The sequence below is a fragment of the Shinella fusca genome (assembly GCF_014203155.1).
Classification (GTDB): domain Bacteria; phylum Pseudomonadota; class Alphaproteobacteria; order Rhizobiales; family Rhizobiaceae; genus Shinella; species Shinella fusca.
In genome coordinates this window covers 1-55,584 of record NZ_JACHIK010000014.1, presented here as the reverse complement: position 1 = coordinate 55,584, position 55,584 = coordinate 1, and the positions used below count along the sequence as shown (strand labels likewise).

The 55,584-nt window shown below is 67.4% G+C and carries 51 protein-coding genes, 2 tRNA genes and 1 other RNA gene (1 of these 54 only partly in view); 32 read left to right on the top strand and 22 right to left on the bottom strand.

Translation table 11 applies throughout. The annotated features are described in order from the left end of the window. The 3 genes from HNQ66_RS17840 to HNQ66_RS17830 all read left to right on the top strand — a co-directional run. On the top strand, positions 1-137 hold the final stretch of the coding sequence (locus tag HNQ66_RS17840) for a M20 aminoacylase family protein (RefSeq protein ID WP_184145521.1). 1,033 nt of this gene lie to the left of the window's left edge; only the last 137 of its 1,170 coding nucleotides appear in the window; its start codon lies beyond the left edge, outside the window; its stop codon occupies positions 135-137. A 595-nt stretch (positions 138-732) separates the two neighbouring features. Continuing rightward, positions 733-990, top strand: coding sequence for a hypothetical protein (locus HNQ66_RS17835; protein ID WP_184145520.1), 258 nt, complete (start codon positions 733-735; stop codon positions 988-990). 408 nt (positions 991-1,398) lie between these two features. Next, positions 1,399-1,698, top strand: coding sequence for a chorismate mutase family protein (locus HNQ66_RS17830; RefSeq protein WP_184145519.1), 300 nt, complete (start codon positions 1,399-1,401; stop codon positions 1,696-1,698). Here the strand turns inward: HNQ66_RS17830 and galE are convergent. Further along, positions 1,695-2,687, bottom strand: coding sequence for a UDP-glucose 4-epimerase GalE (gene galE / locus HNQ66_RS17825; RefSeq protein WP_184145518.1), 993 nt, complete (start codon positions 2,685-2,687; stop codon positions 1,695-1,697). The two genes, HNQ66_RS17830 and galE, sit on opposite strands and share 4 nt — an antisense overlap. 106 nt (positions 2,688-2,793) lie before the next feature. Here galE and HNQ66_RS17820 point away from each other — a divergent pair, with 106 nt between their 5' ends. Then, positions 2,794-3,321 (top strand): AAA family ATPase, encoded by a 528-nt coding sequence (locus tag HNQ66_RS17820; protein ID WP_184145517.1) that lies wholly within the window; start codon positions 2,794-2,796, stop codon positions 3,319-3,321. 6 nt (positions 3,322-3,327) lie between these two features. On the opposite strand, the gene HNQ66_RS17815 is transcribed toward HNQ66_RS17820, so the two are convergent. From HNQ66_RS17815 to HNQ66_RS17800, 4 genes are all read right to left on the bottom strand, one after another. Next, entirely contained in the window at positions 3,328-4,494 is a 1,167-nt protein-coding gene (locus HNQ66_RS17815; protein WP_184145516.1) for a pyridoxal phosphate-dependent aminotransferase, read from the bottom strand. A 139-nt stretch (positions 4,495-4,633) separates the two neighbouring features. After that, on the bottom strand, positions 4,634-5,335 hold the full coding sequence (locus HNQ66_RS17810) for a hypothetical protein (protein ID WP_343059542.1): 702 nt from the start codon (positions 5,333-5,335) through the stop codon (positions 4,634-4,636). 85 nt (positions 5,336-5,420) lie between these two features. After that, entirely contained in the window at positions 5,421-6,593 is a 1,173-nt protein-coding gene (locus tag HNQ66_RS17805) for a LysR family transcriptional regulator (RefSeq protein WP_184145515.1), read from the bottom strand. A gap of 20 nt (positions 6,594-6,613) precedes the next feature. Beyond that, positions 6,614-7,501, bottom strand: coding sequence for an NAD(P)-dependent oxidoreductase (locus HNQ66_RS17800; protein ID WP_184145514.1), 888 nt, complete (start codon positions 7,499-7,501; stop codon positions 6,614-6,616). Between the two features lie 166 nt (positions 7,502-7,667). Here HNQ66_RS17800 and HNQ66_RS17795 point away from each other — a divergent pair, with 166 nt between their 5' ends. The 9 genes from HNQ66_RS17795 (at position 7,668) to HNQ66_RS17755 (ending at position 16,098) form a co-directional block, all read left to right on the top strand. Beyond that, positions 7,668-8,402 (top strand): PIG-L deacetylase family protein, encoded by a 735-nt coding sequence (locus HNQ66_RS17795; protein ID WP_184145513.1) that lies wholly within the window; start codon positions 7,668-7,670, stop codon positions 8,400-8,402. Positions 8,403-8,427: 25 nt separating this feature from the next. After that, complete coding sequence (locus HNQ66_RS17790) at positions 8,428-9,384, top strand: VOC family protein (protein ID WP_184145573.1); 957 nt, start codon at positions 8,428-8,430, stop codon at positions 9,382-9,384. Position 9,385: 1 nt separating this feature from the next. Continuing rightward, on the top strand, positions 9,386-10,057 hold the full coding sequence (locus tag HNQ66_RS17785; RefSeq protein ID WP_184145512.1) for a 4-carboxy-4-hydroxy-2-oxoadipate aldolase/oxaloacetate decarboxylase: 672 nt from the start codon (positions 9,386-9,388) through the stop codon (positions 10,055-10,057). Next, the gene (locus HNQ66_RS17780; RefSeq protein ID WP_184145511.1) at positions 10,050-11,105 is read left to right on the top strand and encodes a 4-oxalomesaconate tautomerase; all 1,056 of its coding nucleotides are present in this window, start codon (positions 10,050-10,052) and stop codon (positions 11,103-11,105) included. Before HNQ66_RS17785 ends, HNQ66_RS17780 begins: the two co-directional genes overlap by 8 nt. A gap of 427 nt (positions 11,106-11,532) precedes the next feature. After that, positions 11,533-12,387: a branched-chain amino acid ABC transporter permease gene (locus HNQ66_RS17775; RefSeq protein WP_184145510.1), complete on the top strand. Its 855-nt coding sequence runs from the start codon at positions 11,533-11,535 to the stop codon at positions 12,385-12,387. Between the two features lie 11 nt (positions 12,388-12,398). After that, positions 12,399-13,427: a branched-chain amino acid ABC transporter permease gene (locus tag HNQ66_RS17770; RefSeq protein ID WP_380780219.1), complete on the top strand. Its 1,029-nt coding sequence runs from the start codon at positions 12,399-12,401 to the stop codon at positions 13,425-13,427. Beyond that, positions 13,424-14,176, top strand: a complete 753-nt coding sequence (locus tag HNQ66_RS17765) for an ABC transporter ATP-binding protein (protein ID WP_184145508.1) — start codon at positions 13,424-13,426, stop codon at positions 14,174-14,176. The genes HNQ66_RS17770 and HNQ66_RS17765 overlap by 4 nt, the downstream gene beginning before the upstream one ends. Then, positions 14,169-14,879, top strand: coding sequence for an ABC transporter ATP-binding protein (locus HNQ66_RS17760; RefSeq protein ID WP_184145507.1), 711 nt, complete (start codon positions 14,169-14,171; stop codon positions 14,877-14,879). The genes HNQ66_RS17765 and HNQ66_RS17760 overlap by 8 nt, the downstream gene beginning before the upstream one ends. 43 nt (positions 14,880-14,922) lie before the next feature. Then, positions 14,923-16,098 (top strand): ABC transporter substrate-binding protein, encoded by a 1,176-nt coding sequence (locus tag HNQ66_RS17755; protein WP_184145506.1) that lies wholly within the window; start codon positions 14,923-14,925, stop codon positions 16,096-16,098. A 213-nt stretch (positions 16,099-16,311) separates the two neighbouring features. On the opposite strand, the gene HNQ66_RS17750 is transcribed toward HNQ66_RS17755, so the two are convergent. From HNQ66_RS17750 to HNQ66_RS17705, 10 genes are all read right to left on the bottom strand, one after another. After that, positions 16,312-16,387 (bottom strand) — tRNA-Phe (locus HNQ66_RS17750). 173 nt (positions 16,388-16,560) lie between these two features. Further along, complete coding sequence (gene yacG, locus HNQ66_RS17745; protein WP_184145505.1) at positions 16,561-16,770, bottom strand: DNA gyrase inhibitor YacG; 210 nt, start codon at positions 16,768-16,770, stop codon at positions 16,561-16,563. A 1-nt stretch (position 16,771) separates the two neighbouring features. Beyond that, on the bottom strand, positions 16,772-17,392 hold the full coding sequence (locus HNQ66_RS17740) for a Maf-like protein (protein WP_184145504.1): 621 nt from the start codon (positions 17,390-17,392) through the stop codon (positions 16,772-16,774). Between the two features lie 79 nt (positions 17,393-17,471). Beyond that, entirely contained in the window at positions 17,472-17,690 is a 219-nt protein-coding gene (infA, locus tag HNQ66_RS17735) for a translation initiation factor IF-1 (protein WP_004435948.1), read from the bottom strand. A 145-nt stretch (positions 17,691-17,835) separates the two neighbouring features. Then, a complete protein-coding gene (locus HNQ66_RS17730; protein ID WP_184145503.1) occupies positions 17,836-18,297 on the bottom strand; it encodes an arsenate-mycothiol transferase ArsC in 462 nt (153 codons plus the stop codon). A 4-nt stretch (positions 18,298-18,301) separates the two neighbouring features. Further along, entirely contained in the window at positions 18,302-18,778 is a 477-nt protein-coding gene (locus HNQ66_RS17725) for a UPF0262 family protein (protein WP_184145502.1), read from the bottom strand. Positions 18,779-18,781: 3 nt separating this feature from the next. Next, a complete protein-coding gene (gene hisD, locus HNQ66_RS17720; RefSeq protein ID WP_184145501.1) occupies positions 18,782-20,080 on the bottom strand; it encodes a histidinol dehydrogenase in 1,299 nt (432 codons plus the stop codon). Between the two features lie 45 nt (positions 20,081-20,125). Continuing rightward, positions 20,126-20,563, bottom strand: a complete 438-nt coding sequence (locus HNQ66_RS17715) for a DUF2948 family protein (RefSeq protein ID WP_184145500.1) — start codon at positions 20,561-20,563, stop codon at positions 20,126-20,128. Between the two features lie 102 nt (positions 20,564-20,665). After that, positions 20,666-21,958, bottom strand: a complete 1,293-nt coding sequence (gene murA, locus HNQ66_RS17710) for a UDP-N-acetylglucosamine 1-carboxyvinyltransferase (protein ID WP_184145499.1) — start codon at positions 21,956-21,958, stop codon at positions 20,666-20,668. A 172-nt stretch (positions 21,959-22,130) separates the two neighbouring features. Continuing rightward, positions 22,131-22,319: a hypothetical protein gene (locus tag HNQ66_RS17705; RefSeq protein WP_184145498.1), complete on the bottom strand. Its 189-nt coding sequence runs from the start codon at positions 22,317-22,319 to the stop codon at positions 22,131-22,133. Between the two features lie 136 nt (positions 22,320-22,455). On the opposite strand from HNQ66_RS17705, the gene HNQ66_RS17700 reads away from it, so the two are divergent. Continuing rightward, positions 22,456-22,530: transfer RNA gene (locus HNQ66_RS17700), tRNA-Thr, on the top strand. Here the strand turns inward: HNQ66_RS17700 and HNQ66_RS17695 are convergent. Beyond that, positions 22,509-23,531: an AraC family transcriptional regulator gene (locus HNQ66_RS17695; protein ID WP_184145497.1), complete on the bottom strand. Its 1,023-nt coding sequence runs from the start codon at positions 23,529-23,531 to the stop codon at positions 22,509-22,511. The two genes, HNQ66_RS17700 and HNQ66_RS17695, sit on opposite strands and share 22 nt — an antisense overlap. A gap of 79 nt (positions 23,532-23,610) precedes the next feature. On the opposite strand from HNQ66_RS17695, the gene HNQ66_RS17690 reads away from it, so the two are divergent. From HNQ66_RS17690 to HNQ66_RS17650, 9 genes are all read left to right on the top strand, one after another. Then, positions 23,611-24,801, top strand: coding sequence for an MFS transporter (locus HNQ66_RS17690; protein ID WP_184145496.1), 1,191 nt, complete (start codon positions 23,611-23,613; stop codon positions 24,799-24,801). Between the two features lie 91 nt (positions 24,802-24,892). Then, positions 24,893-26,068 (top strand): fumarylacetoacetate hydrolase family protein, encoded by a 1,176-nt coding sequence (locus HNQ66_RS17685; RefSeq protein ID WP_246434341.1) that lies wholly within the window; start codon positions 24,893-24,895, stop codon positions 26,066-26,068. A gap of 1 nt (position 26,069) precedes the next feature. Further along, the gene (locus tag HNQ66_RS17680) at positions 26,070-26,537 is read left to right on the top strand and encodes an Lrp/AsnC family transcriptional regulator (RefSeq protein WP_184145495.1); all 468 of its coding nucleotides are present in this window, start codon (positions 26,070-26,072) and stop codon (positions 26,535-26,537) included. A 162-nt stretch (positions 26,538-26,699) separates the two neighbouring features. Beyond that, positions 26,700-30,161 (top strand): indolepyruvate ferredoxin oxidoreductase family protein, encoded by a 3,462-nt coding sequence (locus HNQ66_RS17675; RefSeq protein WP_184145494.1) that lies wholly within the window; start codon positions 26,700-26,702, stop codon positions 30,159-30,161. Between the two features lie 35 nt (positions 30,162-30,196). Continuing rightward, the gene (locus HNQ66_RS17670) at positions 30,197-31,345 is read left to right on the top strand and encodes an isovaleryl-CoA dehydrogenase (RefSeq protein ID WP_184145571.1); all 1,149 of its coding nucleotides are present in this window, start codon (positions 30,197-30,199) and stop codon (positions 31,343-31,345) included. Continuing rightward, a complete protein-coding gene (locus tag HNQ66_RS17665) occupies positions 31,345-32,952 on the top strand; it encodes a carboxyl transferase domain-containing protein (protein WP_184145493.1) in 1,608 nt (535 codons plus the stop codon). The genes HNQ66_RS17670 and HNQ66_RS17665 overlap by 1 nt, the downstream gene beginning before the upstream one ends. Positions 32,953-32,960: 8 nt before the next feature. Next, positions 32,961-34,943: an acetyl-CoA carboxylase biotin carboxylase subunit gene (locus HNQ66_RS17660; protein ID WP_184145492.1), complete on the top strand. Its 1,983-nt coding sequence runs from the start codon at positions 32,961-32,963 to the stop codon at positions 34,941-34,943. Then, positions 34,940-35,815: a hydroxymethylglutaryl-CoA lyase gene (locus HNQ66_RS17655; RefSeq protein WP_184145491.1), complete on the top strand. Its 876-nt coding sequence runs from the start codon at positions 34,940-34,942 to the stop codon at positions 35,813-35,815. The genes HNQ66_RS17660 and HNQ66_RS17655 overlap by 4 nt, the downstream gene beginning before the upstream one ends. Before the next feature lie 24 nt (positions 35,816-35,839). Then, positions 35,840-36,640: a crotonase/enoyl-CoA hydratase family protein gene (locus HNQ66_RS17650; protein ID WP_184145490.1), complete on the top strand. Its 801-nt coding sequence runs from the start codon at positions 35,840-35,842 to the stop codon at positions 36,638-36,640. A gap of 152 nt (positions 36,641-36,792) precedes the next feature. Here the strand turns inward: HNQ66_RS17650 and pbpC are convergent, their stop codons facing one another. Beyond that, on the bottom strand, positions 36,793-38,877 hold the full coding sequence (gene pbpC, locus HNQ66_RS17645; protein ID WP_184145489.1) for a penicillin-binding protein 1C: 2,085 nt from the start codon (positions 38,875-38,877) through the stop codon (positions 36,793-36,795). Positions 38,878-38,887: 10 nt separating this feature from the next. Further along, positions 38,888-44,344: an alpha-2-macroglobulin family protein gene (locus tag HNQ66_RS17640; protein WP_184145488.1), complete on the bottom strand. Its 5,457-nt coding sequence runs from the start codon at positions 44,342-44,344 to the stop codon at positions 38,888-38,890. Positions 44,345-44,820: 476 nt separating this feature from the next. Between HNQ66_RS17640 and HNQ66_RS17635 the strand changes: the two genes are divergently transcribed. Beyond that, positions 44,821-45,765 (top strand): AEC family transporter, encoded by a 945-nt coding sequence (locus HNQ66_RS17635; protein WP_184145487.1) that lies wholly within the window; start codon positions 44,821-44,823, stop codon positions 45,763-45,765. 76 nt (positions 45,766-45,841) lie between these two features. Here HNQ66_RS17635 and HNQ66_RS17630 read toward each other — a convergent pair whose 3' ends face one another. Next, positions 45,842-46,537: a c-type cytochrome gene (locus HNQ66_RS17630; RefSeq protein WP_184145486.1), complete on the bottom strand. Its 696-nt coding sequence runs from the start codon at positions 46,535-46,537 to the stop codon at positions 45,842-45,844. Positions 46,538-46,688: 151 nt separating this feature from the next. Here HNQ66_RS17630 and HNQ66_RS17625 point away from each other — a divergent pair, with 151 nt between their 5' ends. Together HNQ66_RS17625 and HNQ66_RS17620 are read left to right on the top strand one after the other, a co-directional pair. Next, positions 46,689-47,444, top strand: coding sequence for a 3-deoxy-manno-octulosonate cytidylyltransferase (locus HNQ66_RS17625; RefSeq protein ID WP_184145485.1), 756 nt, complete (start codon positions 46,689-46,691; stop codon positions 47,442-47,444). 15 nt (positions 47,445-47,459) lie between these two features. After that, on the top strand, positions 47,460-48,311 hold the full coding sequence (locus HNQ66_RS17620; protein ID WP_184145484.1) for a prephenate dehydratase: 852 nt from the start codon (positions 47,460-47,462) through the stop codon (positions 48,309-48,311). 9 nt (positions 48,312-48,320) lie between these two features. Here the strand turns inward: HNQ66_RS17620 and nudC are convergent, their stop codons facing one another. Further along, positions 48,321-49,295 (bottom strand): NAD(+) diphosphatase, encoded by a 975-nt coding sequence (gene nudC, locus HNQ66_RS17615; RefSeq protein ID WP_184145483.1) that lies wholly within the window; start codon positions 49,293-49,295, stop codon positions 48,321-48,323. Beyond that, complete coding sequence (locus HNQ66_RS17610; RefSeq protein WP_184145482.1) at positions 49,292-49,702, bottom strand: HIT domain-containing protein; 411 nt, start codon at positions 49,700-49,702, stop codon at positions 49,292-49,294. Before HNQ66_RS17610 ends, nudC begins: the two co-directional genes overlap by 4 nt. Positions 49,703-49,816: 114 nt before the next feature. Here HNQ66_RS17610 and ffs point away from each other — a divergent pair. The 4 genes from ffs to HNQ66_RS17590 all read left to right on the top strand — a co-directional run bounded on the left by ffs (position 49,817) and on the right by HNQ66_RS17590 (position 52,825). Then, an RNA gene (gene ffs / locus HNQ66_RS17605) (signal recognition particle sRNA small type) lies at positions 49,817-49,914 on the top strand. A 46-nt stretch (positions 49,915-49,960) separates the two neighbouring features. Continuing rightward, positions 49,961-51,838 carry a DNA polymerase III subunit gamma/tau gene (locus tag HNQ66_RS17600; RefSeq protein ID WP_184145481.1) on the top strand — a complete coding sequence of 626 codons (1,878 nt, stop codon included), beginning with the start codon at positions 49,961-49,963 and terminating at the stop codon, positions 51,836-51,838. Positions 51,839-51,853: 15 nt separating this feature from the next. Next, positions 51,854-52,177 (top strand): YbaB/EbfC family nucleoid-associated protein, encoded by a 324-nt coding sequence (locus tag HNQ66_RS17595; RefSeq protein WP_184145480.1) that lies wholly within the window; start codon positions 51,854-51,856, stop codon positions 52,175-52,177. Positions 52,178-52,213: 36 nt separating this feature from the next. Beyond that, positions 52,214-52,825 carry a LysE family translocator gene (locus HNQ66_RS17590; protein WP_184145479.1) on the top strand — a complete coding sequence of 204 codons (612 nt, stop codon included), beginning with the start codon at positions 52,214-52,216 and terminating at the stop codon, positions 52,823-52,825. Here the strand turns inward: HNQ66_RS17590 and HNQ66_RS17585 are convergent, their stop codons facing one another. Next, positions 52,826-53,437 carry an MOSC domain-containing protein gene (locus HNQ66_RS17585; protein ID WP_184145570.1) on the bottom strand — a complete coding sequence of 204 codons (612 nt, stop codon included), beginning with the start codon at positions 53,435-53,437 and terminating at the stop codon, positions 52,826-52,828. Between the two features lie 60 nt (positions 53,438-53,497). Between HNQ66_RS17585 and recR the strand changes: the two genes are divergently transcribed. Continuing rightward, entirely contained in the window at positions 53,498-54,103 is a 606-nt protein-coding gene (gene recR / locus HNQ66_RS17580; protein WP_184145478.1) for a recombination mediator RecR, read from the top strand. Positions 54,104-54,279: 176 nt separating this feature from the next. Beyond that, positions 54,280-55,494: a lytic murein transglycosylase gene (locus tag HNQ66_RS17575; protein WP_380780281.1), complete on the top strand. Its 1,215-nt coding sequence runs from the start codon at positions 54,280-54,282 to the stop codon at positions 55,492-55,494. Positions 55,495-55,584: the final 90 nt, after the last annotated feature.

Sequence of the window (55,584 nt, the reverse complement as noted above, 5' to 3'; positions counted from 1 at the left end):
ACTTCTTCCTCGGCGGGCGAAGCGGCGAGAACGACCGCTCGCTCCACCATCCCGGCTACAATTTCAACGACGACCTCCTGCCCATCGGCGCCGCCTTCTGGACCGAGTTGGCCGAGCACTACCTGCGCGCCGGCTGAGGGGCCTACCGAAAGATCGTCGTTCCTCCAACAAGGCTCGTCGCCCGCCGGGACCGACACGTTTTCGACATATTTCCGGAAGCGTCCGAAGCCGTTTTGCGGCCTCTTTTTCGAGCGTCACACATTCGTGAGACTCTTGAAATCAGCAATTTCCGTTTTAACGCCACAATTGTTAATGCGACCCCTTCCGCTCGCAGTTTTAGCGTGCAGAGCTGTCTTTCTGATAGTTTGAAATATAAAATATCATTTTAAAACAATGATTTATAATATGATGGTTCGGCTCGCGGAAACCGTCTTTGTGGACGGTTCATCGGCTTTCCAGCACGAGTGGTTGTAGCTCGTTCCGGCCCTTTTCACTGTTCGAAAAACGTTGACAGTTGTTTCCAAAAGGAGACCCTTGCGTCCCACAAATTGAGGGCCCATCTTTATTTCACGAAAGCGGCACACCCCGCTTCCGCAAGTCAACCGAAGGAGACGACGCACCGGATCGAGTGAAACAAAGAGAGCTGTGAGCGCCCCGAAATGGCCCGTTCCGGCAATCGAGCAAGACCGAACCGCCGCTTCCAATTTCTTCCATATAGAAAGGACCACGACCATGACCAAGACCTTCAAGGCAACCTTTGCCGCCACCCTTGCCGCTGCTTCGCTCTTCGGCGCTTCCGCCGCCTTCGCCGGTGGCGACTACTATGTCGGCGGCTCGCCCGATGCTGCCGCAGCGCATGCGAACATCGACTCGTTCCGTACGAGCGGCATCAGCAACAAGCGCGTCATCCTCAAGGACCATCAGGCCAACATCGAGAAGCCCTACGATCATGGCGACTATCGCACCATGGCTCCGAACGGCAACAACTGATAGCCGGCGCGATTGCGGCTGATCTCTTGAGGCTCGACCACGGCCCGGGACGGTAGTGCTCCCCTTTTCTACCGCTCTCTCTTCCGTGGGCGCCGCGTTCATCCGCGTTTCGAAGCTCCCGGTGGCGACACCGGGAGCTTCGCTCGTTTCGGCCCGTGCCCGTCTTTCCGCACCGCCGAAACGGGCTCCCCCGCGGCCGCTTCACGTTACGTCACTGCATCCAGCCTCGCGCCAGCTTGCATGCCTAGGTTCCGCCTCGGCCAGCATGCAGGCCCGCAGGCAGAAGACAGGACCGCACCCTCCTTCAGCCTAACCCCCGGGCCTGCATGTGGCCTTGTCCCGCGACATGGCGACGCCTTTCCCACGCACCGTTCCTCTGCTATCCGGTTCCCCGTAGAGGAGACCGGAATGACCAAGACTGCGGCCGAGTGCACGACGATGGCGGAAATCCGGGAGAACATCGACCGGGTGGACGAGGCGCTGATGGCGCTTTTTTCCGAGCGCTGGAGCTTCATTCGCCGCGCCGCCGAGATCAAGGCGGGCCTCGGCATTCCCGCGGACGTGCCGGAGCGCGTGAGGCAGGTGCGCGACAACGCCCGCCGCAATGCGGAAGCACAGGGCCTCGACGGCGCATTCTACGAGGATATCTGGGCCGCTCTCATCGGCCACGCCATCGCCTACGAGAAGGCGAAGCTCGGCGAACTCTAACGCTGGTTGCGCTTGCCGAGATGATCTTCCCAGTCGAGCGCGGTGCGCACGATGAAGGCGAGGTCGTCGTGCTTCGGCGTCCAGTCCAGCTCCCTCATCGCGACGGCGGGATTGGCGACGATGAGCACCGCATCGCCCGGCCGCCGGGCGGCGAAGCGCACCGGAAAATCGGCGCCCGAGACGGCCTTGACCTCCTTCAGCACCTCCAGCACGGAAAAGCCGCGGCCATAGCCGCAATTGGCGACGATGGAGCCGCCGCCCGCCCGCATGCGCTGCAGCGCCTTCAGGTGCGCATCGGCAAGGTCCGAGACATGGATATAGTCGCGGATGCAGGTGCCGTCCGGTGTCGGATAGTCCGTGCCGTAGACGTCCATGCCGTCGCGCTTGCCGAGTGCGGCCTCGCTCGCCACCTTGATGAGATGCGTCGCGCCGCGGGTGGACTGGCCGGTGCGGCCCCGCGGGTCGGCGCCCGCGACATTGAAGTAGCGCAGCGCCGTATAGGTGAAGTCATGCGCGGCGGCCGTATCGCGCAGCATGATCTCCGTCATCAGCTTGGAGGAGCCGTAGGGCGATTCCGGCCGGAGCGCCGCGCTCTCCCCGACGGGCTCGGTGCCGTCCGGCGTACCGTAGACGGCGGCGGTGGAGGAGAAGACGAAATGCGGCACCTTCGCCGCGACGGCCGCGGCGATCAGCGCGCGTGACTTTGCCGTGTTGTTCTCGTAATAGGAAAGCGGATCGGCGACCGATTCCGGCACGACGATCGACCCGGCGAAATGGATGATCGCATCGATGCTGTTTTCCGAGAAGATCTTCGAAAGCAGCGCGGCATCGGCGATGTCGCCCTCGTAGAAGCGCGCTTCCGGCGCCACCGCCCAGCGGAAGCCCGTGGAAAGCCGGTCGAGCACCACGACGTCCTCGCCGGCATCGACCAGCGCCCAGACCATGTGGCTGCCGATATAGCCCGCGCCGCCCGTGACAAGAACCGCCATTTCACTCTCCGAATCGTCCGAATTGCGGGCATATCACCTTGCCCGCCGAAAAGACGCAACCGCAATCCGCCCTCGATTGCCCCTCCCTTCGCGAAGGATAGCTCCAATGTCCGATCGTTTCATCCTGCTTTCCGGCTGCTCGGGCGGCGGAAAGTCGACGCTCCTCGAAGAACTGCGGCGGCGCGGCCATACGACGGTCGAGGAGCCCGGCCGCCGCATCGTCGAGGGGGAGCTGGCGAAGGGCGGCACGGCCTTGCCCTGGCTCGATCTTGCCGCCTTTGCCCGCCGCGCCGTCGCGATGGCACTTGCCGACCGCGAGGCGATGCGCGGCCATCCGGGCTACGTCTTCTTCGACCGCGGACTGATCGATGCCGCCGCGGCGCTGGAGGCGGCGGGCGCTGCGGTGGGCCTTGCGGAACTGGCCGCAGGGCACCGCTACAACAGCCGCGTCTTCCTCACGCCGCCCTGGCCGGAAATCTACGCGGCCGATGCCGGGCGCCGGCACGATTTCGCTGCCGCGCTTGGCGAATACGAGCGCCTTGTGAGGGTCTATCCGATGCTGGGCTACGAGCCGGTCCTCCTGCCGAAGGTGCCGGTGGCCGCGCGGGCGGATTTCCTCATCGCGCAGCTTTGAGCGGCGTCAGCGGGCCGCGATGTAGCGGGAGAGCCGGTCGGCGGCCTCCGCCACCTCCTTCGGATCGCGCAGGAAGCAGGCGCGCATGAAGAGCTCGCCGCCGGGGCCGAAGGCCGTGCCGGGTGCAAGGCCGACGCCCGTGCTGTCGACGATGTCGAGCGCGGCCTTGCGCGAATCCGTCACGCCGTCGATCTTCAGGAAGGCGTAGAGCGCCCCGTCGGGCTTCAGCGTCTCCACCCGGTTGGTGGCGATCAGCGCGTCGCAGAAGACGTCGCGGTTCTTCGCCGCCTTGTCGATGTTGGCCTGCACGAAGGCATCGCCCTCGTCGAGCGCCGCGACCGCGCCGCGCTGCAGGAACTGCGGCACGCCGGAGGTGGAATACTGGATGAGGTTCTCCAGCACCTGGCCCATTTCCGGCGGCGCGACGATCCAGCCGACGCGCCAGCCGGTCATCGACCAGTTCTTCGAGAAGGAGTTGACGAAGATCACCCGGTCGCCGTCTTCCATCACGTCGAGGAAGGAGGGCGCCCGCCCGCCCGCATAGTGGTAGAGCGCGTAGATCTCGTCGGCCATGATCCACAGGTCATGCCGGCGGGCGATGGCGAGGAGGCTTGCAAGGTCCTCGCGCGTTGCCGTCCAGCCCGTCGGGTTCGACGGCGTGTTGATGAAGAGTGCCCGCGTCTTCGGTGTGATCGCCGCCTCCACGCGGTCGAGGTCGATCTGCCAGCGCCCGCCGGAAAAATCGAGTTGCACCGCGATGGGGTTAGCGCCGGAAAGCTCGGCCGCCGCCGCGAAATTCGGCCAGGCCGGCGTCAGGTACACCATGTCGTCGCCCGGCGAGACGAGCGCCTCCACGGCAAGCTTGATCGCCTGCATGCCCGAGCCGACCACGTAGAAATGCTCCGCCGGCAGGGCGGCGCCGAACCGGCGCGCATAGTAGCGCGACAGCGCCGCCCGAAGCTCCGGGATGCCGCGCTGCCAGGTGTAAAAGGTCTCGCCCTTCAGGAGGGCGTCGGAGGCCGCGCGGGCGATGAACTCCGGCGTCGGCAGGTCGCCTTCGCCGACCCATAGCGGGATCAGCCCCTCGCGCTCGCGCGCATAGTTCACGACTTCGACGATCCCGCTCTCCGGCGCCCGGAGCGAGCGGGGGCTGAGGCTCTCGACGATGCTCATGGAAAATCACTCCACCAAACCGCAATCCGCCCCGCCGACGCGGCGAAGCGCCAAAGCTCTACCCGGTTTTGCGGAAGGGTTCACGCGAGTTTCGCTGACAGATGCATCGAATTCGGTGATGAACAGAGGCCGCGCGTCTCTAGTTCCTGCCGGTCTGCTGGTGGTCGTCGTCGAGGGTGGAGCCCATGCCGCCCCCGCCGCCCATGCCGCCGCCCATCCCCATGCCGCCGCCTCCACCGCCCCCGCCGCCGCGTGCGCCTTCCTTGACGCGCTCGCCCTTGCCGCGGTTGCTGCCCGAAGGACGGGCAGGGCCTTGCGTGGGGATCTTGAGGTCGGCCGGAATGGGCGCAAGGTCCAGCGCCTCGCGGATGAAGGCCCGAAGCGAGACGACGAGGTCATGGGTGTGCACCGGGCGGCCCGCGACGAGGTCTCGCGCCGCCTTTTCCGCCAGCCGCACCTGCTCCTCCGTCCCGAGCAGGATGATATCGGAGAGCGTCGCCTCCACGTCATCGCGGATGCGGCGCCTGCGCTCGGAGCCGGCGACGATGCCTTCGAGCGCTTCCGCGCTGTCCGGCTCGCCCGATGCCGGCCGCTGACGCAGGTCACGCAGATGCGTCGGATCGACGGTGAGGTTCCCGGTGAAGGAGCCGCCCAGCGTCTTGTAGGCGGCGATGAGGGTGCGCAGGCGCTCGTTGATCTGCCGGTTCGCCCGCTCCCGGCGCTGCTGGATCGTGAACATCATGACGAGGCGGATGCCGATGCTGATCAGCGTGAAGAGGGCAAGCCCGATCACCGTCACGAGGATGCTGTGCCAGGAACTGAAATCGAGATTGCGCAGCACGTCGTGCCCCTGTCTGGAATAGGATGCCGAGCTTATCGCGAGTGTATATCGAAATGGCGATCACGAAACCGTGAAGATAGGCCTCTCATTCGGAAGAAGAGGCGAGCGCCTGCAGGATGGTGATGAAATCCTTCTGCGCGGCGGTCGGAAGCCAGCCCGACCGTTTCGTCAGCCCGATCGGGCGACGGGTGTGGGAAAGATCGAAATCGAGCGCCACGACCAGCGCCCGGTCGATTTCCGCCCGCGCCTGCCGGCCCGAGATGAAGCCGAGATGGTCGCTCTGGCTGACGAGCTCGCGCATGAGGATGAGCGAGGCGGATTCGACGATGCTGGAAGGCCCGGCCGCGCAACCCTCGAACAGAGCGTCGAAATGCTGGCGGATCGGCGTGCCCTTGAGGGAAACCACCCAGGGAAAGGATGCAAGCTCCTCGCGCGTGATGTCGCGCCGCCCGGCGAGGGGATGGTTCTTTCCCGCGACGATGACGACGGTATCGTGGAACAGCATGGATTCCTCCACGTCCGCAATGGGGGCGGGCTCGCGCAGCGCCCCGATGAGGAAATCGATCTCGCCGCGCCGCAGGCCGGCAAGCAGTTCCGGATAGGGTCCTTCCGAGACCTGGATCGGCAGGTGCGGGCGTTTCGTGCGGAAGCGGGCGATCGCCGCCGGCAGGATAGAGGAGCGCGAGAGCGGCATCGAGCCGATGACGAGGCGGCCGGCCTGGGTGGAACGCGCCTCGGCAAGGTCGGCCTCGGCCTGCGCCAGCTCGGCAAAGGCAAGGCGCGCGGCCTGCGCCAGCGTCTGCGCCGCGCGGGTCGCCATGATGCCGTAGGCGGTCTTTTCGAAGAGCGGCCGGCCGGCCTCCCGCTCGAGCTGGGAGACCGAGCGGTGCACCGTCGGCTGGGAAAGGCCCATGCGGTGCGCGGCGAGCGTATAGTTCTCCCGCTCGCGCACGGCGATCATCGCTTCCAACTGCGAAAGGGTCGCTGTCACCTTGAGGCGCGGGGCGACCTCGTCCATCGCCGGGTCGAGATAGGAGAAGGCGCGGCGAACGCGGGTCACCAGCACTTCGCCGAGCGGATTGACGAAGAGCCCGTGCGGGCGGCGGGTGAAGAGGGGCTCGCCCACCGTCGCCTCGATCTTGGAAAGCGCCTGCGTGACGGCGGGCTGCGAGACATGGCACCGCTCGGCGGCGCGCGTGACCGATTGCGTTTCGACGACGGCGAGGAAGACCCGGAGATGCCGGAGGTTGAAACGCATGGAGGCTCCCGCGGGCTGGCTCACGCGCCTTTCTTTTCGAGGATCCGGTCGAGGCGGGAGGAAAGGTCGTCTTCGCCGGCAGCAAGGTGAAGGCCGGCGATCTCATCCTGCCATTCAGCCGTGGCGGCCGCAAGCCGGTCGGGAAGGCCGTAGTCGCTAAGGGTCTTTGCCACTTCCCGCATCTCGGCGGCGCGGCGCGCACCGTGCAGCATCATGCGCTCCAGGTTGTAGGACGTGCGCCGCGTCCAGTCGATGCCGGGATCGGAGGCCTGCAGCGAGGCGAGCACCGCTTCCTCGACGCCCGCCCGCCGGGCGGCCAGCATGGCCTCGGCCGTCAGCGCCTCCAGCCCCTTGACGATCACCGAGCGCAGCATCTTGATCGCCGAGGCGTCGCCGATGCGGCTTCCGGCCGGCCTGGCCCGCATGCCGAGCGCCGCCAGCGCGGCAAGCGCGGTTTCGGCATGCGGCCCCGAGACGAGAAGCGGCGTCAGGTGGCGCTGCGGATGGACGGGTGCCATCACGGCGACGTCGACATAGCGCCCGCCCGCCGCCGCGATCCTTTCGGCATTCGCCATCTTGGTGACGGGCGAGCAGGAGTTGCAATCGAAGAAGAGCGCGCCCTTGCCGATGGCCGCCGCCGCCTCGCTTGCCGCCTCCGCCGCCCGGTCCGCCGTCACGAGGCTGAACACGCGGTCTGCGCCGGCAAGCGCTTCCGCAGACGTATTGCGGGCATCGACGCCGAACTCCGCGCAGGCGGTGCGGATCGCGGCGGCGCCGGACGGATCGGTTAACTTGATATCGAAGGCGGAGACGATCTCGCCCTCGCCGCGCACCCAGCCGGAGGCAAAGGCCTGCCCGGCTTCGCCGAAGCCGATCAGTGCGATTTTCCGTTGATTTGCCCCGTCCATGCCGCTCCTCCGTATCCTGCCGTTTCACCGTGCATCCTAAGGGTCCGGTCGTGCGGCTTGCCAGCCGTTATAGCCTTTTCTTATCGGCCGTGCGGCTCTTCCGAATTGTCCGGCGGGGCGATTGCCGCCAGAACGGGAGGCAGGAATTGCGGCCAGGGAGACGATCATGGCGGACAGGAAAACGGCGCTGGTCATCAGCGCGCATGCGGCGGATTTCGTCTGGCGCTGCGGCGGGGCGATCGCGCTCCATGCGGAAAAGGGCTACGAGGTCACGGTCGTCTGCCTTTCCTTCGGCGAGCGGGGCGAATCCGCCAAGCTCTGGAAGGAGAAGGACATGACGCTGGAGCGCGTCAAGGCGGCGCGCCGGGCGGAGGCGGAGAAGGCGGCGGCGGCCCTCGGCGTCGCCGATCTCGTCTTCTTCGACCTCGGCGACTATCCGCTGCGCCTGACGGACGAGGACAAGTTCCGGCTGGTCGAGGTGATCCGCAAGGTCCAGCCGGCCTTCATGCTCAGCCATTCGAAATACGACCCCTACAATACCGACCACATGTATGCCACCGAGGTCGCGCTGGAGACCCGCATGATCGCGCAGGCCTGGGGGCACAATCCCGGCCAGAAGGTGCTCGCCGCGCCGCAGCTCTATCTCTTCGAGCCGCACCAGACGGAGCAGATGGGCTGGACGCCGGACGTCTTCCTCGACATCACGCCGGTCTGGGAAAAGAAATGGGCGGCGATCCAGTGCATGGAAGGCCAGGAGCACCTGTGGGCATACTACAGGAACGTCGCCGAGAATCGCGCGAACCACTTCATGCGCAATTCCGGCGGCCAGTCCGGCGGGCGCAAGGCGAAATATGCGGAAGGTTTCCAGGCCGTCTTCCCGCGCACCGTCGACGAGCTTTGAGGAGGCCCTCATCCGGGAGGACATGATGGAACCGTGCTTCGATATCGCCCATCTCGCCCATGTCGAGATGCTGACCGACCGTTTCGAGGAAAGCCTCGATTTCTTCACCCGCATCTACGGGCTGAAACTGTCCGGGCAGGATGCGGCCTCGGCCTATCTGCGCGCCTGGGACGACTACGAGCACCATTCGCTGAAGCTCACCCGCGCCGACACGACGGGCGTCGGCCATATCGCCTACCGCGCGGCCTCGCCGCAGGCGCTGGAGCGGCGGGTGAAGGCCATCGAGGAAAGCGGCTACAAGGTTCTCGGCTGGTTGGAGGGCGATCCCGGCCACGGCCGCGCCTTCCGCTTCGAGGACCCGTTCGGCCACGTCTTCGAGATCTATTACGAGACCGTGCGCCATGCGCCCTCCGGCGACGACGTGCCGGCACTGAAGAACACGGCGAGCGCCTTTACGGGGGCGGCGCCCCGGCGCATCGATCACCTGAACCTGCTCTGCGACGACGTCGCCGCATTCCGCCGCTTCATGGAAACCTGCCTCGGCTCGCGCGTCACGGAGATGATCCTTCTCGACAACGGCCGGCTCGGCGGCTGCTGGTTCACCGTCAACAACAAGACCTACGACCTTGCCTGCACCGAGGAGCACGGCGGCGGCCACGGCCGCCTGCACCACGTCACCTACGCCACCGACCAGCGCGAGGATATTCTGCGCGCGGCCGATATATTCCTTCAGAACGGCGTGCATATCGAGACGGGGCCGCACAAGCACGCCGTCCAGGGCACCTTCTTCCTCTATGTCTGGGAGCCGGCCGGCAACCGGGTGGAGCTTGCCAATTCCGGTGCGCGCCTCATCCTTGCGCCCGACTGGGAGCCGGTTGTCTGGACGCAGAAGGAGCGCCTGAAAGGGCAGGCCTGGGGCCTGAAGACCATCGAGACGTTCCACACGCACGGAACGCCGCCCGTCAAATCCGGGGAGCACTGACATGCCTGTCGTCGTCCAGAACATCGAGCGCGCCGATGCCGATATCGTCGACCGCCTCGCCCGCGCGGGTGTCGCGACGGTCCATGAGGCACAGGGCCGCAGGGGCATGCTGCAAAGCCACATGCGGCCGATCTATCGGGGTGCGCAGGTGGCGGGCTCGGCGGTGACGATCTCCGCGCCGCCCGGCGACAACTGGATGATCCACGTCGCCATCGAGCAGATCCGCGAGGGCGATATTCTCGTCCTCGCCCCGACCAGCCCCTGCGACAACGGCTATTTCGGCGACCTGCTCGCCACCTCCGCCATGGCACGCGGCTGCCGCGGCCTCGTCATCGATGCCGGCGTGCGCGATATCCGCGACCTGACGGAGATGGGCTTTCCCGTCTGGTCGAAGGCCGTTTCCGCGCAGGGAACCGTCAAGGAAACGCTCGGCTCGGTGAACGTGCCCATCGTCTGCGCGGGCGCCTCTGTCGAGGCCGGCGACGTCATCGTCGCGGATGACGACGGCGTCGTCGTGGTGCGCCGCGCGGAAGCGGCGACGGTGCTCGCCGCCGCCGAAGAGCGCCTTGCCAACGAAGAGGCCAAGCGCAGGCGCCTTGCCGCCGGCGAGCTCGGCCTCGATATCTACCGGATGCGCGAAACGCTGGCCGCCAAGGGGCTGAAATATGTCTGAGGACGGCATCCGGTGCCTGTGGATGCGCGGCGGCACGTCCAAGGGCGCCTATTTCCTCGCCAAGGACCTGCCGGCCGACCCGGCCGCGCGCGACGATCTCCTCCTGCGCATCATGGGTTCGCCCGATCCCCGGCAGATCGACGGTATCGGCGGGGCCGACCCCTTGACCTCGAAGGTGGCGGTGCTCTCGCCGTCGAGCCGCGCGGATGCGGATGTCGACTATCTCTTCCTCCAGGTCTTCGTCGACCAGGCGCTGGTGAGCGGCGCGCAGGGCTGCGGCAACATCCTTGCCGCCGTCGGGCCCGCCGCCATCGAGCGCGGCCTCGTGCCGGTGGCCGGCGAGGAGACGCAGGTGCGCATCCACATGGTCAATTCCGGCGAGGTGGCGACGGCGAAGATCGCAACGCCCGGCGGGCGCGTCAGCTATCGCGGACCGACCGGCATTGCGGGCGTTCCCGGCACCCATGCCGCCGTCCCGCTGCTCTTTTTCGGCATTGCCGGCTCGATGTGCGGCGCGCTGCTGCCGACCGGCAATTCGGTCGACGTCATCGACGGTGCGGCGGCGACGCTGATCGACAACGGCATGCCCTGCGTCATCCTCAGCGCCACCGATTTCGGCCTTTCGGGAATGGAGACGCGCGAGGAGCTGGAGGCGGATGCGGCGCTGAAGGCGCGGATCGAGGCGATCCGCCTCAAGGCCGGGCCGATGATGAACCTCGGCGACGTGAAGGACACCTCCGTGCCGAAGATGACGCTCGTCTCGCCGCCGCGGGCCGGCGGGGTGCTCTCCACCCGCACCTTCATTCCGCACCGCGTCCATGCCTCCGTCGGCGTCTTCGCCGCGATCACCGTGGCGACGGCGAGCCGGCTTGCCGCAGGCCCGGCCGCCGCCGTCGCGGTGCAGCCTGAGGATGGCCGCTTCCGCATCGAGCACCCGACCGGCGAGATGGAGGTCTTCCTCGACATCGCCGAAGACGGAACGATCCGTGGCGCGGGCAATATCCGCACCGCGCGAAAACTGTTCGACGGCCTCGTCTTCCCCCGCTGACGGCAGGCAATCGCATATGGATTGAGGACCCCTTCCTAAGTCCCTTCCCCACAAGGGGAAGGGACTTACAGTGCGGCACCCTCAGCGGAAAATTTGGAGGGAAGAGCGTGCCGCCAGCCTTTCTCCCCCCTTGTGGGGGAGATGCCGGCAGGCAGAGAGGGGCTTCATATGCAATTGCCCCTCTGATGGCAGGGGCCTGCCAACATCCTCTTTACCTTTGAAGCCGCCGGTATTGCCGGCGGCTTATTGTTTTTGCTGGGATATTTCGGCCTCTCCATCGTTCTTGGCAGAAATCAATTATAGCCATTTCTTATTGTGAGCGGGCCACTTCTAAATGGAAATGGGGGCCTGTTGGGAACAAGGTGCTTCCACACAGGGACCGGGAGGAAACCGGCCGGTCCCGCAAACGCCCGCCCCGGGAGGACGCATGCTGACCCTTTTATTCGATGGAGTGGCCTACGGCATGCTGCTGTTCGTGCTGTCCTGCGGGCTGGCGGTGACGCTCGGCCTGATGAACTTCATCAACCTTGCGCACGGCGCCTTTGCCATGGCCGGCGGCTATGTCACCGTCATCCTGACCAACAGGTTCGGCGTGCCGTTCCTCGCAACGCTGCCGATCGCCTTCATCGCCACAGCACTCGTCGGCGCGCTCCTCGAACGGCTGCTCTACAAGCCGATGTACGACAGGAGCCCGCTCGACCAGGTGCTCTTTTCCATCGGCCTCGTCTTCATGGCGGTCGCCGGCGTCGATTACCTGATGGGCTCGCAGCAGCAGATCCTCGCGCTTCCCGAATTCCTCAAGGGGCGCGTGGAGATCGCCGGGGTCGGCATCGGCATCTACCGCGCCTTCCTCATCGTCGTCTGCGGCATCCTCGCCATCGTCCTCCAGCTCATCAACAGCCGCACCCGCTTCGGCAGCCAGCTTCGCGCTTCGGTGGACAATCGCCGGGTCGCGCGCGGCGTCGGCATCCGCGTCAACACGGTCTTCGCCGTCACCTTCGCCGTCGGCTCGGGGCTTGCCGGCCTCGGCGGCGCGCTCGGCGCGGAGATCCTCGGCCTCGATCCCACCTTTCCGCTCAAGTTCATGGTCTATTTCCTCATTGTCGTTTCCGTCGGCGGCACGGCCAGCATGTATGGCGCGCTTGCCGCCTCCATCCTGCTCGGCCTCGCCGACGTGCTCGGCAAGTATTACGTGCCCTCCATCGGCGGCTTCGTCATCTATATCGTGCTGGTCGCCGTGCTCGTCCTGAAGCCGCAAGGCCTTTTCGCGAGGGCGAACTGATGGTCTCCGGCATGTCTTCCGCTCCCGCCGGCGTGGCCGGCGCCCTCCGGCGCGCCAACCGCTGGGGCGTGCTTGAAATCCTCCTCTGGATCCTCGCCGTCGCCGCCTGGTTCTTCCTGCCGGAACAGCACCTCATCCTCGCCGAGATCGTCAATTTCGCGATCCTCGCCCTCTCGCTCGATCTCATCCTCGGCTATGCCGGCATCGTCTCGCTCGGCCAGTCGGCCATGTACGGCGTCGGAGCCTATGCGGCGGGCCTGTTCTCGGCCCACGTCACCGGCGAGCCCTTGAGCGGCCTCCTCGTCGGCGGCCTTGCCGGCGCGGCCGTCGCCTTCCTCACCGGCTTCCTGCTGCTGCGCGGGGCGGACCTGACGCGGCTGATGGTGACGCTCGGCGTCGCCGCCGTCTTCATGGAGATCGCCAACCAGGCGGACTGGCTGACCGGAGGGGCGGACGGCCTGCAGGGCGTGGAGACCGCGCCGCTCTTCGGGCTCTTCGAATTCGATATCTTCGGCCGCACCGCCTATGCCTACAGCCTCGGCGTTCTCTTCGTGCTCATCGTCGTCGCCCGCATCGTGCTGGCCTCGCCCTTCGGCTATTCGCTCAGGGCGATCCGCGACAATCCGCTGCGCGCCTCGGCGGTCGGCATCCCGGTCAACCCGCGGCTGATCGCCATCTACACGCTGGGCGGCGCCTATGCCGGCATCGCCGGCGCACTTTTCACGCAGACGCAGATGTTCGTCTCGCTGGATGCGTTGTCGTTCCAGAAGTCCGCGGACGGCCTGATGATCCTCACCATCGGCGGCACGGGCTATCTCTATGGCGGCGTGGTCGGCGCGCTGGTCTACAAGCTCATCCAGGACGTCCTGTCGAACCTTACGCCGCAATACTGGCAGTTCTGGATCGGCCTCCTGCTCGTCGCCTTCGTGCTGATCGGACGCGAGCGGCCGCGCGCGCTGGTCCGCGCGGTCTCCATCCGCCTTGCCCGCCTTTTCGCCGGCAAGGCCGCAAGCCGCCGCGTCGCGGAGGAAAAGCCATGACCGCCCTTCTCGAAACGCGCCACCTCAACCGCATGTTCGGCGCCCTGCAGGCGACGACCGACGTGAGCTTCCGCCTGGAGCGCGGTGCCCGCCATGCCCTGATCGGCCCGAACGGCGCCGGCAAGACGACCTTCATCAACCTCCTGACGGGCGTTCTCTCGCCGACTTCCGGCGAAATCCTGCTGGACGGCAAGGCGATCACCGGTATGAAGCGGGAAGCGCGCGTCCAGCGTGGCCTCGTGCGCACCTTCCAGATCAACCAGCTCTTCGGCGGACTCACGGTCATCGAGAGCCTTGCACTCGTCGTCGCCGAGCGGCGCGGCGAGGGGTGGAACCCCTTCCGGTCGATCGGCCGGGCGAGGGGGATCGACACGGAAATCGCGGACCTCCTGCGCGGCTTCGGGCTGGAGAGCGTGGCGGGGGAAACCTGCTCGGACCTGCCCTACGGCAAGCAGCGCCTCCTCGAAATCGCGCTCGCCATCGCGCTGAAGCCGCGCGTGCTGCTGCTCGACGAGCCGGCGGCCGGCGTGCCGGAGGCGGACAGGCAGGAGGTGCTGTCGCGCCTTGCCGCGCTCCCTTCCGACGTCGCGATCCTGCTGATCGAGCACGACATGGACCTCGTCTTCACCTTCGCGAACCGCATCTCGGTCCTCGTGTCCGGCGGGCTCTTCGCCGAAGGCACGGTGGATGAGATCGCGCACGATCCTCGCGTCAAGGACGTCTATCTCGGAGGCGGGCAGCATGGCTGAACTTCTCGTGCTGGAACAGGTCTCGGCAGGCTACGGCCGCGCCACGGTGCTGCAACAGGTGAGCTTTGGCCTTTGCGAGGGCGAGGCCATGGCGCTGCTCGGCCGCAACGGCGTCGGCAAGACGACGACGCTCAACACCGTCATCGGCCTGACGCGCCAGCAGGGCGGGCGCATCCTTCTCGGCGGGCAGGACATCGCGCGCCTTTCGCCGGAGCGCCGCGTGGAGGCCGGCATCGGCTGGGTGCCGCAGGAGCGCGGCATCTTCCGCTCGCTGACGGTGGAGGAGAACATCACCGCCGTCGCAAGGCCGGGGCGCTGGACGCTGGAGGCCGTCTACGGCCTCTTTCCGCGCCTTGAGGAGCGCAGGCGCAATTTCGGCAACCAGCTTTCCGGCGGCGAGCAGCAGATGCTCGCAATCGCCCGCGCCCTCGTGCTCAATCCGAAGGTGCTGCTGCTGGACGAGCCGACCGAGGGGCTGGCGCCGATCATCGTGGAAGAGCTGCTTGCAGCGATCCGCTGGATCGTCCGCGAGGAGGGCATGGCGGCCATCGTCGTCGAGCAGCACGCCCGCCAGATCCTCGCCATCACCGACAGGGCCGTGATCCTCGACAGGGGCACGGTCGCCTATACGGGCGCCAGCGGGACGCTGGCGGCGGATACGGCCGTGCTCGGCCGCTTCCTCGGTATCGGAGGAGAGGACTGAGGAACCGGCCATGGCGGATATTTCAAACCACAGGAGGAGAAGAATGCGTTTGAAGGCTTTTGCAATGGGCGGCATCGCCGCCATCGCGCTCATCGCGGCAACCGGCGCCGGCCTTGCGGCGGATGCGGTCAAGGTGGGCGTCGTCATTCCGCTGACCGGCGGCTTCCAGTCGAACGGGCGGCAGATCAGTGCCGCGCTGAAGACCTTCGTCGCCACCCACGGCGAGACGGCCGGCGGCAAGCAGGTAGAGTTCATTGTCAAGGACGACGCCTCGACGCCGGACAATGCGCTGCGCCTCGCGCAGGAACTGGTGACGAAGGATCACGTCTCCGTGCTGGCCGGCTTCGGCAACACGCCGACGGCGCTCTCCGTCGCCCAGCTTTCCAAGCGCGCCAGGGTCCCGCAGGTGGTGATGGTGGCGGCGACCTCCGCGATCATGGACGCCTCGCCCTACATGCTGCGCACGTCCTGGACCATTCCGCAGATGGCGAACATCATCGGCGAGTGGGCAGCGAAGAACGGCACGAAGAAATTCGTCACGATCGTCTCCGACTACGGCCCCGGCGCCGATGCCGAGGTCTGGTTCAAGAAGGCGCTGGAAGCGAACGGCGGCACGGTTACTGCGCAACTGAAGGTGCCGCTCGCCAACCCGGATTTCGCACCCTTCCTGCAGCGCGCGGCGGACGAGAAGCCGGAAGCGCTCTTCGTCTTCGTGCCGACCGGCGCGGGCGCGGCCTTCATGAAGCAGTTCGTCGAACGCGGCCTCGACAAGTCGGGCATCAAGGTGATCGCCGCGGCGGACGTCACCGACGACGACCTCGTCAACAACATGGGCGACCCGGCCATCGGCGTCATCACCGGCGGGCCCTATTCGGCCAGCCACGATTCGCCGGAGAACAAGGCCTTCGTCGAGGCCTTCAAGAAGGAGAACGACGGCATGCGGCCGAACATGGTCGCCGTCGCCGCCTATGACGCGCTGGACCTCATCTACAAGACGCTCGACAAGACCGGCGGCGATGCGACGGGCGACGTCTTCGTCGAAGCCGCCAAGGGCATGAAGCTCGACAGCCCCCGCGGGCCGATCTCCATCGACCCCGAGACACGTGACATCGTGCAGAACATCTACATGCGCAAGGTCGAGCGCGTGAACGGCGAACTCTACAACACCGAATTCGAGACCATCGAAGCCGTCAAGGACCCGGCCCACGCGGCCAAGTAAGCCACCGTAAAGAACAAGCGGAGAGCGGCGGATGGCCCAACCATCCGCCGCTTTCGTTTTGGCGGGAGAATACCTTGCCGCGAACTTACGCGGTCAGCTCCGCGATACGGCTCAACGCGGCGGGAAACCCTGAAAGCAAGAAGCGATTTTGCGGGTGCGCGCGCATATTTCCAGCGCAGATAAGCTCAAAGAGTTTTCGAAAAATTCAATGAGTGGTGCCCGGAGGCGGATTTGAACCACCGACACGCGGATTTTCAATCCGCTGCTCTACCAACTGAGCTATCCGGGCATCCGGCTTGGATTTCGTTGAAATCCGTGGGGCGTTTGGTTCCGCCCCGGAAGCGAGCGGGGTTATAGCATCTTGCGAAAATGTGTCCAGCCCCAACGGCGGTTTTTTGCGGGAAAATTGGCGGGGTTTGCAAGCTGCGGAAAAGACTGCGCTTTCGCCGTGCGGGGGCGGCATCACATATCGTCGTCGTCCGCCTTCTTCTCGTCGTCGGCGACGGGGATGGCATAGGAGCCGGAGAGCCAGCGGTTGAGGTCGACGTCGCGGCAGCGGGGCGAGCAGAAGGGATAGTGCTCGCGCGCGGAGGGGCGCTTGCAGATCGGGCAGGGCACGGCCTTGCGCAGCGGCGCCACGGTGGCGGAGGGCTTTTCGGTCTCGCCGGCCATGTCAGATATCCGTCCAGCCCGCATGCACGTCGAAGCCTTCGCCGGAAAGCAGCGCGAGGGTCTCGTAGAGGGGAAGGCCGACCACGTTGGTATAGGAGCCGACCAGCTTGACGACGAAGCTGCCGGCAATGCCCTGGATGGCATAGCCGCCCGCCTTGCCGCGCCATTGGCCGGAGGCGAGGTACTGCTCGATGTCCTGGCTCGACAGGCGCTTGAAGCGCACCTTGGTGTCGATGACCTTCTGGCGCACCGTACGGTCCGGCGTGATGAGGCAGACGCCCGTGAAGACGCGGTGGCTGCGGCCGGAGAGGAGATGCAGCGCGCCGGAGGCCTCGTCGACCATCTCCGTCTTCGGCAGGATGCGCCGGCCGACGGAGACGACCGTGTCGGCCGCCAGGATATAGCTGCCGGCATAGGCGGGATCGCCCTTGACGGCGGCAAGCGCGGCCTGCGCCTTGCCGGTGGAAAGGCGCCGGGCGAGCGAGCGGGGATGCTCGGAGCGCTTCGGCGTCTCGTCGATATCCATCGGCATCAGGCGCGTGGGCGCGATGCCCGCCTGGGCGAGCAGTTCGACGCGGCGCGGCGAGCCGGAGGCGAGGATGAGCTTTTCGGTCTGCGCCATGGGGTCTTCCGGAAAAGTCCGGGACGCGCCGTCGTTCAGGCCGCGGCTCGAAGCCGGGGCGAGGGCGCGGTCCCTGGGCTTACTTGAAACGGTAGGTGATGCGGCCCTTGGTGAGGTCGTAGGGAGTCATCTCGACCAGCACCTTGTCGCCGGCCAGAACGCGGATGCGGTTCTTGCGCATGCGGCCCGCGGTGTGGGCGATGATCTCGTGCTCGTTTTCGAGCTTGACGCGGAAGGTTGCGTTCGGGAGCAGTTCCGTCACGACGCCGGGAAATTCGAGGACTTCTTCTTTTGCCATCTTGCGGTGATATTCCTGTGGGGTGAATTCGGGGAGGCCGGATGCCCGCCTCGAAAAAGTTGCCGGAAACTACACAATCGCCAGGGCTTTGTGAACACCGAAGCGCCGGGTTTCTGCATTTGCCGGAAAGAGAACCGCTTCCTTCTCAGCCGGACGCCTTCAAACGCTTCTCGATCAGCATCTTCAGGAACTCGCGGACCTCGCGGTACGAGCTCATGATCTGGTCGCGCGTGCCCGTCGCCACCGTCGGATCGGGCGTCGGCCAGTACATGACGTCGACGGCCATGGAGCGGGTGAGTTCGAGGGCGGCGTGGTGGGCTTCCGGGGCGAGCGTCACGATGAGGTCGAAATAGTCGTCCTCCAGCTCGTCAAGCGAATGGGGCGCGTGGCGGCCGAGCGAAAGGCCGACCTCGCCGAGCACGGCATCGACGAAGGGATCGCGCTCGCCGGGCCGCACGCCGGCGGAGGCGACATAGGTGCCGGGCAAGAGGCTGCGGGCGATGGTCTCGGCCATGGGCGAGCGCACGGCGTTCATGCGGCACATGAAGAGGACCGAACGGGGCGTTCGCTGCGGGGCTTTCTCAGGTGCCGGGGAAACGCCCTCCATCCGCTCACCCGCGCCAGTAGAGGACGCAGACGAGCGTGAACAGGCGCCGCGCCGTGTCGAAGTCGAATTTGATCTTGCCCGACAGCCGGTCCATCAGCGTTTGCGAGCCTTCGTTGTGGATGCCGCGCCGGCCCATGTCGATCGCCTCGATCTGGCTGGGCGTCGCCGAGCGGATCGCCTGGTAGTAGCTTTCGCAGATCAGGAAGTAATCCTTCACGATGCGGCGGAAGGGCGTCAGCGAGAGGATGTGGGTGGCGACATCCTCGCCGCCTTCGGTGCGGATGGCGAAGACGAGCTTGGAATCGAGCAGCGAGAGGTTGAGGCGATAGGGGCCGCCGGCGTGGCCGAGCGGCTCGAAGCTGTTCTCCTCGATCAGGTCGAAGATGGCGACGGCGCGCTCGTGCTCCACATCCGGCGTGGCGCGGCCGATCGTATCGTCCAGCACCACGTCGCACAGGCGGAAACGGCCTTTCGTCGCCATGCCTTACGTCTCCATGTTGAGGCGGATCGCGACGGAACGGGCGTGGGCGCCGAGCCCTTCGGCCTCGGCCAGCGTGACGGCGGCGGGGCCGAGCGCGCGGAGCTGGTCCGGCCCGAGGCGCAGGATCGAGGTGCGCTTCATGTAGTCGAGCACCGAAAGGCCGGAGGAGAAGCGGGCGGAGCGGGCGGTCGGCAGGACGTGGTTCGAGCCGCCGACATAGTCGCCGATGACTTCCGGCGTGTGGCGGCCGACGAAGATGGCGCCCGCATTGCGGATATCAGGCAGCAGCGCGTCGGGATCGGCCGTGGCGATCTCCAGGTGCTCGGCGGCGATGCGGTTGGCGAGCGGCACGGCTTTCGCAAGCTCCGGCACGAGGATGACCGCGCCGAAGTCGCGCCAGCTCGCGCTCGCGGTCTCGGAACGCGCCAGCGTCTTCAACTGCCGCTCGACGGCGGCCTCGACCGCGTCGGCAAGGGCGGGGCTGTCCGTGACGAGGATCGACTGGGCGCCGGCATCGTGTTCGGCCTGGGCGAGGAGGTCGGCGGCCAGCCAGTCGGGATCGTTGTCGCCGTCGGCGATGACGAGCACTTCGGAAGGGCCGGCGATCATGTCGATGCCGACGGTGCCGAAGACCTGCCGCTTGGCTGCGGCGACGAAAGCATTGCCGGGGCCGGTGATCTTGGCGACGGGGGCGATGGTCCCGGTGCCGTAGGCAAGCGCTGCGACCGCCTGCGCGCCGCCGATGCGGTAGATTTCGTCCACGCCGGCGATGCGCGCGGCGGCAAGCACCGCCGGATTGATCTCGCCGTCCTTCGCCGGCACGACCATGACGATGCGCGGCACGCCGGCGACCTTGGCCGGTACGGCGTTCATGAGCACGGAACTCGGATAGCTCGCGGTGCCGCCCGGCACATAGAGGCCGACGGCGTCGATCGCCGTCCAGCGCGAGCCGAGGCCGACGCCGATATCGTCCTCGTAGATGTCGTCCTTCGGCTTCTGGCGGGCGTGGTGCTTCTCGATGCGCTGGGCGGCAAGCTCCAGCGCGGCGACGATCTTCGGATCCACGGCGTCATAAGCGACGTCGATCTCCTCCAGCGACACGCGCATGGAGGTGACGGAGAAATCGAGGCCGTCGAACTTCTTGGAATAGTCGGCGAGCGCCTTGTCGCCGCGGGCGCGCACGTCGTCGATGATCGTGCGCACGATGGCGTTGACGTCCTCGGAGACCTCGCGCTTGGTGGTCAGGAAGGCAGCGAACCGGCTTTCGAAATCGCTGCTCTGGTAGTCAAGTCTGATCGCCAAGTCGCTCGTCCCTGTCGTCTCCCGGCGGCAGGCGCCGGATATGCCTCAAACCGCCGGGTGGCGGGGTTTCAAGCTGGTTTCCCATGCCCCGCCGGTATCTGCAAGCTGAACTTCGACGCATTCCACATCGAGGGCGACGGAGGCGTTGCCGGAAAGGATGAGCTTGAGCGTGCCATCCGGCCCTTCGCCCTTCGGTGTGAAGTCGACGGCGAGCAGGGAGAAGACGGCCCGCCTGTCCTTGCGGTCGATGCCGAGCGAGCGCACGGCGGAAACGCGCTTGAAGGCGACGACCGCGTGGCGGCGCTCGAAGCTCTTGCGGCCGCGCTCGGCCTTTTCCCAGACGAAGCGGTTGACGACGACCGAAAAGACGTGGTGCCGGGCGTCGTAGGAGAGGCCGTCGGTCTTGAAGACCGCGTCCTGCAGGTGGGCGGAGACCACCGCAAGGTCTTCCGTGTCGAGGGCGAGCAGTTTCAGGCTGTCCATGTTTCGTGTCCTTCCCGGGGAAGCGCGGATATGCGCCATCCCGAATATGTCCTGACGAAATAGGACGGCGCGCGGCGGACTGCAACCGCCGCGCGGCAAGGATCAGTCGCTGACGCGTTCGACGACGGCGCCGCAGCGGGTGAGCTTCTCCTCCAGCCGCTCGAAGCCGCGGTCGAGATGGTAGACGCGCGAGACCATGGTCTCGCCCTCGGCGGCAAGGCCGGCGATGACGAGCGAGACGGAGGCGCGCAGGTCCGTCGCCATGACGGGCGCGCCGCGCAACCGCTCGACGCCCTCGATCTTGGCCGTCTGGCCGGAGAGCGAGATCTTCGCGCCGAGGCGGGCAAGCTCCTGCACATGCATGAAGCGGTTCTCGAAGATCGTCTCGGTGATGTGGGAGATGCCGTTCGACTTGGTCATCAGGCCCATGAACTGCGCCTGGAGGTCGGTCGGAAAGCCGGGGAAGGGGTCGGTGACGACGTCGACCGGCTTGATGCCGCCGCCGTTGCGCACGACGCGGATGCCGCTTTCCGTCGCGGTGATCTCGGCGCCGGAGCGGCGGATGGCTTCAAGGGCGGTGTCGAGCAGGGCCGCATCCGTGCCTTCCAGCACGACGTCGCCGCCCGTCATGGCGACGGCCATGGCATAGGTGCCGGTCTCGATACGGTCCGGCAGGACGCGATGGCGGGCGCCGGAGAGCTGGGTGACGCCCTCGATGGTGATGGTGGAGGTGCCGGCGCCGGAGATCTTCGCGCCCATGGCGTTGAGGCACTTGGCAAGGTCCTGCACTTCCGGCTCGCGGGCGGCATTGCCGATCACCGTCGTGCCGCGGGCAAGGGTCGCGGCCATCATCATGACGTGCGTCGCGCCGACGGAGACCTTGGGGAAGGTGTAGCGCGCGCCGATCAGGCCGCCTTCCGGCGCCGTCGCCTCGACATAGCCGCCGTCGATCTCGATCCTTGCGCCGAGCGCGGCGAGCGCCTCGATGAAGAGGTCGACCGGGCGCGTGCCGATGGCGCAGCCGCCCGGCAGCGAGACGCGCGCCTTGCCTTCACGGGCGAGCAGCGGGCCGATCACCCAGAACGAGGCGCGCATCTTGGAGACCAGTTCATAGGGCGCGGTCGTGTCGACGATGTTGCGCGAGGTGAAGTGGATCGTGCGCGAATAGCCCTCGCCCTGGCGCTCGCGGCGGCCGTTGACGGAGATGTCGGCGCCGTGGTTGCCGAGGATGCGGATGAGCTGCTCGACGTCGGCAAGGTGCGGCACGTTTTCCAGCGTCAGCGTGTCGTCGGTCAAAAGCGAGGCGATCATCAGCGGCAGCGCGGCGTTCTTGGCGCCGGAGATGGGGATGATGCCCTTCAGCTCGTTGCCGCCTACAATTCGGATACGATCCATGTGTGACTACGGGCCGGGCCCGCCTTTCTCAAAGAATATCGGCTTTCGGAGATTGCGGCCTCTTTAGAGCATCGCGATCGAAAAATGAAGACCGTGCCGGCCGCGTGGTTTTCTGCGCGCCCGGTCCCCGGAAACCGTCCCCGTCGCCTTCGTTTTCGAAGACATTTTTCGACTAACCGTCCGATTCGTCTTTTTTTGCGGCAGGAAGCCCCGTCGTCTCGTCCGCTTCCCCGGCGCGCCGGGCGCGCGCCTGCTGCTTGCGGCGCTGGAGATTGTCGCGCAGCGTCCTGGCCAGCCGCTCCGCGCGGATCTCCGCCTCCGTCCGGATCTTCCTGCCTTTCGTCTCGTCCTCGCCGCTCATGCCGTCCCGTCCCTCTCCCCGCAAAGCGAGGCTCCCGTCAGTTTTGTTGCGATAATCGTACATTGGCCGCTTGCACTACCGGATGACCTGTGGCAATAGGCCCTCGCTCACGCGGAACAGCATCGTTTCGCCGGATGCTGCTATAGCTCAGGGGTAGAGCACTCCCTTGGTAAGGGAGAGGCCGAGAGTTCAAATCTCTCTAGCAGCACCATTTCTCCTCCCGTTCTGCCCGTTTCCGATCATGCCCGATGCCGCCTTGCTGCGTGTCTTGCCGGGCGGTTCGCCGACGATGCGCTTGAAGGCGCGGGCGAAGGCGGCTTGCGAGCCGAAGCCGAGGCGGCGGGCGGCGGTGTCGATGGCGAGCTTGTCGCGGCGGAACCACTGTTCTGCGAGGCGCATGCGCAAGGCAAGCACGTAGCGCTGCGGCGTCATGCCCGTCACCTCGACGAAGCGTTTGGCGAAGACAGAGCGGGAGCTGCCCATTTCCTGCGCCATGTCGGCGAGCGTCCAGTTGCGGCCGGGCTCGCGGTGGAGCGCGGCGATGACGCGGCCGAGCCGCGGATCGCGCAGCGCCTCGATCCAGCCCGTCGCATCGCCGCAGCCGCATTCCACCCAGCCGCGCACGATGGAGGCGGCGATGACGTCGGCAAGTCGGGCGAGGATGCCGGCCGAGCCGACGCGCTCCTCGGACATTTCCCGCTCCATCGCGCCCAGCAGCGGCATCAGCTCCGGCTGGCGGCCGATCAGCGCGCCGACGGACATGACCTGCGGCATGAGGCCGACGAGGGGATGGAGCGTATCCAGCTCGAATTCCATGCGGCCGGTGAAGATCAGCGTGTCGTTCTCCCTGTCCGCGGATTTTATGCAGGCCTCCACCGCCGCCACCTCCGGGCAGAGCGGCTTTCGCGCGTAGCTCTCGTAGTCGCGCATCTGCACGTTCGGGCCGGTGACGATCTCGTGCATCTCGCCGCGCGGCAGGAGCACGGCATCGCCGCAGGCAAGTTCGCGCCCGCTCTCGCCCGGCGCGCGCAGCAGCACCTTGCCGCGCGCGATGAAGTGGAAGCGGGCCTCGGGTGCCGAGGGAAAGCGGATGCCGAAGGGCGGTGTGAGCTGCAGCCGGCCGTAGCTCGCCCCGCGCAGGCGCATGCCCATCAGCAGCTCGCTGACGGGGTCGTGGGTATTTTTCGCAAGGCCGGACGATTGATCAAACATTGCGGATAAAATGGCATTGTGCGTCTTGGTTTTCAACCCACCTTTGCGGGCACGCACTGCAACAGGAAAGGGATAGCAGATGACGGATGCAACAATCATGACGCCGGAGAGCGAGGCGGATGCCCGCCCGGCCTGGGGCGGCGTCCTGTCGATGACGCTCGGCGTGTTCGCGTTGGTGGGCGCGGAATTCCTGCCCGCAAGCCTCCTCACGCCGATGGCGGCCGATCTCGGCATTTCGGAAGGCATGGCGGGGCAGGCGGTGACGGCGACGGCGGCTGTGGCGCTCGTCACCAGCCTTCTCGTCACGGTGGTGACGCGCAGGCTCGACCGACGGCTCGTCCTGCTCGGCCTTTCGGTGCTGCTGATCCTGTCGAACCTGCTCGTCGCCTTCTCCGACAGCCTTCCCATGCTGCTCGGCGGGCGCGTGCTGCTCGGCATGGCGCTCGGCGGCTTCTGGACGCTCTCGGCGGCGACGATGATGCGGCTGGTGCCGGAGGCCCATGTGGCCAAGGCCCTCTCGGTGATGTTCCTCGGCGTCTCGGCGGCCACGGTCTTCGCCGCGCCGGTCGGCAGCTATGTCGGCGACATGGTCGGCTGGCGCAACGTCTTCCTCGGCGCGGCGGTGCTCGGCGCGCTGTCCTTCGTCGTGCAGGTCGCGACCCTGCCGTCGCTGCCGCCGCGCGGCCATTCGCGCTTCGGCACGCTGGTCGAGGTGCTGAAGCGGCCGGGCGTCGGCTTCGCCATGCTGGCGATCCTCCTCGTCTTCACCGGCCACTTCTCCTTCTTTACCTATATCCGCCCCTTCCTCGAGACGGTGACGGGCATCGGCGTCGAGGGCATTTCGGGCGTGCTGCTCGGCTTCGGCATCGCCACCTTCTTCGGTAATTCGCTCGGCGCGGTGCTGCTGGAGCGGTCCATGCGCTTCACGCTGGCGACGATGCCGCTGGTCATGGGCGTGCTGGCCCTCTCGCTCTCGGCCTTCGGCGGCCACCTCGTCGCCGATGCCGCCATGGTCGCGCTCTGGGGGCTTGCCTTCGGCGCCGTGCCGGTCGCCTGGTCGACCTGGATCACCCGCGCCGTGCCGGACGAGGCGGAAAGCGCCGGCGGCCTCTTCGTCGCCGCCATCAACTTCGCCATCGCGACCGGCGCGGCCGCCGGCGGGGCGCTCTTCGACCTCAGCGGCGTTTCCAGCGTCTTCGTCGCGAGCGGCGTCGCGCTCTTCCTCGCCGCGCTGACGATCATGACGGCGGTGCGCACCCGTCCGGCATGATGGAGGCAGGCCGGCGGATGCGGAAATTCCGCCGGCCCCCACCTTCGCCCTGTTCGACGCGGCCGGTTTCGGTCTAGAACGCTGGACGAAGATGACGGAGGAGCGCACGGTGACGATGACGGCAGGAGATTTTTCGCAAGGAACATTCGTCGGGCGCGTCTGGCGGCCTGACGTGCAGGGGCCGGCAATCGTCGTGCTGCGCGGCGGCCGGCTCGTCGACGTCACCTCCATCGACTGCGCCACGATGCGCGACCTCCTGGAAAAGGACGACCCGGCCGCCTTCGCCCGCACCGCGTCCGGCGAGGACCTCGGCGCGCTCGATGCCGTGCTGGAGACTTCCGTGGAAGGCACGGGCAATTTTTCCGTGCTCCACCTCCTCGCCCCTTGCGATCTCCAGGCTGTCAAGGCCTGCGGCGTCACCTTCGCCCGCTCGATGATCGAGCGGGTGATCGAGGAGAAGGCGGCGGGCAATCCGGCGCTGGCGGAAAAGGTGCGCGGCCGCGTCACCGCCATCATCGGCGACAGCCTGCGCGATCTCAAGGCCGGCTCCGAGGCGGCGGCGAGGGTCAAGGCGGCGCTGATCGAGGAGGGCGTCTGGTCGCAATATCTGGAGGTCGGCATCGGGCCGGATGCGGAGGTCTTCACCAAGGCGCCGGTGCTTTCCTCCGTCGGCTGGGGCGCGTCGGTCGGGCTGCATCCGGTCTCCAGGTGGAACAATCCCGAGCCGGAAATCGTGCTCGCCGTCGACAGCGCCGGCCGTGCGAAGGGCGCGACGCTCGGCAACGACGTGAACCTGCGCGACGTCGAGGGGCGCTCGGCGCTCCTTCTCGGCAAGGCGAAGGACAACAATGCCTCCTCCGCCATCGGTCCCTTCATCCGCCTCTTCGACGAGACCTATTCCATCGAGGACGTGCGCAAGGCCGACCTCGATCTCCTGATCGAGGGCGAGGACGGCTTCGTGCTCAAGGGCCGCAGCACGATGCGCGAGATCAGCCGCGACCCGCTCGACCTCGTCTCCCAGACCATCGGCAGGCATCACCAGTATCCGGACGGCTTCATGCTGTTCATGGGCACGCTCTTCGCGCCCGTGGAAGACCGCGACGCGCCCGGACAGGGCTTCACCCACAAGACGGGCGACCGGGTGACGATCTCGAACCCGGAGCTCGGCGCGCTCGTCAACACCGTGCGCCTTTCCACCGAATGCCCGCCCTGGACCTTCGGCATCGCCACGCTGATGCGCAACCTTTCCGGCCGCGGGCTGCTCTGACATGGCCGAGGGCGTCCTCGACGAGACGAGCCGGAAAATCCTGCGGCTGCTGCAAAGCGAGCCGGACCTGACCGTCGCCGAGATCGGCGAGCGCGTCGGCCTCAGCCACACGCCCTGCTGGCGGCGCATCAAGGAGATGGAGAAGCAGGGCATCATCCGCGGCCGCGTCATCGCCGTCGATCCCAAGCGCGTCGGCTTCGAGGTCTCGGTCTTCTGCTTCGTCAGGCTCAAGCAGCACGACGAGGAGACGCTGCTGGAGTTCGAGCGGGCGGTGAAGGACATGCCCGAGGTCGTGCAGTGCTATTCCATGACCGGCGACCACGACTATGTGCTGCGGGTGCTGACGAGCAGCGTGCGGCAATACGAGGAGATATTGAAGAAGGCGCTGCTCAAGCTGCCGGGCGTCGGCTTCGTCAATTCCAGCTTCGCCCTCGACGAATTGAAGAACACGCATCGCGTGCCGCTTTGAGCAAAATAGGATGGCTTTGCGCCAAGCGGCCTGCCTTGCGGATGCCGTCCTAGCGGCCCGCCGTGCCGGGCCGAAAATAAGGACCCGCTCCTCCCAATCCCTCACTAAGCTCCTACATTAGGAGGATGGCTTTCGTGGAGGAGAGCCATCGAGGAGGAAGTCATGCTGAAGCAGAGCTTTTCTCTCGAGGACAAGTATACGGCGGAGGAAGGAAGGATCTTCCTTTCCGGCATCCAGGCCCTCGTGCGCCTGCCGATCGTGCAGATGCGGCGCGACCGTGCCGCGGGGCTGAACACCGCCGCATTCATCTCGGGTTATCGCGGATCGCCGCTCGGCGGCTACGACCAGCAGCTCGCCAAGGCGGGCAGGCATCTGGCGGCGCACGACATCGTGTTCCGGCCGGGCGTCAACGAGGATCTGGCCGCCACCGCCGTCTGGGGCACGCAGCAACTGCACCTGTCGCCCGGCGCGCGCTACGACGGCGTCGCCGGCTACTGGTACGGCAAGGGGCCTGGCGTCGACCGCTGCGGCGACGTGCTGAAGCATGCCAATGCCGCCGGCACCTCGCAACATGGCGGCGTGCTCTGTTTCGCCGGTGACGACCATTCGGCAAAGTCGTCCTCCATCCCGCACCAGTCCGACCACGCCTTCATGTCGGCGCTGATCCCGGTGCTCTATCCCTCGTCCATCCACGAATTCGTCGAATACGGCCTGCTCGGCACGGCCATGTCGCGCTATTCCGGCTGCTGGGTCGGCATGAAGTTCATCGCCGACACGGTCGAGACGACGGCCTCCGTCGACCTTGCCGGCGAGCGCCGGCAGTTCGTCGTCCCGGAGGATTTCGAGCTCCCGCCGGGCGGGCTCAACCTGCGCTGGCCCGATCCGCCGCTGCCGCAGGACGAGCGGCTGCAGACCTACAAGGGCTATGCCGCCATCGCCTTTGCCCGCGCCAACCGGGTGGACGAGATCACGCACGACGCCCCGCGCGCCCGCTTCGGCATCATCGCCTCGGGCAAGGCCTATGAGGACGTGCTTCAGGCCCTGAAGGAGCTGTCCATCGGCCCCGCGGAAATGGCCGAGATCGGCATGCGCGTCTACAAGGTCCGCATGCCCTGGCCGCTGGAGCCGGAGGGCGTGCGCGAATTCTCGCAGGGGCTGGAAGAGGTTCTGGTCGTCGAGGAGCGGCGCGAGATCATCGAGAACCAGATCAAGCAGCAGCTCTTCAACTGGCATCACGGCGAGCGGCCACGCATCATCGGCAAGTTCGACCATGAGGACCATCCGTTCCTGCCACTCTCGCAGGCGCTCTCCGTCGGCATGGTTGCCCGCGCGATCGCCGCGCGGCTCCTGCATTTCGAGTTCGACGCGGGCCTGAAGAAGGTGATCGCCGACGAGCTCTCCTACCTGCTGGAGCGCGAGAAGCTGCGCAAGGCCCATGCCGCGCCGGTCGAGCGCGTGCCCTATTTCTGCTCCGGCTGTCCGCACAACACTTCCACCAAGGTGCCGGAGGGAAGCCGCGCGACGGCGGGCATCGGCTGTCACTACATGGTGCAGTGGATGGACCGCTCCACCATGACCTTCACCCATATGGGCGCGGAAGGCGTGCCATGGTCGGGCATCGCGCCCTTCACCGACGAGAAACACATCTTCGTCAATCTCGGCGACGGCACCTATTACCATTCCGGCATCCTCGCCATCCGCCAGTCGGTCGCCGCCGGCGTCAACATCACCTACAAGCTGCTCTACAACGACGCCGTGGCGATGACCGGCGGGCAGGCCGTCGACGGGCCGCTCAGCCCCGAGGCAGTCACGCACCAGCTCTACGACGAGGGTGTCGCGCCGATCTACCTCGTCTCGGACCATCCGGAAGCCTATTCGCCCGCGACGCTCGCGCCCGGCACCGTCGTGCGCCACCGCGACGAGATGGACCGGGTGATGCGCGATATCCGGGAAGCGCCCGGCTGCTCGGCCATCGTCTATGTGCAGACCTGCGCGGCGGAAAAGCGCCGCCGCCGCTCGCGCGGCCTGATGGAGGATCCGCCGGTCCGCCTGATGATCAATCCCGCCGTCTGCGAGGGCTGCGGCGACTGTTCCACCCAGTCGAACTGCGTCTCCGTCGAGCCGCTCGACACCGCGCTCGGCCGAAAGCGCAAGATCAACCAGTCCTCGTGCAACAAGGACTATTCCTGCCTCAAGGGCTTCTGTCCTTCCTTCGTGACGGTGGAGGGCGGGCGGCTGCGCAAGGCGGCGCGTACGAACCCCGACATGGCGGGCCTTGCCGAGCCGGAGATCGTCCGGATCGGCGCGCGCGCCTACAACATCGCCATCGCCGGCATCGGCGGCACGGGCATTCTGACGATCAGCGCCATCCTCGGCATGGCCGCCCATCTCGACGGCAGGTCGCCGATGATCCTCGACATGGCGGGCCTCGCGCAGAAGGGCGGCGCGGTGATGAGCCACCTGCGCATCGGACTTCGCGACGAAGACGTGTCTTCGCCGCGCATCGTCACCGGCGGGGCGGACCTCCTGATCGCCGCCGACGATGTGGTGGGCGCCTCGAAGGACGCCATCACGCTCTGCGACCGGCACCGCACGACGGGCGTCGTCAACACGAAGCTGACGCCGGTTGCCGATTTCGTGCGCAAGCGCGATTTCGACTTCCGCCGCCGCGACGTGGAGAACACCGTCCGCGAGGGCCTGCGCGAGCCGTCCCACCTCCTCGACTTCACGACCATCGCCGAGAAGGTCGCCGGCAACGCCATGGCGACGAACATCCTGATGACCGGCTACGCCTGGCAGAAGGGCCTGATCCCGCTCACCCGCCAGTCCATCGAGCAGGCGATCGCGCTGAACGGCGTCGCGGTCGACGCCACCCTCTCGGCCTTCGGCTGGGGCCGGCTGATCGCCGCCGATCCAGCCCGCGCCGAACGCTTGCTGCACCCCGGCAAGCCCGTTCCGACGCTGGAGACCATGACGACGGAAGACCTGATCGCCCACCGGATGAAGCACCTGACCGCCTACCAGAACGCCGCGCTCGCCGACCGCTACAAGGCGCTGGTGCAGCGGGTGCTGACGGGGGAAACAGCGCTCGGCCCGGACGACAGGCTCACCCGCACGGTGGCCCATGTCTACGCCCAGCTCCTCGCCTACAAGGACGAATACGAGGTTGCCCGGCTCTTCACCGATCCGGCCTTCAAGGCGGGCCTCGCCGAGCAGTTCGAGGGCAGGTATCGCATCGTCTTCAACCTCGCACCGCCGATGCTCAAGGGCGAGGATGCGAGCGGCCGGCCGCGCAAGCGCCGCTTCGGCCGCTGGATGCTGCCGGTCTTCGGCCTGCTTTCGCGCATGAAGGGCCTGCGCGGCACGGCCTTCGATCCCTTCGGCCGCTCCGCCGAGCGCCGCATGGAACGCCGGCTCATTGCCGACTACGAGACGCTTGTGGGCCATGTGCTGCAAAACCTTCGCGGCGAGAACCTCGAGGCCGCCGTTGCGCTGCTTGCGCTTTACGGCGAGATTCGCGGCTACGGCCCCGTCAAGGAGGAGGCGGCAAAGCGCGTGGAGGCGCGTGTGGCCGGTCTGCGCAAGGCTTTCGACACGGCAGGACAGGAAAAGGCGGCCGCATAAGGCCGAAGGGGAGGACGGACATGTACGATGCCGCAATGAGCTTCGGGCTCGGGGAGGATATCGAGGCGCTGCGCGAGAGCGTGCGGCGCTTCGCGTCGGAGCGCATCGCGCCGCAGGCCGCCGAGATCGACCGCACGAACGCTTTCCCGATGCCGCTCTGGCGCGAGCTTGGCGATCTCGGCCTCCTCGGCATCACCGCGCCGGAGGCTTACGGTGGCTCGGGCATGGGTTATCTCGCCCATTGCGTGGCGATGGAGGAGATCAGCCGGGCCTCGGCCTCGGTCGCCCTCAGCTACGGCGCCCATTCCAATCTCTGCGTCAACCAGATCGTGCGCAACGCCAGCAAGGAGCAGCGGGAGAAATACCTGCCGAAGCTGATCTCCGGCGAACATGTCGGCGCGCTCGCCATGTCTGAGCCGGGGGCAGGCTCCGACGTCGTCTCCATGCGGCTGCGCGCGGAAAAGCGCGGTGACCGTTATGTGCTGAACGGCAACAAGATGTGGATCACCAACGGGCCGGATGCGGACGTGCTGGTGGTCTATGCCAAGACCGATCCGGAGGCCGGCGCGCGCGGCATTACCGCCTTCTTCATCGAGAAGGGGTTCAAGGGCTTTTCGACCGCCCAGAAGCTCGACAAGCTCGGCATGCGCGGTTCGAATACCTGCGAGCTCGTCTTCACCGATTGCGAGGTGCCGGAGGAGAACGTCATGGGCACGGTCGGGCGCGGCGTCAACGTCCTGATGTCCGGCCTCGACTATGAGCGCGTCGTGCTCTCCGGCGGTCCGCTCGGCATCATGGCGGCCTGCCTCGACGTGGTCGTGCCCTATATCCACGAGCGAAAACAGTTCGGCCAGCCGATCGGCGAATTCCAGCTCATGCAGGGCAAGGTGGCCGACATGTATGTCGCCTTCAATGCGGCGCGCGCCTATGTCTATGCCGTCGCGAGCGCCTGCGACCGCGGCGAGACGACGCGCAAGGACGCCGCCGGCTGCATCCTCTATTCCGCCGAAACCGCCACGAAGCTGGCACTGGAGGCCATCCAGGCGCTCGGCGGCAACGGCTATATCAACGACTACCCGACCGGCCGCCTGCTGCGCGACGCCAAGCTCTACGAGATCGGCGCGGGCACGTCCGAAATCCGCCGCATGCTGATCGGCCGCGAGATCTTCCAGGAGACGCTGTGATGCCGGTCATCCCCTCGGCCGTGAACACGCGCGGCGAAACCTTCGAGGCGAACCGCAAGGCGATGCTCGACGCGCTGGCGCTGGTGGAGGAGGCGGCAAACCTCGCCATGGACGGCGGCGGGCCGAAGGCGCGCGCGCGCCATGTCGCCCGCGGCAAGCTGCTGCCGCGCGAGCGCGTCGCGCAGCTTCTCGATCCGGGCTCGCCGTTCCTCGAGATCGGCCTTACCGCCGGCCACGGCCTTTACGACGGCGCCGCGCCGTCCGGCGGCATGATCGCCGGCATCGGCCGCGTCTCCGGCCGCGAATGCATGATCGTCTGCAACGACGCGACGGTGAAGGGCGGCACCTATTACCCCATCACCGTGAAGAAGCACCTGCGCGCGCAAGAGATCGCCGCGGAGAACCGGCTGGCCTGCATCTACCTCGTCGATTCCGGCGGGGCGAACCTGCCGAACCAGGACGAGGTCTTTCCAGACCGCGATCATTTCGGCCGCATCTTCTACAACCAGGCGCAGATGTCCGCCGCCGGCATCCCGCAGGTCGCCGTCGTCATGGGAAGCTGCACGGCGGGCGGCGCCTACGTTCCGGCGATGAGCGACGAGACCGTCATCGTCGAGAACCAGGGCACGATCTTCCTCGCCGGCCCGCCGCTGGTGAAGGCTGCGACGGGTGAGGTCGTAACCGCGGAAGACCTCGGCGGCGGCGACGTCCACACCCGCCTTTCCGGCGTGGCCGATCATCTGGCGCGCGACGACCGCCACGCGCTCGCCATCGCCCGGCAGATCGCCGCCAACCTCAATATGCGTAAGCAAGAACTTACGAAAATCGGCGAGGGCGAAGCCCCGCTCCATGACCCGGAAGACCTGCTCGGCATCGTGCCGGCCGATACCCGCACGCCCTATGACGTGCGCGAGGTGATCGCCCGCGTGGTCGACGGCTCGCGCTTCGACGAGTTCAAGGGCCGCTTCGGCGCCACGCTCGTCTGCGGCTTTGCAGCCCTGCACGGCCTGCCCGTCGGCATCCTCGCCAACAACGGCGTGCTCTTCTCCGAAGCCGCGCTGAAGGGCGCGCATTTCATCGAGCTCTGCGCCCAGCGCGGCATTCCGCTTCTCTTCCTGCAGAACATCACCGGCTTCATGGTTGGCCGGAAGTATGAGGCGGACGGCATCGCCAAGCATGGCGCCAAGCTCGTCACCGCCGTTGCCACCGCGAAGGTGCCCAAGATCACCATGCTGATCGGCGGCTCCTACGGCGCTGGCAATTACGGCATGTGCGGCCGGGCCTATTCGCCGCGCTTCCTGTGGACCTGGCCGAACAGCCGCATCGCCGTGATGGGCGGCGAGCAGGCGGCGGGCGTTCTCGCCACCGTCCGGCGTGAAGGCATCGAGCGGACGGGCGGCACATGGAGCGCGGAGGAGGAGGCTGCCTTCAAACAACCGACCATCGACATGTTCGCCCGCCAGAGCCATCCGCTCTACGCCTCGGCGCGCCTCTGGGACGACGGCATCGTCGATCCCCGCAAAACGCGCGACGTGCTGGCACTTTCGCTCTCGGCGGCGCTCAACGCGCCGATCGAGCCCACCCGCTTCGGCGTCTTCCGGATGTAGGAGGCAGCATGTTCCGCAAGATCCTCATCGCCAATCGGGGCGAAATCGCTTGCCGCATCATCCGTACCGCCCGCCGCACGGGTGTCGCGACGGTTGCCGTCTTCTCCGATGCCGACCGGGACGCCCTGCATGTCGCGCTTGCCGACGAAGCCGTCCGCATCGGCCCGGCGGAGGCGGCGAAAAGCTACCTGAACATCCCCGCCATCGTCGAGGCCGCCAGGGCGAGCGGCGCGGAGGCGGTGCATCCGGGTTACGGCTTCCTCTCGGAAAATCCCGAGTTCGTGGAGGCGGTGGAGGCCGCCGGCCTCGTCTTCATCGGCCCCTCGGCCAATGCCATCCGCGCCATGGGCCTGAAGGACGCCGCCAAGGCCCTGATGGAGAAGGCCGGCGTTCCCGTCGTCCCCGGCTATCACGGCGAGCGGCAGGAGCCGTCCTTCCTCGCCGGCGAGGCGGAGGCCATCGGCTATCCCGTGCTGATCAAGGCGCGGGCCGGAGGCGGCGGCAAGGGCATGCGCAAGGTGGAGCGGCCGGAAGACTTCGTCGCCGCGCTGGAAAGCGCCCGGCGCGAGGCGGAAAGCGCCTTCGGCGACGGGCGCGTCCTGGTGGAAAAATACATGGCCAAGCCCCGCCATATCGAGGTGCAGGTCTTCGGCGATGCGCACGGCAACGTCGTGCATCTCTTCGAGCGCGACTGCTCGCTCCAGCGCCGGCACCAGAAGGTGATCGAGGAGGCCCCGGCTCCCGGCATGACGGCGGAGATGCGCGCCGCGATGGGCACGGCCGCCGTGCGCGCGGCAGCGGCCATCGGCTATAGCGGCGCCGGCACCGTCGAGTTCATCGCCGACGTTTCGGAAGGATTGCGGCAGGACCGCTTCCATTTCATGGAGATGAACACGCGCCTCCAGGTCGAGCATCCCGTGACGGAGGCGATCACCGGTCTCGATCTCGTCGAATGGCAGCTCCGCGTCGCTGCCGGCGAGCCCCTGCCGAAGCGGCAGGACGAGCTTTCCATCGACGGCTGGGCCTTCGAAGCGCGGCTTTATGCGGAAAACCCGGCGCGCGACTTCCTGCCCGCGACCGGCCGTCTTTCGGTCTTCGACCTGCCGGAGGGTGTGCGGGTCGATTCCGGGGTGCGCGCGGGCGACCTCGTCACGCCCTATTATGACCCGATGATCGCCAAGGTCGTCACCCACGGCCGCACCCGCGCCGAAGCGCTCGCCCGGCTGGAAGGCGCGCTTGCGGAATGCCGCGTTGCGGGCGTGACGACCAATGCCGGTTTCCTCGCCCGCCTCTGCCGCCTGCCGGCCTTCTCGGCGGGCGATGTTGATACGGGCCTCATCGGCCGGTCCGGCGAGGAGTTGCTGACCGAGCCCGAGGCCTCCGAAGAGGCCTTCGCCCTTGCCGCCCTCGCGGCGCTCGGCCTTCTCGCCGCGCCATCGGGGGATGACCCTTGGCAGCGTCTCCGCGGCTTCCGCCTGTGGGGCGAAGCCGTGCAGACCGTGTTCCTCGATCACGGCGGTGCGGAGCACGCGCTGCGCGTGACGATGCGCGGCGAGGGCCGCTTCCGCGTCGAGCATGGCGGCGTTGCGACGGATCTCTGCGTTCAGTCTTTCGACGGCCGTGCTGTCCGCGTGGCGTTCGACGGCCATACGCTTCCGGCAACCGTGCATCGCGAGGCGCGCGCCATCACCGTCTTCTTCGCCGGCCGCGGCCATGCCTTCGTGCTTGCCGAGGAAGCCGGCCATCAGGGCGAGGCAGCCGGGGGCGACCGGCTCTCCGCGCCGATGCCGGGCCTCGTGCGCATCGTCTCGGCGGGGCCGGGCGCTCGCGTTAAAAAGGGCGATCCGCTCGTCACCATGGAGGCGATGAAGATGGAGCTGGTGCTGGCCGCCCCGCGCGACGGCGTGGTGGCCGCGGTGCCGGTGGCGGCGGGCGATCAGGTGCCCGAAGGCGCGCTGCTCGTCGCGCTGGCGCCGGAGGAGGCGGCATGAGCCGGCGCATCGAAATCGTCGAGATGGCGGCCCGCGACGGCCTGCAGAACGAGAAGGCGATCATCCCCGCCGCCGACAAGATCGCTCTGGTCGACCTCCTGTCCGACTGCGGCTTCGCCCGCATCGAGGCGACCAGCTTCGTCAGCCCGAAATGGGTGCCGCAGCTTGCCGACGGTGCCGAGGTGATGGCCGGCATCCGCCGCCGCCCCGGTATTTCCTACGCCGCGCTGGTGCCCAACATGAAGGGCTACGAGGCGGCGAAGGCGGCCGGCGCCGATGAGGTCGCCGTCTTCCTCTCCGCTTCCGAGGGCTTTTCGCGGGCCAATCTCAACTGCTCCATCGCCGAGAGCATCGAGCGCGTGCGCCCGGTGGCAGAGGCGGCAAAGGCGGACCGTATTCCGCTGCGCGGCTATGTGAGCTGCGTCGTGCAATGCCCCTATGACGGCCCGGTCGAGCCCTGCGCCGTTGCGCGGGTGACGGGCCAGCTCCTGCGGCTCGGCTGCCATGAGGTGAGCCTCGGCGACACGATCGGCCGCGCGCGGCCCGCCGAGGTCGCGGCCATGCTGGACGTGGTGCTTGCCGTCGCCTTCCCGGAAAACCTCGCCGGCCATTTCCACGACACGAACGGGCTGGCGCTCGACAATATCCGCGTGGCGCTCGATCGCGGGCTTTCCGTCTTCGACGCCTCTGTCGGCGGGCTCGGCGGCTGCCCCTATGCGCCGGGCGCGCGCGGCAATGTCGATACGCTCGCCGTTGCCGACATGCTGGCGGCCGAGGGCTATGAAACCGGGCTCGACCGGCGCAAGCTGGCCCTTGCCGCCGCCTTCGCGCGGCGCATCGCCGGCAAGGACGATGCGCGCCGGAGCGCCTGAGGCGAAAAGATGGGAGGTTCAAAGATGCATTTCGAGACGATCTCCGTATCCGTCGACCGGCGTGGCGTCGCGGCGCTGACGCTCCGCCGCCACGCCCAGCACAATGCGCTTTCCGGCCTGATGATCCGCGAGCTCACGGCGGTCGCGGGCCTTCTCGGCGAGGACGCGGCCGTGCGCCTCGTCGTGCTGACGGGCGAGGGCGAGAGCTTTTGCGCGGGCGGCGACCTCAACTGGATGAAGGAGCAGATCGCCGCCACGCGCGAGGAGCGCATCGCGGAAGCCCGCCGGCTCGCCATGATGCTGAAGTCGCTGCGCGACCTGCCGAAGCCGCTGATCGCCCGCGTCAACGGGCAGGCCTATGGCGGCGGGGTCGGCCTCATCAGCGTGTGCGATGCGGCGATTGCCGTCGAGGGTGCCCGCTTCGGGTTGACGGAAACCCGCCTCGGCCTCATCCCGGCGACGATCAGCCCCTATGTCGCCGCCCGCATCGGCCCCGCCGCCTTCCTGCGCCTTGCCACCTCCGCCCGCCTCATAGACGCCGAGGCCGCCCGCGCCATCGGGCTTTTGAGCGCCGTCGTGCCGGCCGAGGATATTGATGCGGCCGTGGAAGCGGAAATCAGGCCCTACTTCGCCGCCTCTCCCGAGGCCGTCGCGGCCGCCAAGGCGCTCGCCCACGCGCTCGCCCCGCCGATCGACGAGAAACTGATCGAGATGACCTTAATGCGGCTCGCCGACACCTGGGAGACGCCACAGGCTGCCGAAGGGATCGCGGCGTTTCTGGAGAAGCGGAAGGCGGAGTGGGTGCTGGCGGATACGGCGAAGTAAGGGATCGCCCCTCACCCTAACCCTCTCCCCGTAAACGGGGAGAGGGGACTTGCCCCACGGACATATATTGATTGGGGAAGCCGATGCGGCATACCCCTTCGCCCCGCTTGCGGGGAGAAGGTCGCGGTAGCGGGATGAGGGGCAACCTCGCCCTACTCGATGAACACCCGCACGCTCGCCGCGCGCCCGGCGGCGTCGATCACCGTCAGCGTCGAAAAGCCCGCGCCCTCCGGCAGCCATTGCGTCGTGCGGCGGCGGGCGGCGTCGGGCAGGACCTTGCCGTTGGCGAGCCAGCGGAAGGGCGCGCGGCCGCCTTGCAGCTTCAGCACCAGCGGCGAGATCGCCTCGCCCGTCGTCGCGCCGAGCTCCACATGGGCGCCTTCCGGCGGATAGACGATGTGCGGCGCGGATTCGCGGGCGAAGGCGGAGACGAGGCCGTTGGCCGTCGCCGAGAAGCGGCGCAGGCTCGCGGGAAGCTCGGATTGCGCGATCCGCACCGCACCCCTCGGTGCGCCGGGCAGCGCCACGATGGCAAGGCCCGAGCGGGCGAAGGCCTCGAAGAGGATGGGCGCGGCCGAGCCGTAGCCCGTCAGGCCCGGCACCGCGCCGTTGTCGGCCCGGCCGACCCAGACGCCGAGCACATGCCGCCCGTCGTAGCCGACCGACCAGGCGTCGCGGTAGCCGTAGCTGGTGCCCGTCTTGTAGGCGATGCCGAGCCGCCGGCTGCCGGTGGGTGGGATGACGCCGGAGAGCACGTCCGAGACCTGCCAGACGGCGACGGGATCGAGCAGCGGATCGCCGTCGATGATCGAGGGCGCCTCGCCGATGCCGTCGCCGAGCTTGACGGGCATGCCCCGGTTGGCGAGCGCCGCATAGAGTTGCGTGAGGTCGCGCAGCGTGATGCCGAGGCCGCCGAGACCGATGGCAAGGCCGGGCGTTTCGCCCGGCGGCAGCACGGGGCGCACCTCGGCGCGGCGGAAGCGCACCATCAGCCGCGTCGGGCCGACCGCGTCGAGCAGGCGCACGGCCGGCACGTTCAGCGACATCTGCAGGGCTTTGCGCACGCTGACGTCGCCCTGGTAGGTCATGTCGAAATTGCGCGGGCGATAGCCGGAGAAATCGGCCGGCCGGTCCTCCACGATGGTTTCCTGCGCGACCAGCCCCTCCTCGAAGGCGAGCCCGTAGATGAAGGGCTTCAGCGCCGAGCCCGGCGAGCGGCGGATGCGCGTCATGTCGATCCAGCCGGCGCGGCTGCCGTCGAAATAGTCGGCCGAGCCGACCTCGCCGAGGATCGCGCCGGTGCGCGCGTCCGCCATCACCATGGCGATGGAGACCTTCGGGCCGAGCCGCTGCGCCGCCTCGCGGGCGACGGCTTCGAGCCCGTCCTGCACCGAGCGGTCGAGCGTCGTTCGGTGGCTGGCGGCCGCCGGATCCTTGCGTAGCGCCAGCTCCGAAAGATGCGCGGCATAGGCGGGAAGCTGCCGGCGGCGGTCCGGCACGGCTTCCGCCGAAGCGCGTTCGGCTTCCCCTTCGCCGATGACTTGCGAAACGGCCATGCGGGCGAGTACGCGCCCGCGCGCCTCCTCGGCGGCGGCCCGGTGCCGGTCGGGCCGGCGCTTTTCGGGAAGCTGCGGCAGGGCGACGAGGAGGGCGGCTTCGGCGACGGTGAGCCGCTTCGGCTCCTTGCCGAACCAGGCGAGGCTTGCCGCCCGCACGCCTTCCAGATTGCCGCCATAGGGGGCGAGCGTCAGGTAGAGATCGAGAATCTGGTCCTTGGAAAGCCGCCGCTCCAGTTGCACGGCGCGCGCCATCTGGCGCAGCTTTGCAAGGATCGAGCGGTTGTCGCGCGGCTCGATCAGCCGGGCGACCTGCATGGAAAGCGTCGAGGCGCCCGAGACGATATGGCCGCTTGTGATGAACTGGCCGGCCGCGCGCAGCACCGCCAGCGGATCGATGCCGGAATGCTCGCGGAAGCGCCGGTCCTCGTAGGCGACGAGCATGCGGATGAACTGCGGGTCGACATCGGCGGCTGTCGTCTTCAGCCGCCAGTAGCCGTCCGGCGTCGCGAAGGCGCGCAGAAGCCGGCCGTTGCGGTCCAGCACTTCCTTCGAGACGGTATCGGCGACATGGATGGGCGGCGGAAAGGCGCGGTCCGCAGAGACGAGCCCGAAGGCGAGGGCGGCGATGGACGCCGCCCCGCACAGGGAGCCGATGAGGAGCTTGCGCCGGAGCGCCATGGCAGCCCTCCTATTCCGCCTTGACGACCTGCATGCGGCCGGTCGCCGTGCGGGCGGAATATTGCGGCCGGTACATGTCCTCCACCTGGGCCGCCGGCAGGTCGTAGGTGCCGGGGGTGACGGCGCGCACGACATAGGCCAGCGTCACCTCGCGGTTGTCGCCCTGGCTGCGGTTGAAGGCCGCCACGAAGCGGTCGTAGCGGAACTCCGTATGTGCCGCCTCCGTCTCGCCGAGCCAATCGAAATTGGCGAGTTTCGCGCTGTCGACGAGGCTCGGATTGTCGATCTCGAAGCCGGCGGGCAAAAGGTCGGTGATGATGATGCGCGACGGCCAGTCGTTCTGCTCCGTCACCTTCAGCACCACGACATAGCGCTCGTTCTGCTGCGCCTCGGTGATGTTGGCCTCCTCGCCGTCGAGCGTGTAGTAGCTGCGCTCGATGGCAAAGCCGTCGCCGCCGGCCGGCAGCGGATCGGCAGGAGCCGCCACTGTCGTCACCACGGCCGAGACCGGCTCGCCGGTGCGGTTGGCGACGGTCAGCGGGTTTTCAAGGAGCGACTTGCCCGTCATCTGCGCGGCATAGCCGCCGGCATGCTCCGCGCCGTTGATCTCCAGCTTCAGGCCCTTGTCGGCATCCTTCACGGCGCGGGCGGCCAGCAGCATCCAGGTCTGCTCCTGCGTGCTTGTCCAGCGCTTGTTCTCCCACTGGTTGGCGACGAGCTTCGTCAGTTGCGGAATGACGTCCGGCACCGGCCGGCTTTCTGCCGCAAGCGCCAGGATCGCCGCGCCGTCGCGCAGCGACGAGCCGTAGTCGCTGCGCGAGAGGCTGGCATTGATCACGCCGTCGCGCGCAAGGCCGAGCGCGTTGGAGAAGATCGCCAGCGAGCGCCGGGCATCGCCGTAGAGGCCGAGCGCACCGGCGATCTGCGCGCGGGCGAGCGGCGAGGTGAACTCCGACAGCTTCGTGTCGGCATAGTAGCGCAGGTCGCTGATCGCGGCCTTGCGGTTGCGGGCGAGCACGTAGAGCGCATAGGCGATCTCGTTGCCCTGCGTGGAGACATTCACGTCATAGGAGAGCGCGTTCTGCAGGTTGGAGAGCGCCTGGAGCATCGCCTGCTCGGGCACCTCGAACTTCTGCTCGCGGGCCCTCGAGAGGAAGTCGGTGACGAAGGCGTCGAGCCACAGGTCGCCCGAATCCGGCCCCCACAGGCCGAAGCTGCCGGAGGAGGACTGGTTGGCGAGCACGCGGTAGATAGCATCCTGCACCCGCTTTTGCGTTTCCGTGTCCTCCGGCAGGCCGGACTGCTTCGAGAGCTCGCTGAGATAGAGCAGCGGCAGCGCGCGGCTCGTCGTCTGCTCGGTGCAGCCGTAGGGATAGCGGTCGAGCGCCATCAGCAGCGCCGGAATGTCGAAGGCCGCGGCGCGCGAAACGTTGAGGCTCACGGAGGCGCCGGCAAGCTGGCTGTCGGCAAGAAGCTGGTCGTCGATCGTCAGGCTGCCGTTCGCGGCGATCTCGATCGGCCGGCGCGTGGTGATGGGCATGGCGGCCGGTCGCACCGGCACGTTGAGCACCTGTTCCAGCGAGAGGCCGGAGGCGTTCGAGAGCTTTATCGTGACGAGCCCGTCGCCCGCCTCGCCGCCGATCAGCGGCAGGGTGAGTGCGGTCTTGCCGCCGGGCGTGAGGGTCACGGTCTCACCGGCGCCGGTCTGCTCGACCATGACCGAGGCGTTGTGCGTGACCTCCACCGTGTAGTCGCCGGCCGGCGCATCGGTGTTGGCGATGTCGAGCCGCAGGTCCGCACGGTCCCCGGGGGCGAGGAACTTCGGCAGGCTCGCCGTCACGACGACGGGATCGCGGATGACGACGTCCTTCGACGCGCTGCCGACGCCGGTCTTCGTCCAGGCGACGGCCATCACGCGCGCGGTGCCGTTGAACTGCGGAATGTCGAAGCTGACCTTGGCGTTGCCATCCGCATCGAGCTTCACGGGCCCGGCGAAGAAGGCGACGAGCTTTTCGGTCGGCGGATTGCCCTGGAGCGCACCTTCGCCGCCGTCGCCGCCGGTGCGAAGCCGCCCGGTCGTGCCGAGCGAGCCGTCGATCAGCCGGCCGTAGAGGTCGCGGATCTCCATGCCGAGCCGGCGCTGGCCGAAATACCAGCCGGCCGGATCGGGCGCCTCGTAACGGGTGAGGTTGAGGATGCCGACGTCGACGGCGGCGACCGTGATATAGGCCTCCTCGTTCGCGCCGGCCCCTGCGACCTTCAGCGAGATGTCGAGCGGCTGGCGGGGCAGCGTCTTCTCCGGAACGTCGAGCGCGACATCGAGCTTGCGTTCGGCGGGATCGACCTTCAGCCAGGTAATGCCGATGGCGCGCATCGGCATGCGGCTCTCCTGGTCCGCACCGGGGCGGAAGAGCGTGGCGGTGACATAGGAGCCGGGCCCCCATGCCGCGGTGACGGGGATGTCCACCTCGCCGCCCCCGGCGGGGATGGAGGCGGTCTGCGTCGCGATCAGGCTTTCCGCGCCGATGGTGACGAGAAGCTGGCCGGCATAGCGCGGCGAGACCTTCAGCCGCGCCGTGTCGCCCACCTTGTAGCTTTCCTTGTCGAGCGAGATTTCCAGCGCGTCCGGCGTTTCCGTCGAGGTCGCGGCGACATACCAGCCGGCGTCGAACTCGACGCTGGTCGCCGGGCCTTCCGCCTCGGGGCTTTCCACTTCCAGCCGGTAGCGGCCCCAGGTGACGGGCACGGAAATGCGCCCGCCGTCGGCGTCAACGTCCAGCGTGCCGGTGGCGACCTGCTTGGTCGTCATGACGGGCTCGTAGCGCCACGAACTGCCGTCGCGATACCATTGATAGTCGCGCTCGACGGAGAGCAGCTTCCACGGCATGCCCTGCATCGCCTCCTTACTGCCGTCCGGGTTCACCGCGACGACGTGGAAATTCGCGACGCTGTTTTCCGAAAGGTCACCCGAGAACTCCGGCTTCACGCCGATCATCGGCCCTTCCGCCTTGACGGGCAAAGTCAGGCTGCGTTCGACAGCGCGTCCGCCCGCCTCGTTCATGCGCAGCGTCACCAGCGCCTCGAGGCGCTGGGTGGTCGAGGGAAGGTCGGTGACGGTGACGTCGAAGGTCGCCTTGCCCTCCTCGTCGAGCACGTCGAGGCCTTCGAGCGGGACGCGGTTCTCCTCGATCGCCTCCTCGTCGGCAAGGCCGAAGACGTAGCCGGGATAGGCGGGGTCCTGCCGCGTCGGCTTCAGCGCGACGTCGCCCTCGATCTCCAGCCCCGCGCCCGGCGCGCCGTAGAGATAGCGGCCCTCGACGGAGACCGGCGTCGGCACCTCGGCCTCGATGGCCTTGGCCTCGCTCGTCATGTCGAATTCGATGCGGTCCGGCACGAAGTCGTCGACGAGGAACTGCTTTTCGGCGATGGCCGTGCCCTTGGGGTCGGTGAAGACCTGCATGGTCCAGGAGCCGCGCATGCTGTTGTCCTGCAGGGGCAGGTCGACGGCGTAGCCGCCGAGCGCCGCCCCGTCCGCCACCATGCGGCGGTCCTCCACGCCGTCCGGGCGGGTGAAGACGAAGGTGAGCGGCAGCTTCTCGACGGCGTTCGCCTCGATGTCGCGGGCAAGGGCCGTCGCATGCACCGTCTCGCCGGCGCGGTAGATGCCGCGCTCGGTCCAGGCGAGCACGTCGACGGCGCCGGGCGCCGGGCGGCCGGTGACGCCGCGATCGGACAAGTCGAAGCCGGCGCGCGTCATATCGAGGAAGACGAAGTCGCCTTCGCCCTTCTTCGCGAGGATGACGGCCGGCGTGTTGGCGGCGGTGCCTCGGATGAGGCCGGCCGTGAAGGTCGCGCGGCCGTCCGCGTCCGTCGTCGCCGTGCCCAGCACCTCGTTGTTCCTGGCGATGAGCTGCAATTCGACGCCTTCGAGCGGCCCGGCCGTGTCGAGCGAGCGGGCGAAGACGGAAAGGCCGTCCGTGCCGGCATAGGTGGTGAGCCCGACGTCGGAGACGACGAACCATTGCGTCGCCTTGGAATCCCATTCGTTGCTGTGGCCGTTGGAGGCGGCGGCGGTGAGAACGTAGACGCCGGGCTTGCGCTCCGGCAGCGCCTCGTCGACCGGGAAGCTGGTCACGACGTCCTTGTTGAGGTCGGGCGCGATGTCGATCTTGCCCTGCCAGACGAGCTCACCGCTCTGGCTCTCGATGCGGTCGGCGGAATAGCCGTCGAGCTGGGTCAGGAACTGGCTGTCGGCAAGCAGCGCGGCGATGGCGCGGTCGCCGACGCGGTAGAGCTTGAGGTCGGCGCTGTCGGTGTTGACGGAAACGATCGGAATGCCGCGGCGAACGCTGCCCGGCAGCACGAAGCCGTCGCCGGTGAAACGCACCGTCGCGGCGCGGTCCTGCACGTAGACTTCAATATCGACCGCCGAGGCCAGCTGCTCGTCGACGGAGGAGGGCAGGCCTGCGCGGAAGCCGATCTTGTAGCGCTGGCCGTGGGTTAGCCCCTCGACGCAGATCTGCCGGTCCTTGGCCTCGACCGCCTTGGGCGCGGCGCCGTCGAGCGTCACGAAGGAGGCGTAGTCGGCGCCGGATTTCACCAGCGGCTCGGAGAATTCCACGCAGGCGCGCGGGCTTGCGCTGTCCGAATCGATCGTGTGGCCGACGACGCGGAAGCCCTGCCGGGCGCGAAGGCCGAGATAGGCCGACTGCACCGCGACGTCCTCTTTCAGCGCAAGGCTCGCCTTGTAGGCGTTGATGCCGGCGCGGTAGCTGGCGGACTTGTCGAGCGTGTCGCCGAGCACGGCGAGCGCCCGGGCGCGCGTCTCCGTCGTGCGCGAGAGCTCGTAGGCGTTGATGGCGGCAAGCGCGCCCTGGCCGGCGAGGTAGCTGTTGTCGTTCGCACGGCCCATGGTCTCGGCCGTCTCGATCCAGAGGTAATAATCCTCCGGCGCGAGCGACAGCGCGCCGCGGAAGGCGGTGAGCGCCCGGTCGAAATGGCCGGAGGCCGCCTCGATGCGGCCGAGCGAGGCAAGGCTTTCGGCGCCTTGGCCCTGATGCTCCGGCGCGAGCGCAAGGGCGCTGCGGAAGCTGCGGGCCTCGCCCAGCATGTAATCGCCGACGAAGGAGAGCGCCGGCGGCGCACCGATATCGGCGGCATCGTCCGCCTTGACGATCTTGCCGGCGACGGCGCCCTGGAAATGGTTGAGCTGGTTGAAGTCGCTCTTCAGGAAGCACCATTTCACCTTGGGATTATAGGTGAAGGCGCGGCAGGAAAGGTCGTCGATGCAGTCCGTCTTGCACTGGTCGAGCGTCACGTCCTGGACGGTGCGCAGGTCGAAGCCGAAATAGTCGCTGTTCTCCGTCGTCACGACGGAGCGCGTCTCCCCGGCATGGGCGGGAAGGGGCGGTGCGGCAAGGGCGGAAAGAAGAAGTGCCGAGAAACCGAAGATTGCGCGCCTAGACATGATGTCCTCCTACCGCTGCCCGTCCCGTTGCCGCCGTCACTGTTTCGGCCCGGGCCCGGCTTGTCAACCGCAAGGGGAGGGAGCCGGTGGGCCTTAAAGGGAGACGGCGCATGGAACCAGGGGGAAGACGTTTGGGGTTTGCCGTTCCATCGCCGGAAATGCGAAATATTTCGAGGCGGCCGGCGTTAACCTTTTGTTAACCATATGCGCGCAGACTTGGCATCATCGACGAATGTGCTTCTGTCATACCGCTGTTACAGCGGTCGGTTAGACCCTTCGTCAGACACGAAAGTCGTGTTTCGGCAACGCGGTGACCACGGATGTACTGGCACTGCGCGAAACACTGGCCCGGCAAGGCCGGGATGAAGAAGCGGGGGGCGACCCTCGCTTTTTTCATGCCCGCCCGGCGCTTGCCGCTGGACGCTTCCGGCCAGTTGCCCTACCGAAGACCGTCTTCTTCTCACTCGGACGGTTTCATGTCGGACGTCGCCCTCAATGTCTTGCCCGTTTTCGCGCTGATCCTCCTCGGCTGGACGCTGGTGCGCACCGGCTATCTCAGGGAGGAGCTGGGCGAGGGGCTCGGCGATTTCGTCTTCCGGGTGGCCGTGCCGGTGCTGCTCTTCCGCACCATCGCGGAGGCCGACTTTGCCGGCGAATCGCCGCTGCGCATCTGGGTCGCCTATTTCGCCGGCGTCGCCGTCACCTGGACCGTCGCGCATCTGACGGCGACGCTCGGCTTCAAGCGCGACCGGCGGATGGGGGTGCTCGCGGGCGTCTCCGCCGCCTTCGCCAACACCGTCTTCATCGGCCTGCCGCTCGTCTCGCGCGTCGTCGGCGAAGACGGGCTCGTGGCGATCTCGGTGCTGCTGTCGGTGCATCTGCCGGTCATGATGATCGCCGGCACGGTGCTCATGGAGCGTGCCGAGCGCAAGGACGGCACGCGCCCGCCGCAGAGCTTTGCGGCCCTCCTCCTCGGCATCGTGCGCAACCTCGTTCGCAATCCGCTGGTGATCGGCCTCTTCGTCGGCGCGCTGTTCCATGTCGGCGGCGTGCCGCTCAAGGGGCCGGTGAAGGTGATGGTCGATCAGGTCGCGGCCATGGCGGGGCCGGCGGCCCTCATCTCCATCGGCATGGCGCTCAACAGGTACAAGGTCGGCGGCAATGCCGGCATCGCGCTCGCCATGACGGCCCTGAAGCTCGTGCTCCTGCCGGGCTCCGTCTATGTCGCCTGCCGGCTGCTCGGCCTCAGCCCCCAGTGGACGGCCGCCATGGTGCTGACCTCCTCCGTGCCGACGGGCGTCAACGCCTGGCTGCTCGCCAACCATTTCGGCGTCGGCCACGCGCTCGCCTCCTCCACCATCACCATGACGACGGCCTTCGGCGTCTTCACCGTGTCGTTCTGGGCCTGGCTGCTCGGCTGAACTGTTTTTCCCCCAGGGCAACAAAAAACCCGGCGCGAAGGCCGGGTTTCGGTGTCTGCGTCGGTAGGGCCGCTTCTTACTGTGCGGCCGGCTGCTCGGTCGTCGTGCCGCCTTCGGCCGGGGTGGAGCCCTCGGTGGTCGTTGCAGCAGCGCCGCCCTCGGCGGGAGCCGCGCCATCGGTGGCGGCAGCGCCGCCTTCGGTCGCCGCAGCACCGGCGTCGGCCGTCGGCAGCGGAACCGGGTTGTCGGAGAGCGTGCGCAGGTAGGCGATCAGGTTGGCGCGCTCGTCGTCCTTCTTGAGGCCGGCAAAGCCCATGGCGGTGCCCGGAACGTGCTTCTTCGGCGCTTCGAGGAAGAAGTTCAGGTGGTCGAAGTCCCAGACGAGCTTGTGATCTTCGGAGAAGGTCGTCATGCCGGCGGAATAGCTGAAGCCCTCATGCGAGGCGATCGGGCGGTTCACGACGCCGTAAAGGTTAGGCCCGACCTTGTTCGGGCCTCCCTTATCGGCGTTATGACAGCTCGCACACTTCTTGAAGACGGATGCGCCGGCTGTTGCATCGGCGCTGGCAAGCAGGGTCGCGATCGGAACGGCCTTTGCGGCTTCGTCTCCGCCGGCAGCTTCCGCCCCGCCGGTTTCCTCGGCGACGATCGTGAAGCCTTCCTTCTCGGGAGCTTCCGAATGGAAAATGCCTTCAGAAGCGATCGACACGGACATCAGTACGAAGACGGTGCCAAGCAGGGCACCAACGCCCATGTTCACATAAGAGTTCATCCAAACGCTCCCCTAGCAACCGGCGGACAGACGCCGGCCAGTCTTGAAATCGCGCGGAACCTATGTCTTTTGCTGCTTCGTTGCAACAGTGATTGTAGCCCCCGCACTGAGACCTTTTGACACTTTTCCCGGGGGTTTTGAAGGGCCTGAGATGAATCGCGCCAATTTTGACAAGACCCTCGTGCTCATTCCGGCGCGCATGGCCTCGACTCGCCTTCCGGGCAAGCCGCTCGCCGATATCGCAGGCCTGCCGATGATCGTGCAGGTTGCGCGGCGCGCGGCGGCCGCCGGCGTCGGCCGGGTCGTCGTCGCGGTCGACCATCAGGACATCTTCGATGCGGTCGCGGCGGCAGGCTTCGAGGCGGTGATGACGCGCGTCGACCACCAGTCCGGCTCCGACCGCATCCACGAGGCCTTGGCGAAGAGCGACCCGGAGGCGCGCGCCGAGATCGTCATCAACGTGCAGGGCGACCTGCCGACCATCGATCCGGAAACGATCCGCGCCGCGCTCCGCCCGCTGGAGAACGCCGCGACCGATATCGCCACGCTGACGACGGAAATCCGCGAGGAAGAGGAGAAGACCAATCCGAACGTGGTGAAGGTCGTCGGCTCGCCGATCGGCGAGAGCCGCCTTCGCGCGCTCTACTTCACCCGCGCGACGGCGCCCTACGGCAAGGGGCCGCTCTACCATCACATCGGCCTCTATGCCTATCGCCGCAAGGCGCTCGAAGCCTTCGTCTCGCTTGCCCCCTCGACGCTGGAAAAGCGCGAGTCGCTGGAGCAGCTCCGGGCGCTGGAGGCCGGCATGCGGATCGACGCGGAGATCGTTGACACCGTTCCGCTCGGTGTCGATACTCCCGCCGACCTCGAAAAGGCCCGGGCAATGCTCGCGGCGCACCCCATCTGATACGGATACCCGGCCATGATCATGAAGACCAACAAGATCGCCTTCCAGGGCGAGTTCGGCGCGAATTCCGACATGGCGAGCCGCGACATGTTCCCGACCATGGAGCCGCTGCCGTGCCAGACCTTCGAGGACGCGTTCCTGGCCGTCGAGAACGGCGATGCGGATCTTGCGATGATCCCCATCGAGAACACGATCGCCGGCCGCGTCGCCGACATCCACAATCTGCTGCCGGAATCGAACCTGCACATCGTCGGCGAATATTTCATGCCGATCCGCTTCCAGCTCATGGTGCTGCCGGGCGTGACGCGCGAGGATATCCGCACGGTCCACAGCCATATCCACGCGCTCGGCCAGTGCCGCAAGATCGTGCGCCGCAACGGCTGGAAGCCGGTGATCGCCGGCGATACGGCCGGCGCCGCCAAGCTCGTCTCGGAGAGCGGCGACCGCACCATGGCTGCGCTCGCCCCGCGCCTTGCGGCCGATCTCTACGGCCTGTCGATCGTCGCGGAGAACGTCGAGGATACGGAAAGCAACGTCACCCGCTTCGTCGTCCTCTCGCGGGAGGAGAAGAAGGCCGAGCGTGACGGTGAGGGCATCGTCGTCACCACTTTCGTCTTCAACGTGCGCAACATTCCGGCCGCCCTCTACAAGGCGCTCGGCGGCTTTGCTACGAACGGCATCAACATGACGAAGCTCGAAAGCTACCAGATCGGCGGCAAGTTCATCGCCACCCAGTTCTATGCCGATATCGAAGGCCACCCTGACGACCAGCATGTGCGCCAGGCGCTGGAGGAGCTGCGCTTCTTCTCGGAGAAGGTCCGCATCCTCGGCACCTACCGGGCGCACCCGATGCGCAGCGCGTTCTAACGCTTTCGATCAGATTTCCCAGTCGAGCCAGTCGCGCATCAGCCGGTGCGCGATGGCGCCCTTCGGCGGCGGGGCCGTGACGCCCGGCGCGAGGCCGGAAAGGGCATTGCGCTCGATCATCGCCGCCGTCTCGGCGCGGGTGAACCAGCGGCAATCCTCCAGCTCGGCCTCGTCGCGGCGGATATCGAAGGAGATCGCCTCGCCGTAGCAGCCGATCATCAGCGAATGCGGCATCGGCCAGGGCTGCGAGGCGTGGTAGCGCACGCGGCCGACCTTGATGCCGGATTCCTCGAAGGTCTCGCGCCGCACCGTATGCTCGATGGTCTCGCCCGGCTCTAGGAAGCCGGCAAGGCAGGAATACATGCCCTCCGGGAAATGCGGCGAGCGGCCGAGCAGGCAAAGGTCGCGCTCGATGTCGATGACCAGCATGATCGCCACCGGATCGGTGCGCGGGAAGATCGTGTGGCCGCAGGCCTCGCAGATGCGCCGGTAGCCGCCGATCTCCGACCGGGTCGGCGAACCGCACTTGCCGCAGAAGCGGTTGTTCGCGTTCCAGGTCATCATGCTGGAGGCCTGGGCGAACTGGCCGAGCAGGTCGTCGTCGAGCATCTGCTGGCGGTAGAGCGTGCGACCGTCGGCGGCCTTCAGCGGCTCGTGCAGCGTATCGGGGTCGGCTTTGACGGGGATGGCAAGCCGCGGCTCGCCGTTCTTCAGGTAGCCGAGCAGGATGGAATCCTCCGGCACCGGGCCGAGCTCGGCAAGTTCGTAGGGCGCGAACAGTGGGTCGATGATCTTCTCGTCGTGCTTGACGACGAGCTTGCCGCCGGCGAGCGCGAAGGCGTGGACGTTCTCGGCCTTGAAGGCCTGTTCCAGGCAATCGGGCGCGCGGTGTTCCGAGCGGCGGTCGAGCGTGTTTTCCGCAAAGGCCACCATGGTGCTGGGTTCCGGATGCGGGCGGTAGAAATCGAAAAGGGAAGGCTTCATGGGGTCAGGGCATCCAGGAGCTTGGCCGCGAAGGCCTTGGTTTCCTCGGCCGTGCGCGGCTCGGCGGTGCCGTGGCCCCAGACGGGGCCCGGCCAGTTGGCATCGCCCTCGCTGCGCGCGACGACATGGACGTGCAATTGGCGGACGATGTTGCCGAGCGCGCCGGTGTTGATCTTCGTCGCGCCCGTCACCTTCTTCAGCGCCTCGGCGACGAGCACCGTCTCGAAGGTCAGCATGGTCTGGTCGAGCGGGGTCAGCTCGAAGATCTCGCTGACATTCGTCCGCTGGGGCAGGAGCACCAGCCAGGGCCAGCGCTTGTCCTTCATCAGGCGCAGTTCGCACAGGCCGATCTTCGTCAGGAGATCGCTGTCGCGCGCCAGCCGTTCGTCGGGTTGAAAGTCGCTCATGAAGTTCTTCCGCATGCCTGTTTTGAAGAGTCATGCCACGCAGCCGATTTCCCTCCAACAGTTTTTTATCGCCTCGGCTTGCATTCGGCCGGAATATTGCCGATATGGAGGGCGGGAGGTTGGTGGTGGACGAGCCACTCGCCAACCGGGTCAGGTCCGGAAGGAAGCAGCCCTAACGAGCCCCGGCACGGGTCATCGTGCCAGCCTCCCACCTTACCGTCCTGTCGGGACTAAAGCGCCTCATTTGCGGCAGGGTCGATGAGCGACGAAACCACAAATCCGTCCAGCGAAAAACCGGCCGCCTACCGGGTGCTTGCCCGCAAGTACCGCCCGAAGGACTTCTCCGACCTCATGGTCGGGCAGGAGCCGATGGTCCGTACGCTGACGAACGCGTTCGAGACCGGCCGCATCGCCCAGGCCTACATGCTGACGGGCGTGCGCGGCGTCGGCAAGACGACGACCGCCCGCATCCTCGCCCGCGCGCTCAACTACAAGACCCCCGAGATCGACAGGCCGACGATCGACCTTCGCGTGCCCGGCGAGCATTGCCAGGCCATCATGGAAGGCCGGCATGTCGACGTCATCGAGATGGATGCCGCCTCCCATACCGGCATCGACGATATCCGCGAGATCATCGAGCAGGTGCGCTACCGCCCCGTTTCGGCGCGCTACAAGGTCTATATCATCGACGAAGTGCACATGCTCTCGACGCAGGCCTTCAACGGCCTGTTGAAGACGCTGGAAGAGCCGCCGGAGCATGTGAAGTTCATCTTCGCGACGACGGAGATCCGCAAGGTCCCGATCACCGTCCTGTCGCGCTGCCAGCGGTTCGACCTGCGCCGCATCGGCGCCTCCGACCTCGTCGGCCTTTTCTCCACTATCCTAGGCAAGGAAGGCGTCGATTTCGAGCCGGATGCGCTCGCCATGGTCGCCCGCGCCGCCGAGGGCTCGGCCCGCGACGGCCTCTCGCTGCTCGATCAGGCGATCGCCCATGGGGCGGGCCGCGTCGAGGTCGAGGCCGTGCGCTCCATGCTCGGCCTTGCCGACCGGGCGCGCATCGTCGATCTCTTCGAGCATATCGTGAAGGGCGATGCGGCCGCCGCGCTCGCCGAGTTCGCCGCGCAGTACGAGGCCGGCGCCAGCCCCTCCGTCGTCCTGACGGACCTTGCCGATTTCACCCACCTCGTCACCCGCATGAAATACGTGCCGGATGCGGCCGGCGACCAGTCGCTGAGCGAGATCGAGCGCGTGCGTGGCGTGGAATTCGCCAATTCCATCGCCGTGACAGCGCTCTCGCGCATGTGGCAGATGCTGCTCAAGGGCATTCCGGAGGCGGAAGCCTCCAGCCGCCCGGCGGGCGCGGCCGAGATGGTCATCATCCGCCTTGCCCATGCCGCCAACCTTCCCTCGCCGGAAGAGGCCGCCCGCCGCCTTGCCGAGCTTTCGGGCGGCGAGGGCGGCGCTGGTGGCGGCCGCGCGCCGCAAGCGGGCGGCAACGGTGGCGGCCAGCCGACGGCGCAGGCCGCCGTTTCCGCCGTCTCCCGCCAGCCGGATGCACCGGCACGCGCCCAGTCGGGCGGCGCGACGATGCTGCGCGCCGTGCCGCAGGCCGAGCCGTCACCCCAGCCGGTCGGCCGTATCGAGTCCGCCCCGGCCGAGCAGCCGGCCGCCGCGCCGAAGGTGCCGGTCAATTCCCTCTCCGACATCGCCGACCTCTGCACGAAGAACCGCGACATCCGCCTGCGCGCGCTCGTGCGCGCCTTCGTGAAGCCGGTGCGCGTGGAGGCCGGCAAGCTGGAAATCGGCCTTGCGCAGGACGCGCCGAAATCGCTGATTACCGACCTTCAGAATCGCCTCCAGGAATGGACCGGCATGCGCTGGCTGGTCATCCTCTCGCGCGAGGCCGGCGGGCCGACGCTCTCGGAGGCCGAGACGATGGCGCAGGAGGCGCGCGTCGCCGACGCCCGGCAGGACCCGGACGTCGCCGCCATCCTGCAGCGCTTCCCCGGCGCCAAGATCACCGACGTGCGCATCAAGGTGCAGGAAGCGGAAGACGAGATCGAGACCGTCGCGGCGCCTGCCGCCGCCGAATCCGCCGAGGGCGACATCCTGCCCGGCGACGACATCGAACACTAGAAAGAGGAGAGGCCGATGCGCGACATCATGGGCATGATGGGCAAGGTCAAGGAAATGCAGGCCAAGATGGAGAAGATGCAGGAGGAGATCGCCGCGCTCGAAGTCTCCGGCGCTTCCGGCGGCGGCCTCGTCTCCGTCACGCTCGACGGCAAGGGCAATCTCAAGGGCCTGAAGATCGATCCCTCGCTTTTCAAGGAAGACGACGTCGAGATCCTGGAAGACCTGATCGTCGCCGCCCACAAGGACGCCAAGGAGAAGGCCGAGGCGCAGGCGGCCGAAAAGACCAAGGCGCTGACCGCCGGCCTGCCGATCCCGCCCGGCTTCAAACTGCCGTTCTGATACTGTAGGATCGACGGCTCCTGAGGAGGATTTCCGATGAGCCTGACGACCCTCGTAATCTTCGCCGGTGCGCTGATGATGGCGGCCGGATCGCCCGGCCCGAGCATCGCCGCGCTGGTCGCGCGTGTCCTGTCGCGCGGGGCGAGGGACGTGCTTCCCTTCCTCGCCGCCATGTGGATCGGCGAGGGCATCTGGCTCACCTGCGCCGTGCTCGGCCTTGCGGCCATCGCCGAGACCTTCTACGCCGCCTTCGTCGCCATCAAGTGGCTCGGTGTCCTCTACCTTCTCTACCTCGCCTGGAAGATGTGGTTCGCGCCGGTCGACACGGGCGAGGCCGCGCTGCCCGAGGCGCGCTCCGGCGCAAAGCTGTTCTTCGCCGGCATGACGGTGACGCTCGGCAATCCGAAGATCATGATGTTCTACGTCGCGCTGCTGCCGGCGATCATCGACCTCGGCGCCGTCACGCTCACCGGCTGGGCGGAGCTCGTCGTCACCATGTTCGTCGTGCTGGTGGCGATCGACCTTGCCTGGGTCTTCCTCGCCTCGCGCGCCCGCCGGTTCCTCAGGAGCCCGCGCGCCGTGCGCATCGCCAACCGCGTCAGCGCCGGCACCATGGCCGGGGCGGCGGCGGCCATCGCGACGCGCTGATCAGCCGGTCAGGGCCGCGCGCAGCTTGTCGTTGATGGGCGCGGCGAGATAGCGGTTGCGGTCCTCTTCGGAAAGATTCCTGCCGTAGGTGCGCAAGAGTTCCGGCATGGTGACGGGCGCGCCGTCGAAGGGCGTATAGGTGACGGTATCGCCCGCCTGGATCACGCCGTCCCTGAGCACCCGGCAGTAAAAGCCCGGCCGCCCCGCCTGCATGAAGCGCTTGGCAAAGCCCGGATCGCCCATGCGCGCCGAGAGCGTGGCGCAGGGGATGCGCGTCGAGGTGACTTCCAGAAGCACGCTTTCCGTCTCGAAGCGGTCGCCGACCGAGACGCTGCGGCTGTCGATGCCCGAAATGATGAGGTTCTCGCCGAAGGTGCCCGGCTCGATGGTCCTGCCGAACTCCTTCGTCCACCAGTCGAGATCGACCGAACCGAGCGCGTAGACCGCCTGTTCCGGGCCGCCATGGTGCTTGCGGTTGCAGATGGCGTCGCCGAGCAGCCCTTCGCGGTCGATGACGACGGCGGCATCGGTCGGCGTCTTGAAAATGCCGGTCTTGTAGCTTTTGCCGGGAACCGGACGGGCAAGGCCCGTGCATACCGCAACTATCCTGATCAGCGCTGCCTCCCTGCGGGGTGGATTCCGTTTCCCCTTGATATGGGCTAGATACCGGCAATGGCAAAACGAGTCACCGGCCCCGAAATCGAAAAACTCATCCAGCTTCTGGCGAAGGTGCCGGGCCTCGGGCCGCGCTCGGCGCGCCGGGCGGCGCTGCACCTCGTCAAGAAGAAGGACCAGCTTCTGGGTCCCCTTGCCGACGCGATGGGCGAGGCGCACCGCAAGGTGCGCATCTGCTCGTGCTGCGGCAATGTCGATACGATGGACCCCTGCACGGTCTGCACGGACGTGCAGCGCGACCAGTCGGTCATCATCGTCGTCGAGGACGTTTCCGATCTCTGGGCGCTGGAGCGCGCCGGCGCGATGAACGCCGCCTACCACGTCCTCGGCGGCACGCTCTCGCCGCTCGACGGCATCGGCCCGGACGACCTCAACATCCGCGGCCTCGTCGACCGGGTGGCGAAGGGGGACGTGCGCGAATTGATCGTCGCCGTCAACGCCACCGTCGAGGGCCAGACGACCGCCCACTACATCACCGACCAGCTTTCCGGCCTCGACGTGAAGATCACGCGCCTCGCCCACGGCGTTCCCGTCGGCGGCGAACTCGATTATCTCGACGAAGGCACGCTGACGGCCGCGCTCCGGGCGCGTACGGCGATCTGAGGAGAGTGTTCATGTTGCGATGGCTGTTGCGGTTCACCCCCCTCTGCCCTGCCGGGCATCTCCCCCACACGGGGGGAGATCGAATCGTGGCACGGCCTTACCCCAAGCAGATCTCCCCCCTTGAGGGGGAGATGCCCGGCAGGGCAGAGGGGGGTATCCTCGCCCGCCTCGCGCTGATGATTGCGCTCGCGCTCGTTTCCTTCCCCGCCCACGCCGCCTCCAAGGCCGAGGTGGAGGCGATGTTCCGCGCCTGGATCGACAACGACCTCTGGCCGGCGGCAAGGAAAACCGGCGTCAGCGAGAAGACCTTCCGCGCGGCGATGGACGGCGTGACCCTCAACTGGGACCTGCCCGACCTCGTGCCGCCGGGCTCAAAGCCGAAGAAGGAACAGGCGCAGAGCCAGGCGGAGTTCTCCGCGCCCGGCGCCTATTTCTCCGAAAAGCGCCTGCAAAGCCTTGCGGCAAGGGGGAGCAGCCTTGCCAGGGCCCATGCGTCGACCCTGCGCAGGATCGAGCAGCGCTTCGGCGTGCCCGGCGAGATCGTTCTGGCCGTCTGGGGCCGCGAATCCGGCTTCGGCAGCGCGAAGATCCCCTATTCGGCCGTCGAGGTGCTGGCCACCAAGGCCTTCATGTCGACGCGCAAGGACCTCTTCCGCAAGGAGCTGATCGCCGCGCTCCACATCGTCGACGGCGGCGACCGTACGGTGGGGCAGTTGCGCGGCTCCTGGGCCGGCGCGCTCGGCCAGCCGCAGTTCATGCCGACGAGCTTCCTGCAATATGCCGTCGATTTCGACGGCGACGGCGTGCGCGACATCTGGGATTCGGTGCCCGACACGCTCGCCTCCATTGCCAACTACCTCGTGAAGAAGGGTTGGCAGCCGGGCCGCGGCTGGGGCTACGAGGTCTCGATCCCGGACGGCGTCTCCTGCGCGCAGGAAGGGCCGGACCTCGCCAAGCCGATCTCGGCATGGGCCTCGAGCGGCATCACGCGCATCTCCGGCAAGGCGTTCCCGGCCGGCGAGGCAAAGGCCTCCGGCATGATGCTGGTCCCGGCCGGCACGCACGGGCCGGAATTCATCGTCACGCCGAATTTCTACGTGCTCAAGGAATATAACAACTCTGACCTCTACGCCCTCTTCCTCGGCAACCTCGCCGACCGCATCGCCTATGGCAGCGGCCCGTTCCGCGGCGCGTGGGGGGATGTCGGCAGGATGCTGCGCTCGGACGTGCTCGCCATGCAGAAGGCGCTCGTCGCCAAGGGCTACGACGTCGGCAAGGTCGACGGCCTGCCGGGCTACAAGACGCGCCGCTCGCTCGGCGACTGGCAGGCGAAGAACGGCCTCGCCCCCACCTGCTTTCCCGACGCCTCGCTCAAGGCCAAGCTGCGCTAGAGTATCCGTGTTGGTCAAGGTAGGGATGGGACCCATTTTCTGCCTTTGCTGAGCAGTGCATTGGCGAGGACGATGAGTTTTCGCATGATT

Excerpts from the sequence above, each read along its gene's own strand:
- HNQ66_RS17590 (WP_184145479.1), top strand. The coding sequence starts at position 52,214 with ATGAGCCTGACGACCCTCGTAATCTTCGCCGGTGCGCTGATGATGGCG.
- HNQ66_RS17770 (WP_380780219.1), top strand. The coding sequence starts at position 12,399 with ATGTCTTCCGCTCCCGCCGGCGTGGCCGGCGCCCTCCGGCGCGCCAAC.
- HNQ66_RS17775 (WP_184145510.1), top strand. The coding sequence starts at position 11,533 with ATGCTGACCCTTTTATTCGATGGAGTGGCCTACGGCATGCTGCTGTTC.
- HNQ66_RS17780 (WP_184145511.1), top strand. The coding sequence starts at position 10,050 with ATGTCTGAGGACGGCATCCGGTGCCTGTGGATGCGCGGCGGCACGTCC.
- HNQ66_RS17785 (WP_184145512.1), top strand. The coding sequence starts at position 9,386 with ATGCCTGTCGTCGTCCAGAACATCGAGCGCGCCGATGCCGATATCGTC.
- pbpC (WP_184145489.1), bottom strand. The coding sequence starts at position 38,877 with ATGGCGCTCCGGCGCAAGCTCCTCATCGGCTCCCTGTGCGGGGCGGCG.
- HNQ66_RS17795 (WP_184145513.1), top strand. The coding sequence starts at position 7,668 with ATGGCGGACAGGAAAACGGCGCTGGTCATCAGCGCGCATGCGGCGGAT.
- HNQ66_RS17820 (WP_184145517.1), top strand. The coding sequence starts at position 2,794 with ATGTCCGATCGTTTCATCCTGCTTTCCGGCTGCTCGGGCGGCGGAAAG.
- HNQ66_RS17625 (WP_184145485.1), top strand. The coding sequence starts at position 46,689 with ATGAATCGCGCCAATTTTGACAAGACCCTCGTGCTCATTCCGGCGCGC.
- HNQ66_RS17680 (WP_184145495.1), top strand. The coding sequence starts at position 26,070 with ATGGCCGAGGGCGTCCTCGACGAGACGAGCCGGAAAATCCTGCGGCTG.
- HNQ66_RS17715 (WP_184145500.1), bottom strand. The coding sequence starts at position 20,563 with ATGGACAGCCTGAAACTGCTCGCCCTCGACACGGAAGACCTTGCGGTG.
- HNQ66_RS17805 (WP_184145515.1), bottom strand. The coding sequence starts at position 6,593 with ATGCGTTTCAACCTCCGGCATCTCCGGGTCTTCCTCGCCGTCGTCGAA.
- HNQ66_RS17760 (WP_184145507.1), top strand. The coding sequence starts at position 14,169 with ATGGCTGAACTTCTCGTGCTGGAACAGGTCTCGGCAGGCTACGGCCGC.
- HNQ66_RS17610 (WP_184145482.1), bottom strand. The coding sequence starts at position 49,702 with ATGAGCGACTTTCAACCCGACGAACGGCTGGCGCGCGACAGCGATCTC.
- HNQ66_RS17575 (WP_380780281.1), top strand. The coding sequence starts at position 54,280 with ATGATTGCGCTCGCGCTCGTTTCCTTCCCCGCCCACGCCGCCTCCAAG.
- HNQ66_RS17740 (WP_184145504.1), bottom strand. The coding sequence starts at position 17,392 with ATGGCGCAGACCGAAAAGCTCATCCTCGCCTCCGGCTCGCCGCGCCGC.
- HNQ66_RS17815 (WP_184145516.1), bottom strand. The coding sequence starts at position 4,494 with ATGAGCATCGTCGAGAGCCTCAGCCCCCGCTCGCTCCGGGCGCCGGAG.
- HNQ66_RS17730 (WP_184145503.1), bottom strand. The coding sequence starts at position 18,297 with ATGGAGGGCGTTTCCCCGGCACCTGAGAAAGCCCCGCAGCGAACGCCC.
- HNQ66_RS17600 (WP_184145481.1), top strand. The coding sequence starts at position 49,961 with ATGAGCGACGAAACCACAAATCCGTCCAGCGAAAAACCGGCCGCCTAC.
- HNQ66_RS17660 (WP_184145492.1), top strand. The coding sequence starts at position 32,961 with ATGTTCCGCAAGATCCTCATCGCCAATCGGGGCGAAATCGCTTGCCGC.
- HNQ66_RS17620 (WP_184145484.1), top strand. The coding sequence starts at position 47,460 with ATGATCATGAAGACCAACAAGATCGCCTTCCAGGGCGAGTTCGGCGCG.
- HNQ66_RS17685 (WP_246434341.1), top strand. The coding sequence starts at position 24,893 with ATGACGGAGGAGCGCACGGTGACGATGACGGCAGGAGATTTTTCGCAA.
- HNQ66_RS17630 (WP_184145486.1), bottom strand. The coding sequence starts at position 46,537 with ATGAACTCTTATGTGAACATGGGCGTTGGTGCCCTGCTTGGCACCGTC.
- HNQ66_RS17765 (WP_184145508.1), top strand. The coding sequence starts at position 13,424 with ATGACCGCCCTTCTCGAAACGCGCCACCTCAACCGCATGTTCGGCGCC.
- HNQ66_RS17755 (WP_184145506.1), top strand. The coding sequence starts at position 14,923 with ATGCGTTTGAAGGCTTTTGCAATGGGCGGCATCGCCGCCATCGCGCTC.
- galE (WP_184145518.1), bottom strand. The coding sequence starts at position 2,687 with ATGGCGGTTCTTGTCACGGGCGGCGCGGGCTATATCGGCAGCCACATG.
- HNQ66_RS17675 (WP_184145494.1), top strand. The coding sequence starts at position 26,700 with ATGCTGAAGCAGAGCTTTTCTCTCGAGGACAAGTATACGGCGGAGGAA.
- murA (WP_184145499.1), bottom strand. The coding sequence starts at position 21,958 with ATGGATCGTATCCGAATTGTAGGCGGCAACGAGCTGAAGGGCATCATC.
- HNQ66_RS17725 (WP_184145502.1), bottom strand. The coding sequence starts at position 18,778 with ATGGCGACGAAAGGCCGTTTCCGCCTGTGCGACGTGGTGCTGGACGAT.
- HNQ66_RS17670 (WP_184145571.1), top strand. The coding sequence starts at position 30,197 with ATGAGCTTCGGGCTCGGGGAGGATATCGAGGCGCTGCGCGAGAGCGTG.
- HNQ66_RS17800 (WP_184145514.1), bottom strand. The coding sequence starts at position 7,501 with ATGGACGGGGCAAATCAACGGAAAATCGCACTGATCGGCTTCGGCGAA.
- nudC (WP_184145483.1), bottom strand. The coding sequence starts at position 49,295 with ATGAAGCCTTCCCTTTTCGATTTCTACCGCCCGCATCCGGAACCCAGC.
- HNQ66_RS17655 (WP_184145491.1), top strand. The coding sequence starts at position 34,940 with ATGAGCCGGCGCATCGAAATCGTCGAGATGGCGGCCCGCGACGGCCTG.
- HNQ66_RS17665 (WP_184145493.1), top strand. The coding sequence starts at position 31,345 with ATGCCGGTCATCCCCTCGGCCGTGAACACGCGCGGCGAAACCTTCGAG.
- yacG (WP_184145505.1), bottom strand. The coding sequence starts at position 16,770 with ATGGCCGGCGAGACCGAAAAGCCCTCCGCCACCGTGGCGCCGCTGCGC.
- HNQ66_RS17640 (WP_184145488.1), bottom strand. The coding sequence starts at position 44,344 with ATGTCTAGGCGCGCAATCTTCGGTTTCTCGGCACTTCTTCTTTCCGCC.
- HNQ66_RS17690 (WP_184145496.1), top strand. The coding sequence starts at position 23,611 with ATGACGGATGCAACAATCATGACGCCGGAGAGCGAGGCGGATGCCCGC.
- HNQ66_RS17835 (WP_184145520.1), top strand. The coding sequence starts at position 733 with ATGACCAAGACCTTCAAGGCAACCTTTGCCGCCACCCTTGCCGCTGCT.
- infA (WP_004435948.1), bottom strand. The coding sequence starts at position 17,690 with ATGGCAAAAGAAGAAGTCCTCGAATTTCCCGGCGTCGTGACGGAACTG.
- HNQ66_RS17650 (WP_184145490.1), top strand. The coding sequence starts at position 35,840 with ATGCATTTCGAGACGATCTCCGTATCCGTCGACCGGCGTGGCGTCGCG.
- HNQ66_RS17635 (WP_184145487.1), top strand. The coding sequence starts at position 44,821 with ATGTCGGACGTCGCCCTCAATGTCTTGCCCGTTTTCGCGCTGATCCTC.
- HNQ66_RS17595 (WP_184145480.1), top strand. The coding sequence starts at position 51,854 with ATGCGCGACATCATGGGCATGATGGGCAAGGTCAAGGAAATGCAGGCC.
- HNQ66_RS17695 (WP_184145497.1), bottom strand. The coding sequence starts at position 23,531 with ATGTTTGATCAATCGTCCGGCCTTGCGAAAAATACCCACGACCCCGTC.
- HNQ66_RS17830 (WP_184145519.1), top strand. The coding sequence starts at position 1,399 with ATGACCAAGACTGCGGCCGAGTGCACGACGATGGCGGAAATCCGGGAG.
- HNQ66_RS17790 (WP_184145573.1), top strand. The coding sequence starts at position 8,428 with ATGGAACCGTGCTTCGATATCGCCCATCTCGCCCATGTCGAGATGCTG.
- HNQ66_RS17705 (WP_184145498.1), bottom strand. The coding sequence starts at position 22,319 with ATGAGCGGCGAGGACGAGACGAAAGGCAGGAAGATCCGGACGGAGGCG.
- recR (WP_184145478.1), top strand. The coding sequence starts at position 53,498 with ATGGCAAAACGAGTCACCGGCCCCGAAATCGAAAAACTCATCCAGCTT.